Source organism: Ketobacter sp. MCCC 1A13808, from assembly GCF_009746715.1.
Lineage (GTDB): Bacteria > Pseudomonadota > Gammaproteobacteria > Pseudomonadales > Ketobacteraceae > Ketobacter.
The window spans coordinates 1-57671 of record NZ_VRKW01000020.1; the positions used below are offsets into that span (position 1 = coordinate 1).

General features: G+C 50.6%; 54 protein-coding genes and 1 tRNA gene (1 of these 55 running past the window's edge). 14 read left to right on the forward strand and 41 right to left on the reverse strand.

Annotation, left to right across the window (positions count from 1 at the left end; genetic code table 11):
• Positions 1-262: 262 nt before the first annotated feature.
• The 7 genes from FT643_RS21205 to FT643_RS21235 form a co-directional block, all read right to left on the reverse strand.
• Positions 263-1363 carry a type I restriction endonuclease gene (locus FT643_RS21205; protein WP_156873428.1) on the reverse strand — a complete coding sequence of 367 codons (1101 nt, stop codon included), beginning with the start codon at positions 1361-1363 and terminating at the stop codon, positions 263-265.
• A gap of 587 nt (positions 1364-1950) precedes the next feature.
• Positions 1951-2035, reverse strand: a tRNA-Leu gene (locus FT643_RS21210).
• Between the two features lie 54 nt (positions 2036-2089).
• Complete coding sequence (locus FT643_RS21215; RefSeq protein WP_156873429.1) at positions 2090-3217, reverse strand: GGDEF domain-containing response regulator; 1128 nt, start codon at positions 3215-3217, stop codon at positions 2090-2092.
• A 124-nt stretch (positions 3218-3341) separates the two neighbouring features.
• Positions 3342-4142: a hypothetical protein gene (locus FT643_RS21220; RefSeq protein WP_156873430.1), complete on the reverse strand. Its 801-nt coding sequence runs from the start codon at positions 4140-4142 to the stop codon at positions 3342-3344.
• 69 nt (positions 4143-4211) lie between these two features.
• Complete coding sequence (locus FT643_RS21225; protein WP_156873431.1) at positions 4212-5222, reverse strand: NAD-dependent epimerase/dehydratase family protein; 1011 nt, start codon at positions 5220-5222, stop codon at positions 4212-4214.
• Complete coding sequence (locus FT643_RS21230; protein WP_156873432.1) at positions 5219-6106, reverse strand: alpha/beta hydrolase; 888 nt, start codon at positions 6104-6106, stop codon at positions 5219-5221. Before FT643_RS21230 ends, FT643_RS21225 begins: the two co-directional genes overlap by 4 nt.
• Positions 6107-6145: 39 nt before the next feature.
• Positions 6146-6712 carry a hypothetical protein gene (locus tag FT643_RS21235; RefSeq protein ID WP_156873433.1) on the reverse strand — a complete coding sequence of 189 codons (567 nt, stop codon included), beginning with the start codon at positions 6710-6712 and terminating at the stop codon, positions 6146-6148.
• Between the two features lie 107 nt (positions 6713-6819).
• Here FT643_RS21235 and FT643_RS21240 point away from each other — a divergent pair, with 107 nt between their 5' ends.
• The 7 genes from FT643_RS21240 to FT643_RS21270 all read left to right on the forward strand — a co-directional run bounded on the left by FT643_RS21240 (position 6820) and on the right by FT643_RS21270 (position 16956).
• Complete coding sequence (locus tag FT643_RS21240; protein WP_156873434.1) at positions 6820-8913, forward strand: putative bifunctional diguanylate cyclase/phosphodiesterase; 2094 nt, start codon at positions 6820-6822, stop codon at positions 8911-8913.
• A 108-nt stretch (positions 8914-9021) separates the two neighbouring features.
• A complete protein-coding gene (locus FT643_RS21245) occupies positions 9022-10203 on the forward strand; it encodes an acetyl-CoA C-acyltransferase (protein ID WP_156873435.1) in 1182 nt (393 codons plus the stop codon).
• A gap of 292 nt (positions 10204-10495) precedes the next feature.
• Positions 10496-12334 (forward strand): beta-ketoacyl synthase, encoded by a 1839-nt coding sequence (locus FT643_RS21250; protein WP_156873436.1) that lies wholly within the window; start codon positions 10496-10498, stop codon positions 12332-12334.
• 287 nt (positions 12335-12621) lie between these two features.
• Positions 12622-13707 (forward strand): Leu/Phe/Val dehydrogenase, encoded by a 1086-nt coding sequence (locus FT643_RS21255; RefSeq protein WP_156873437.1) that lies wholly within the window; start codon positions 12622-12624, stop codon positions 13705-13707.
• Positions 13708-13710: 3 nt separating this feature from the next.
• The gene (pdhA, locus tag FT643_RS21260; RefSeq protein WP_156873438.1) at positions 13711-14796 is read left to right on the forward strand and encodes a pyruvate dehydrogenase (acetyl-transferring) E1 component subunit alpha; all 1086 of its coding nucleotides are present in this window, start codon (positions 13711-13713) and stop codon (positions 14794-14796) included.
• A gap of 79 nt (positions 14797-14875) precedes the next feature.
• Positions 14876-15853: an alpha-ketoacid dehydrogenase subunit beta gene (locus FT643_RS21265; protein WP_156873482.1), complete on the forward strand. Its 978-nt coding sequence runs from the start codon at positions 14876-14878 to the stop codon at positions 15851-15853.
• Positions 15850-16956: a dihydrolipoamide acetyltransferase family protein gene (locus tag FT643_RS21270; RefSeq protein ID WP_156873439.1), complete on the forward strand. Its 1107-nt coding sequence runs from the start codon at positions 15850-15852 to the stop codon at positions 16954-16956. Before FT643_RS21265 ends, FT643_RS21270 begins: the two co-directional genes overlap by 4 nt.
• 4 nt (positions 16957-16960) lie before the next feature.
• Here FT643_RS21270 and FT643_RS21275 read toward each other — a convergent pair whose 3' ends face one another.
• The 3 genes from FT643_RS21275 to FT643_RS21285 form a co-directional block, all read right to left on the reverse strand.
• Complete coding sequence (locus tag FT643_RS21275) at positions 16961-19912, reverse strand: EAL domain-containing protein (RefSeq protein WP_156873440.1); 2952 nt, start codon at positions 19910-19912, stop codon at positions 16961-16963.
• 134 nt (positions 19913-20046) lie between these two features.
• Positions 20047-20781, reverse strand: coding sequence for a DUF1499 domain-containing protein (locus tag FT643_RS21280; protein ID WP_156873441.1), 735 nt, complete (start codon positions 20779-20781; stop codon positions 20047-20049).
• A 13-nt stretch (positions 20782-20794) separates the two neighbouring features.
• Positions 20795-21577: a methyltransferase domain-containing protein gene (locus FT643_RS21285; protein ID WP_156873442.1), complete on the reverse strand. Its 783-nt coding sequence runs from the start codon at positions 21575-21577 to the stop codon at positions 20795-20797.
• A gap of 381 nt (positions 21578-21958) precedes the next feature.
• Between FT643_RS21285 and FT643_RS21290 the strand changes: the two genes are divergently transcribed.
• On the forward strand, positions 21959-22150 hold the full coding sequence (locus tag FT643_RS21290) for a hypothetical protein (RefSeq protein WP_156873443.1): 192 nt from the start codon (positions 21959-21961) through the stop codon (positions 22148-22150).
• A 37-nt stretch (positions 22151-22187) separates the two neighbouring features.
• On the opposite strand, the gene FT643_RS21295 is transcribed toward FT643_RS21290, so the two are convergent.
• From FT643_RS21295 to FT643_RS21305, 3 genes are all read right to left on the reverse strand, one after another.
• Positions 22188-23372, reverse strand: a complete 1185-nt coding sequence (locus tag FT643_RS21295) for an iron-containing alcohol dehydrogenase (protein ID WP_156873444.1) — start codon at positions 23370-23372, stop codon at positions 22188-22190.
• Positions 23365-23937: a hypothetical protein gene (locus FT643_RS21300; RefSeq protein ID WP_156873445.1), complete on the reverse strand. Its 573-nt coding sequence runs from the start codon at positions 23935-23937 to the stop codon at positions 23365-23367. The genes FT643_RS21295 and FT643_RS21300 overlap by 8 nt, the downstream gene beginning before the upstream one ends.
• A gap of 183 nt (positions 23938-24120) precedes the next feature.
• Positions 24121-24354 carry a DUF2789 family protein gene (locus FT643_RS21305; protein ID WP_156873446.1) on the reverse strand — a complete coding sequence of 78 codons (234 nt, stop codon included), beginning with the start codon at positions 24352-24354 and terminating at the stop codon, positions 24121-24123.
• 228 nt (positions 24355-24582) lie between these two features.
• On the opposite strand from FT643_RS21305, the gene FT643_RS21310 reads away from it, so the two are divergent.
• On the forward strand, positions 24583-24843 hold the full coding sequence (locus tag FT643_RS21310; RefSeq protein WP_156873447.1) for an acyl-CoA-binding protein: 261 nt from the start codon (positions 24583-24585) through the stop codon (positions 24841-24843).
• A gap of 29 nt (positions 24844-24872) precedes the next feature.
• On the opposite strand, the gene FT643_RS21315 is transcribed toward FT643_RS21310, so the two are convergent.
• The 8 genes from FT643_RS21315 to cysM form a co-directional block, all read right to left on the reverse strand.
• On the reverse strand, positions 24873-26078 hold the full coding sequence (locus FT643_RS21315; protein WP_156873483.1) for a molybdopterin molybdotransferase MoeA: 1206 nt from the start codon (positions 26076-26078) through the stop codon (positions 24873-24875).
• Between the two features lie 59 nt (positions 26079-26137).
• Positions 26138-26665 carry a molybdenum cofactor biosynthesis protein B gene (gene moaB / locus FT643_RS21320; RefSeq protein WP_156873484.1) on the reverse strand — a complete coding sequence of 176 codons (528 nt, stop codon included), beginning with the start codon at positions 26663-26665 and terminating at the stop codon, positions 26138-26140.
• 79 nt (positions 26666-26744) lie between these two features.
• Positions 26745-27737, reverse strand: a complete 993-nt coding sequence (gene moaA / locus FT643_RS21325) for a GTP 3',8-cyclase MoaA (protein WP_156873448.1) — start codon at positions 27735-27737, stop codon at positions 26745-26747.
• Positions 27730-28575, reverse strand: a complete 846-nt coding sequence (mazG, locus tag FT643_RS21330; protein WP_156873449.1) for a nucleoside triphosphate pyrophosphohydrolase — start codon at positions 28573-28575, stop codon at positions 27730-27732. Before mazG ends, moaA begins: the two co-directional genes overlap by 8 nt.
• Complete coding sequence (gene relA / locus FT643_RS21335) at positions 28556-30823, reverse strand: GTP diphosphokinase (protein ID WP_156873450.1); 2268 nt, start codon at positions 30821-30823, stop codon at positions 28556-28558. The genes mazG and relA overlap by 20 nt, the downstream gene beginning before the upstream one ends.
• A gap of 12 nt (positions 30824-30835) precedes the next feature.
• Positions 30836-32170, reverse strand: coding sequence for a 23S rRNA (uracil(1939)-C(5))-methyltransferase RlmD (gene rlmD, locus FT643_RS21340; protein WP_156873451.1), 1335 nt, complete (start codon positions 32168-32170; stop codon positions 30836-30838).
• Positions 32171-32211: 41 nt separating this feature from the next.
• On the reverse strand, positions 32212-32991 hold the full coding sequence (locus FT643_RS21345; RefSeq protein ID WP_156873452.1) for a 3'-5' exonuclease: 780 nt from the start codon (positions 32989-32991) through the stop codon (positions 32212-32214).
• Positions 32988-33878 (reverse strand): cysteine synthase CysM, encoded by an 891-nt coding sequence (cysM, locus tag FT643_RS21350; RefSeq protein WP_156873453.1) that lies wholly within the window; start codon positions 33876-33878, stop codon positions 32988-32990. Before cysM ends, FT643_RS21345 begins: the two co-directional genes overlap by 4 nt.
• Before the next feature lie 264 nt (positions 33879-34142).
• Between cysM and FT643_RS21355 the strand changes: the two genes are divergently transcribed.
• Positions 34143-36935, forward strand: a complete 2793-nt coding sequence (locus FT643_RS21355) for a response regulator (protein WP_156873454.1) — start codon at positions 34143-34145, stop codon at positions 36933-36935.
• On the opposite strand, the gene FT643_RS21360 is transcribed toward FT643_RS21355, so the two are convergent.
• From FT643_RS21360 to rpoE, 12 genes are read right to left on the reverse strand one after another with little or no spacing between them, the layout of a single operon-like run.
• The gene (locus FT643_RS21360; protein ID WP_156873455.1) at positions 36932-37309 is read right to left on the reverse strand and encodes a holo-ACP synthase; all 378 of its coding nucleotides are present in this window, start codon (positions 37307-37309) and stop codon (positions 36932-36934) included. The genes FT643_RS21355 and FT643_RS21360 overlap by 4 nt on opposite strands.
• Positions 37306-38043 carry a pyridoxine 5'-phosphate synthase gene (gene pdxJ / locus FT643_RS21365; RefSeq protein ID WP_317622095.1) on the reverse strand — a complete coding sequence of 246 codons (738 nt, stop codon included), beginning with the start codon at positions 38041-38043 and terminating at the stop codon, positions 37306-37308. The genes FT643_RS21360 and pdxJ overlap by 4 nt, the downstream gene beginning before the upstream one ends.
• The gene (recO, locus tag FT643_RS21370; protein WP_156873456.1) at positions 38040-38765 is read right to left on the reverse strand and encodes a DNA repair protein RecO; all 726 of its coding nucleotides are present in this window, start codon (positions 38763-38765) and stop codon (positions 38040-38042) included. Before recO ends, pdxJ begins: the two co-directional genes overlap by 4 nt.
• Complete coding sequence (gene era / locus FT643_RS21375; RefSeq protein ID WP_156873457.1) at positions 38752-39666, reverse strand: GTPase Era; 915 nt, start codon at positions 39664-39666, stop codon at positions 38752-38754. The genes recO and era overlap by 14 nt, the downstream gene beginning before the upstream one ends.
• Positions 39667-40398, reverse strand: a complete 732-nt coding sequence (rnc, locus tag FT643_RS21380) for a ribonuclease III (protein WP_156873458.1) — start codon at positions 40396-40398, stop codon at positions 39667-39669.
• An 8-nt stretch (positions 40399-40406) separates the two neighbouring features.
• Complete coding sequence (locus FT643_RS21385; protein ID WP_156873459.1) at positions 40407-40784, reverse strand: DUF4845 domain-containing protein; 378 nt, start codon at positions 40782-40784, stop codon at positions 40407-40409.
• Between the two features lie 30 nt (positions 40785-40814).
• Entirely contained in the window at positions 40815-41564 is a 750-nt protein-coding gene (lepB, locus tag FT643_RS21390) for a signal peptidase I (protein ID WP_156873460.1), read from the reverse strand.
• A gap of 3 nt (positions 41565-41567) precedes the next feature.
• Positions 41568-43367, reverse strand: a complete 1800-nt coding sequence (lepA, locus tag FT643_RS21395) for a translation elongation factor 4 (protein ID WP_317622096.1) — start codon at positions 43365-43367, stop codon at positions 41568-41570.
• Positions 43368-43417: 50 nt separating this feature from the next.
• Positions 43418-43876 (reverse strand): SoxR reducing system RseC family protein, encoded by a 459-nt coding sequence (locus tag FT643_RS21400; RefSeq protein ID WP_156873461.1) that lies wholly within the window; start codon positions 43874-43876, stop codon positions 43418-43420.
• A gap of 37 nt (positions 43877-43913) precedes the next feature.
• Positions 43914-44933 (reverse strand): MucB/RseB C-terminal domain-containing protein, encoded by a 1020-nt coding sequence (locus FT643_RS21405; RefSeq protein ID WP_156873462.1) that lies wholly within the window; start codon positions 44931-44933, stop codon positions 43914-43916.
• Positions 44934-44936: 3 nt separating this feature from the next.
• Positions 44937-45665, reverse strand: a complete 729-nt coding sequence (locus FT643_RS21410; RefSeq protein WP_156873463.1) for a sigma-E factor negative regulatory protein — start codon at positions 45663-45665, stop codon at positions 44937-44939.
• 34 nt (positions 45666-45699) lie between these two features.
• On the reverse strand, positions 45700-46290 hold the full coding sequence (gene rpoE, locus FT643_RS21415) for an RNA polymerase sigma factor RpoE (RefSeq protein ID WP_156873464.1): 591 nt from the start codon (positions 46288-46290) through the stop codon (positions 45700-45702).
• A gap of 218 nt (positions 46291-46508) precedes the next feature.
• On the opposite strand from rpoE, the gene nadB reads away from it, so the two are divergent.
• Positions 46509-48167 carry an L-aspartate oxidase gene (gene nadB / locus FT643_RS21420; RefSeq protein WP_156873465.1) on the forward strand — a complete coding sequence of 553 codons (1659 nt, stop codon included), beginning with the start codon at positions 46509-46511 and terminating at the stop codon, positions 48165-48167.
• Here nadB and FT643_RS21425 read toward each other — a convergent pair.
• On the reverse strand, positions 48082-48600 hold the full coding sequence (locus FT643_RS21425) for a protein YgfX (protein ID WP_156873466.1): 519 nt from the start codon (positions 48598-48600) through the stop codon (positions 48082-48084). The two genes, nadB and FT643_RS21425, sit on opposite strands and share 86 nt — an antisense overlap.
• A complete protein-coding gene (locus FT643_RS21430) occupies positions 48587-48859 on the reverse strand; it encodes an FAD assembly factor SdhE (RefSeq protein WP_156873467.1) in 273 nt (90 codons plus the stop codon). Before FT643_RS21430 ends, FT643_RS21425 begins: the two co-directional genes overlap by 14 nt.
• A gap of 153 nt (positions 48860-49012) precedes the next feature.
• Between FT643_RS21430 and ygfZ the strand changes: the two genes are divergently transcribed.
• Both ygfZ and FT643_RS21440 read left to right on the forward strand, forming a co-directional pair.
• Positions 49013-50014 carry a CAF17-like 4Fe-4S cluster assembly/insertion protein YgfZ gene (gene ygfZ, locus FT643_RS21435; RefSeq protein ID WP_198043773.1) on the forward strand — a complete coding sequence of 334 codons (1002 nt, stop codon included), beginning with the start codon at positions 49013-49015 and terminating at the stop codon, positions 50012-50014.
• 32 nt (positions 50015-50046) lie between these two features.
• Complete coding sequence (locus FT643_RS21440; RefSeq protein ID WP_156873469.1) at positions 50047-50895, forward strand: HDOD domain-containing protein; 849 nt, start codon at positions 50047-50049, stop codon at positions 50893-50895.
• A 34-nt stretch (positions 50896-50929) separates the two neighbouring features.
• Here FT643_RS21440 and mmsB read toward each other — a convergent pair whose 3' ends face one another.
• Genes mmsB through FT643_RS21460 form a run of 4 tightly spaced genes read right to left on the reverse strand, consistent with a single transcriptional unit; the run spans position 50930 to position 55717 of the window.
• A complete protein-coding gene (mmsB, locus tag FT643_RS21445) occupies positions 50930-51844 on the reverse strand; it encodes a 3-hydroxyisobutyrate dehydrogenase (RefSeq protein WP_156873470.1) in 915 nt (304 codons plus the stop codon).
• A 21-nt stretch (positions 51845-51865) separates the two neighbouring features.
• Positions 51866-52984, reverse strand: a complete 1119-nt coding sequence (locus tag FT643_RS21450; protein WP_156873471.1) for an enoyl-CoA hydratase/isomerase family protein — start codon at positions 52982-52984, stop codon at positions 51866-51868.
• Positions 52981-54147 carry an acyl-CoA dehydrogenase family protein gene (locus FT643_RS21455; RefSeq protein ID WP_317622097.1) on the reverse strand — a complete coding sequence of 389 codons (1167 nt, stop codon included), beginning with the start codon at positions 54145-54147 and terminating at the stop codon, positions 52981-52983. The genes FT643_RS21450 and FT643_RS21455 overlap by 4 nt, the downstream gene beginning before the upstream one ends.
• Before the next feature lie 49 nt (positions 54148-54196).
• The gene (locus FT643_RS21460; protein WP_156873473.1) at positions 54197-55717 is read right to left on the reverse strand and encodes a CoA-acylating methylmalonate-semialdehyde dehydrogenase; all 1521 of its coding nucleotides are present in this window, start codon (positions 55715-55717) and stop codon (positions 54197-54199) included.
• Positions 55718-55850: 133 nt separating this feature from the next.
• Here FT643_RS21460 and FT643_RS21465 point away from each other — a divergent pair, with 133 nt between their 5' ends.
• The gene (locus FT643_RS21465; protein WP_156873474.1) at positions 55851-56732 is read left to right on the forward strand and encodes an AraC family transcriptional regulator; all 882 of its coding nucleotides are present in this window, start codon (positions 55851-55853) and stop codon (positions 56730-56732) included.
• A 4-nt stretch (positions 56733-56736) separates the two neighbouring features.
• Here FT643_RS21465 and ung read toward each other — a convergent pair whose 3' ends face one another.
• Entirely contained in the window at positions 56737-57429 is a 693-nt protein-coding gene (ung, locus tag FT643_RS21470) for a uracil-DNA glycosylase (RefSeq protein ID WP_156873475.1), read from the reverse strand.
• A gap of 34 nt (positions 57430-57463) precedes the next feature.
• Positions 57464-57671: the end of a TetR/AcrR family transcriptional regulator gene (locus FT643_RS21475; protein ID WP_156873476.1), read on the reverse strand. Its footprint extends 461 nt past the window's final position; only the last 208 of its 669 coding nucleotides appear in the window; the start codon falls outside the window, past its right edge; the stop codon is at positions 57464-57466.

Consider the following 57671-nt stretch of genomic DNA (forward strand, 5'->3'; position numbering starts at 1 on the left):
GTCTTGATGCCTTTGGCGGCTTCCTTGGCTATGGCTTCCAGTTGTTTCTTGTCCATGGGCTGCTTATCCTTTACCTTAGTTGGCTAATGATAAGCAGTTACACGGTTATTTTTACAGTCTCGCCACTTCAGCTGATAACACTCACAGATTTAATTCAATTTTGAATGATTCTAGAACACTACAAACCACTCCTCTTTTAAGGCAGTGGGTTAGTAGCGAGCTCAGCCACTATTAATTTGGCATTTAGTCGAATCTGGTGAAGTCAGGCAACTTCATCCCCTGAGCCACCAATCGTATCATAATAGGAAACGGTATTTATAAGTACCTCGGCATGCTCATAAATATCATCGACTGACTCGATAGGTATTCTGGTTTCCTTTTTATTCTCGTCAAAAACGCCCAGATATTTTTGTTTACCATTGAAATGTAACCGACACAGCGGTTTTCTGTTGTTGTCATCCAAAAGCACACCAAAATAGCTTTGAGTATCCCGATCCACAATCCTCTTCACATTGACGCTTTTGCGCAATATCGCCTTGACTACATTGAAACCTTCAATCTCTTCCTCAGTGGTGACTACCTTAGTCTCGGTATTTTGATCCGGATCACTTTTATTGTTAATAACCTCCAAAGCTGGGCTTGCAACATCGGACCCCATGGCAGACTTCAAACGGTCATTAATGCTATCCGTCAAAAACTGCTTCAATGCTTTAGTGGTAATTTCCAGAAACTGAGCTTTTACTTTGGGCGTGAGCACCCCACAGTAAACGCGGGATGCAAAAAACTTGACGAAATCCTCTTCCGGTTCCTTGAACTGCTGACCAATAAGCTTCTTGATCTGGCTTAGGTACTTGAGTTCTCCAGCGGCATCCACTATCGATTCAACATCAAAAGACGTTTTCGTCAACTTTTTGATTTCTGGTACGGCATGATCATCGAGGTCTTCCAGGTCAAAAACCAAGAAGGGTTTCTCATCCATCTTATTGGGTGCATCCAGGTCGGTATAGAATTGATAGACCGAGCCATTGGTCAAAATGGCAATGCGTGCATTGGTGACCGAAAAATAACGGAAAAGCTGACCCGCGTGCTTCAACGATAGAGTTTCCCCATATTTCTTGCACTCGATAAGAATCTGAACCTCGTTGTCCTTCAGCAACGCGTAATCTACCTTCTCGCCCTTTTTAGTCGCGGTATCGGCGGTAAATTCCGGGATAACTTCGGTTGGGTTGAAAACGTCATAACCAAGTACGGAATGCAAGAAAGGCATAACCAGCGCATTTTTGGTTGCCTCTTCTGTAGCCAAGCTTTCTTTTATTTGTGGTATTTTTTTGGATAAGCTCTGTAAGCGCTCGATGAAGTCCATTACCTTTCCTTAACTAATTAAAACTACCCCAACACTCTGATTGAAAAATTGTAGGCAGCAGTGTCCGGGAGAATGATGAAATTAACTGGCAATAATCTTAACAAGAATAGTCGTATTTTTATTCTAATGCATAAAATTGGGAATATGCACAAAGATGAGGCAAGAATACTTGTAAATTCAGGCTATATTACAAATCGCAACAAGCTGAATTCATTTTACAGACTCCATTATAGTCTGTCCCATTAACCGTATTCTGGCCTGAGCGACATCAAGTCAGCGCGCCCAATTCCAAAGCCCACGGCAGAGGCCTGCAGCATCATGAACGATTGCCCCCATATAGCGTGCAAATCCATCGATAGCTAGATTAAACCAACTGGATCGTATCGTCGAAGCAAAATCCGCGATAGCAGAGCAGAGCCTTGAAGATTGGGTGTTCAAACTGGAAGATCAGAAGAGGATGTTGGATAAAAAAACTGGAGAATAATATCAGACGTCAGGTTAAGCCGTATGAGCAGCTGTATCGAACCCCTGAATTATATCGTTACCTTTCATAGCACTAGGAAATTTCTTTATGCTTGAAAAGAAGATGGTGCGCCAGGAGGGACTTGAACCCCCACACCTTACGGCACCAGAACCTAAATCTGGCGTGTCTACCAATTCCACCACTAGCGCATGATGTTAAGAAGCGCGCATTCTACCAATTCTGGATCCAATGTAAACCGATATTTACGCGCTTTGAAGCTGAGATTGCAATGCCGCACGCTGATCGGCATCCAGCGCCTGCCACAATGGCAATAATCGCTGCAACGCCAGAGGAATTTGATCGTTGATGGCTTCGGCCCCGAATTCCGCCAGCGATTCAAGCAGGTGATCAATGGAGAAGTCGGTCACGGGTACTTGCCCATCGCTGGCAGCCTGCACCAACGCCTGAACCTGGTTGCCTCCGGCCTTGATCGCCTTTTTCAGACACAGCTCGGCTTGTTCCAGGTAGCGATTCCGTTGCTCAACCTGAATATCTCCGCCCGGAACATGCAAACCCACAGAAACACTGATAGACAGCGACTCGCCGCGCAGTGTCGCTTTGAACCCGGCTACTGCCTTGCAAATCCGTTGCGCCAGGTGGCGGGCGCCCTCTTCTCCGGCGGTGGGTAGCGATACAGCAAAGCGCGCCAAACCTAACCGACCCAAACCGTCTTCTTTGCGAACGCTTTTGGTTAGAACCTTGGCAACCTGCTGTAACAGACTGTCCGCACCTTTACGTCCTATTTTCAGAAATAGTTCATTAAAATCATCTACTTCCAGCATCAGGATGGAGATATTGTTGTGATGTCGGGCGACAAAGGATAGGTCTTTGTCCAACTGTTCCAGAAAGCTACGTTCATTGCCCAGCCCGGTCAGCGAATCAACAGCGGCGCTTTGCTGCAAGGTCTGGGTGTTGCGTTGGTAATTGGCATGGGCGTGGGCCCGGGCTTTCAGATCGGTGGAATTGAAGGGCTTGGTGATAAAATCCGTGGCGCCTTTATTAAGGGCCTGCTCTTTCGCTTCATCGTCGTTTTCTGCGCCGGTAACAACGATGACCGGTAAATTTCTAATCCCTTCATCCTGCGAGGTACGAACCGCTTCCAGCACTTGATAGCCGTTGATCTTGGGCATGTTCAGATCGGTGAACACCACCAATATAGAGGCATCCGCTTTGATCATAGCCAAACCCTGCTCACCGTCTTCGGCCACCACCACATCAAAGTCCGCGCCCAGCATTTTGAGAGCTGATTTGCGCATGACTTTTGAATCATCGATCAGCAAAACCCGCGTGAGACTTTCGTCGCTCACTTGTTCTGATATGGCTTCGGACATCAAAGATAAGCTCCCGGCTTATAGGATTGGTATCTATTTACTATAGACAGTAAACCGGGAGCGGGAGTGGCTAAGTTGTTTTGGTATCGAAACAGTAATGCGACAGGCGTCGCAGTTCATCTCATCATCCGCCGATGGCGTTTTGCTGCAAAGCGCCGATTTCACGATCGATGCGTTCCAGCTTACCGTTAACTTGGCTGCGGTGGGCATCGATAGCCCGGATGGCAATCTCAAGGCTGGTGATACGATCTTCAAAATCACCGGAACTTCCCACTTGAGACCGTAATGACGCCAGTTCTTTCTGCAGGGATGTCAGCTCTTTTTTCTGCGTATCCACGACATTACCGAAAGTGCTGTTATTTTCTTTCAGCTCATCAAGTGACTTGCGGGTAGCCGCGATCTGATCAGCGGTGCTGGACGATTGGGTTTTTACACTGTTCAGTTGGTTGCTGGTGGATTTCAGATCCGCTTCCAGCTTTTGCAGCATTTTTTCCTGTTTCGCAATATCCACCTTGTTGCGCTTGTTGGACAGATCCCACAGTTTGCGAACTTCGCCGTTCAGCATTTTGATGTCGTCCAGCATCTGGTCGCCGGACTTGCTCAGCGTGTTGTCGCGGTTATCCAGACTGCTTTGTAACGTGGATAATGCTTGTTCCGAGTTAGTGAGTGCCTGAGTGGACTGCTGCAAACTCGCACGCATGCTCTCAATCTGCGTCCACAGATACCAGCCCCCCCCTGCAGATGCCCCGATCACCAGCACCAATACAAACCACAACCCACCTTGCGAAGACGAGCCCTTGGAAGACGAAGAGCCGGAGCGCGGTGGCGGGTTGCTGGACGAGGGTTTACCACGACTACCCTGACGTTGTGCCAGTTCATCGCGGGTTGGCTTCATACTCAGATCGCCAAGAGAGTCATTAGACATGCTGTTTTCCAAATGGTGAATGTTTAATCAGAATGAAGGCGCCATTATACCTAAATTTTTCGCCGCCCATTAGCGCTTGTCAGGATGGGGGGAGTTTTTGTACCAACGGACAAAATCTTCAATTGTCTGGGTCATATTATCAAGCGGCTGATAGCCCAGTTGACGCTGTGCTTTTTCCACATTCAGGGTAAAAGAATGCGCCAGCACCGCGGTTTTTATTCTCATCAGGGTTGGCTCATCCCGACTCCGAATCAGCCGGTGCCAGGCTTCTAAACACGCGGAAACCGCGTACGCCGCCGGATAAGGCACTTTACGTTTAATAGCAGGCAGAGACATGACCTGCATTAACTGGTTGATGGTCTGCCAAAAATTTACCGGCTCAGGATCGGCAATATTGTAAACATCCCCGGTCACGTCATCGGAACCGAACACGGCACAGTCCAACGCCTGCATCAAATTGGGTAAGCAGGTCATACTGACAATGTTGCGTCCTTCACCCAATTGCTTTAGCTGTCCATTGCGATGCAGGCGGATCAACCGGGGAAAAAGAGAGACATCACCGGGGCCGATCACAAAACGCGGACGCAGGGACAGCGTTTTTAGCTGCTCTGAGTGCGCCCTTAACACGCGGGTTTCTGCCTGATACTTGGTGCGAACGTAATTGTCCGCAAAGCGGGGTGGTAAAAAATCCTCGGTGACGTTGAGGTGGTCATTCAAATCAAAGTAAATCCCCGGCGTGCCAATATTCACAAAGCGACGCACCCCGGTAGCCGTGGCGGCAGACAATAGCTTTTCTACGGTCAAGACATTCGCTCGATAATACCGCTCGTAGTCCCCCCAGACACCGGTTAGCCCTGCGCAATGCACCACCGCATCAATTTGCTTGCAAACCCCGCTGGCATAAGTTCCATCGGTCAAGTCGCCGCGATAAAAATGCGCGCCGGTGGCAACCGCCAACTGATTGCCCCGCTCTGCATCCCGACCGCCAAAAAACACCTGTACTTCAGGGTGCGCGGCGCATAGATGCTTTACGTATTCGCCCCCGATAAACCCGGTTGCGCCAGTCACCAGTACCTTCATTGGAACTGCTCTTTATTGAGTGAAGTGTTGAATGAATCGACCTGACCAACAGATCGAGACGATACAAAGCTTAAAATTACAGCCATCATTTTCTGATGATTCGGCATAAAAGGTAAAAAATCAAAAATAGGTCGGGCGTGACCGTAGCCCGGTTGCGAATGCAAAACCGCCGGCTGTCCCGCCTTCCGCGCGGCTTCTAACATTTGTTGGGCATTGCGGATGCCGATCACCTCATCTGCATCGCCGTGTAACATCAACAAAGGCACCTTATCTTTGCCGACATAATTAATCGGCTTCACGGTTTCCAGATCAGCCTGGGCTGCGGCAAAGATATCCATATACACCGCTGATGTCTCTGGTTTGAACCGATACACCCCCGACAAACCGATCACGCCGGCCACACTGCCCTCTTCAAGCCCTGCGATGTCACGATAACGATCGTCCATCGCCATTAAACAGGCAATGTGGGCACCGGCAGAATGCCCCATCAAATAAACCGGTGCATCCGAAAAACCGTATCGTAAACCGTCGCGCCGCAACCAGGAAATGGCATGGGCCACGTCCTCAACAAACTGCGGGTAACGCACCTGCGGAAACAAACGATAGCCCACTACTGCACAACTGATTCCGAAGGCGGCTAACGCCGCACCTAGATAGGCATACTCATCTTTGTGGCCTGATTGCCAGGAGCCACCGTGCAAAAACACCATCTGGATGCCGCGAAAATCGTCGCCGGGCAAATAGATATCCAGAGACTGACCCGGCTCCGGCCCATAGTGTAGATTGCGTATGGCTTTACCGGGCCTATGGCCGACTATCCGCATGCCGGCGAAAACGCCTTTGCGGATAGCCGCCTGAACTTTTTCAACACTGACTCTCATCATCTAGGTCGTTCGCTTTCAGTACTGCGCTTGCGCTGACGGCTAAAACACCACGTTCTTACCCTTGTTATACTGAGGCGTCATCAGCCTCAGTTTTTTGTCGCTGGTAATGCTGTAAGGGACGAACACCGATAGTGCATCGGGGTGAAGGTGATCCAACTCTACCCGAATCCCCGCCTGGGAAAAACCGGTATCACGCCGTGAAGCGACATAGTCCATAAAGAAAGCCACCGCACGAATGCGTTTTTCGATGGCCAGCTGCTGCGATTTTTTCACCAGTGCCGCCACCATCACCTGTGGCTGGTTAGTGCGTTCTCCCGCCTCGGTTCCAACCACTCGAATATTGCCATCATGCCCCAGCATTACCGCAAAGGGGTAAAACGTGCCGGAATTGACCAGCTCGGGTACCAACAATTGGACGCCGTGATCCATTAAATTTTGCATTTCCTGCCGTGCCACTTCACCGGAAGCAGGCAGTTGATTGGCAACGACCGGGCTTTCCTTGATCGGATCAGGGGTTGCACCTGCACCGATAACGGCTTGCGGCAACCATGCCAAAACCAGTATTAATGCAAAAGTTTCCGGATTTTTCACTGCCTTTATCAACATGATCCCCAAAATCGATGTGTTTAATCTTTGACATTCTGGATGGTTGTATCGATACTCTTCCTAATTAGAATAGAACAACAAACAACCATCTCTTCTGGACAATTTCCATGCAGGGCAAACTGAATAGCCGCCTATCCAACAAGCTCTTCTTCGCCGTAATGGGTATAGCCCTCTTAATGGGTCTTCTTCTTAGTATCGTACAAATCATGCTGGATGCACGTCAGGCGCGTAGCGAATTGGAAAATGAAGCCCGGGAAATCATCGCCATGATGAAAGAGCCTGCCACCCAGGCAGCTATTCGCGGTGACCGGATTCTGGCGCAACACGTGGTTGAGGGTTTGTTCCGCAACGATGCGGTTTTCTACGCGGCTATCACCGTCTCTAACTCATCCATACTCGCCACGGCTTCGCGGGATAAACATAAGATCCCCTATCGCTTTCTGATCGCCCCCATTTTCGGACAGGAGTTAAGCTATACATTGGATCTGCAAAACAACGACAAAGCAGCCGGTCCGGTAAAACCAACGGTTTATGGCAATTTGGAGGTGAGCGTCGATCCCTCTGGTGCGGCTGGCGTTTTCGTTGAACGCAGCAAGACCAATATCATCAGCGGACTCACTCAAGCTGTGCTATTTGGCGGAGTACTCTATCTTATCTTTCAGGGTTTGATTGCCCGCCCGATGACGTCACTACTGAGTTCATTAGAAGAAATTGATCCGATGCGTCCGTCGCAAAACAAACTGGATGCGCCCAGTGGCCACGAAGATGATGAACTGGGTGCCTGGGTACAGAAAATAAATGATTTATTCAAAGCCATCGAAAAATACAACAGCAAGCGAAGAGTAGCCGAGGCCCATGTCGAACGGTTGAGTAACTATGACATGCTCACGGAACTGCCAAACCGGAATATGTTGCTGCGAAGGATTGAGCAATCCATTCAGAATGCCAACAGCCAGAACGAAATTTTTGCGGTGCTCTATTGCGCGCTGGATGATTTCAAATCCGTGAACCTGCTGCATTCCTATCACGCCGGCGACAAAATATTGCTGACACTTTCGGATCGATTCCGCGCAGAATTGGAACCCAGCCATACCATCGCACGGGTTGGCGGTGATGTTTTTGGCATGGTGCTGCCGGGCATCAGCAACCTTTACCAGGCTGCCGATATTGCACAGACGGTTCTGGACAGCGTGCGCCGCCCTTTCAGTCTGGACAATCACAATATCGCGCTGTCCGCCACCATCGGCATTACGATTTACCCCAACGATGCCCAAAACGCGGACCAATTGTTGAAAAACGCAGAGAACGTTATGCAGTTGGCGAAGTCCCAGGGCGGCAACAACTACCAATTTTATGTGGCTAACGTCGATCAACGCATTCGCGAAAGCAAAGTGCTGGAACGCCAATTGGCAACCGCCGTTGAACAAAATCAAATGGAATTGGTGTTTCAGCCCCAGGTGAATCTGGTTAGCGGTGAAGTGCGCGGTGCTGAAGCGCTGGTACGCTGGCGTCATCCCGACAGAGGCCTTATTTCTCCGGCGGAATTCATTCCACTGGCAGAACGAACCGGCGCCATTGTCGGCATCGGTGAATGGGTGTTAAAGGCGTGTTGTTATGCCCTGAAACGCTGGCACGAAGCCGGCTTCCAACATCTGACGATCTCCGTCAACGTCTCGCCGATCCAGTTGCATCAGTCAGACATGGTCGCCACGGTCAAACGCTGGGTGGAAGAAACCGGTATCCCGGCTCAACACCTGGTGCTGGAAATCACCGAAACCGCAGTAATGGATAACGTTGACCTGGCCATCAAATTGCTGAAAAACATGAAAGAGATCGGAGTTCAATTAGCCATAGACGATTTCGGAACCGGTTATTCGTCGCTGAGCTACTTGAAAAAAATGCCTATGGACGAAATCAAAATTGACCGTAGCTTTGTGCTGGATATGCTGGAAGATCCGGATAACGGCACCATCGTCGATGCCATTATTCAACTGGGGCACAGCTTGGGATTATCGGTAATTGCAGAAGGCACAGAAACGCCGGAGCAAATTAAATACCTTCAGGAATGTGAATGTGATGTTGCCCAGGGCTTTATTTATTGCAAGCCGGTAAACGAGGAATCCCTGCTCCGATTCCTCAGTCAACAAAGTGAAAAAGTGAAGAGTACCACCCACCATTCGGGCTTGCCGCACAAGCTCTAAGCTCCCGCTACCTAACTGCCTTCGCCCCAAAAGTTAGCTAAAACGGCCAAATACCGCTAAAATCCGGCGCTTCACGACTCAACCAACACTAATCTTTAGGATCAAGCTATGAATGAAGATGCCGTAGTCATCGTTAATGGTGCCCGCACGCCGATGGGTGGTTTCCAGGGCGCATTCGCTTCCGTGACCGCCATAGAGCTGGGGGCTGTTGTCATCCGCGAAGCCGTCGCCCGCGCCGGTATAGCGCCACAGGATGTAGAGGAAGTGATAATGGGCTGCGTTCTGCCGGCCGGTTTGAAACAAGGACCGGCGCGTCAAGCAGCTCTTGAAGCCGGCTTACCGGAAGCCAGTGGCTGCACGACCATCAACAAACTGTGCGGTTCCGGCATGAAAGCCACCATGATGGCCCACGACCTGATCAAAGCAGGTAGCAACGATATTATGGTTAGCGGTGGTATGGAAAGCATGTCCAACGCGCCCTATATCCTGGAAAAAGCGCGAGCCGGATATCGCATGGGGCACGACGAAATCAAAGATCATATGTTTCTGGATGGGCTTGAGGACGCTAAAACCGGTCGCTTGATGGGAGCATTCGCGCAGGATGTCGCGAACAAAGAACAACTGAGTCGGGAAGCAATGGATGAATTTGCCATCACCTCATTGCAACGCGCTCAAAGCGCAATCGAAAACGGGTATTTCAAAGCGGAGATCGTTCCGGTCACCGTCACTACCCGCAAGGGTGAATCTGTCGTCTCGGACGATGAACAACCCGGCAATGCCAACCTGGAAAAAATTCCCGGCCTACGTCCCGCCTTTGCCAAAGACGGTACCATCACTGCCGCTAACGCCAGCTCCATTTCCGACGGCGCCTCAGCATTAGTGTTAATGCGCGAATCCGTTGCTAAAGAAAAAGGCTTGCAGCCACTGGCCCGCATCGTGGCGCACAGCACACAATCACAACTCCCGTCCGAGTTCACCCTGGCACCGGTGGGTTCTCTGCAAAAACTATTTGCTAAAACCGGCTGGAGCGTGGACGACGTTGATTTGTTCGAAATCAATGAAGCCTTTGCCATGGTGACCATGCTGGCGATGCAAAAACACGGCATTGCACATGAGAAAGTGAATATCCACGGCGGTGCCTGCGCGTTGGGTCACCCTGTCGGTTCTACCGGTTCGCGAATCATTTTAAGTTTAATTCACGCACTTAAACGTGTGGGTGGTAAACGCGGTGTTGCGTCACTTTGTATTGGCGGCGGCGAAGCCACCTCCATGGCCATCGAACTGATTTAGCATTCACTGACTGCATTTCAAAACCAATGCCTACAATGCCCTTTATTCCGGTTGCCTTTTGCGAATCCAGCATCAGTTAATGAAATAAAGGGCCATTTCAAAACCGTTTTTAGCCCGTGCAACAACCATTTAAATGCCAATCCGGTTAAAACAACCGTTTACATTTTACAAATGGTTTCACTTTACTGTAACGTTTATGACCATCTAGTCTAGCCAACCATTTCTTTCGCCCTACAATGGTTTCCCTAGCCTCTTATTGCAGGCATTACCCTCAGGCGGCGGAGCAAGGATTTTGAAAGCGTTACCAGTAATTATCGGTTTTGGCGGCATCAATGCGGCAGGACGATCTTCCTACCATCAGGGCTTTGAGCGGATGGTCTTTGATGCGCTAACTCAGGCACAACAAAAAGAATGTGAACAAGGCTTGTCAGTGCTCATGCGCAACAGTACTGATCGCACACTGACAAGGGATGAGGTTTTAGCGGGAACCCTCGTACGCAGGATCGAGCCTGTTCATTTTGATGTGGATCGCGCCGTTTCCCACAAAAAAATGACATTGAACAAGAAAGGGGAAGCGTTTCAATTTACCCTTTCGAAAAAAGATCTTCCCGCCACTGTTCCCGAGCACTGGGCTCTAACATCCAATTCAGATGGCAGCGTCACCGTTACCACACACCAGCCCGGCGAGTTTTTGATTCAGGACCAACAATCTTATCCGGTGAAAGCGGCCGGGCAAGTACCTGCCGGATTTAACCCCGGCGACACCTATAATTCCCGCAATCATCCGCGCGGATTGCAATTAGCCGTGTACGCTGCCAGTGACGCACTGCGCTCCTCCGGCCTGGACTGGAATACGGTCCTGGACACTGTCGCACCTGAAAAAATCTGTGTTTACGCCAGCAGCGCGATGGGACAATTGGATGAAATGGGCAGCGGTGGAATGCTGCGCAGCAATTTGCAAGGCAAACGTGTCAGCTCCAAACAATGCCCGATGGGCTTCCCCGATATGACCGCTAATTTTATTAACGCATACATGCTGGGCAATATCGGCAGCACCGGGGCCATGGTCGGGGCCTGCGCGACTTTTTTATATAATCTGCAAAAAGCGGTCGAAGATATTCAAAGCGGGCAAGCACAAATTGTATTTGTCGGTGCCAGTGAAGCACCCATTCTTCAGGAAGTGATGGAAGGTTATCGCGCAATGAGCGCACTGGCTGAAGACGAGGGCCTGAGTAAACTGGATGGAAATAACGGTCCGGTGGATCACCGGCGCGCTTGCCGCCCGTTTGCCAATAACTGCGGCTTCACTATCGCAGAGTCTTCACAGTTTTTCATGGTGTGCAGCGATGAACTCGCCATGGAATTAGGAGCAACCGTTTACGGCGCTGTGCCCTCTGTCTATGTCCATGCGGACGGTATCAAGCGGTCTATATCCGCACCGGGTGTCGGCAACTACTTAACTGTTGGCCAGGCCTTGAATGATTTACAACAAGCGCTGGGTTCGGTTGGTGGTCTCAAGCGCAGTTTTGTTATGGCTCACGGAACCGGTACCCCGCAAAACCGGGTCACGGAATCACACATCCTCAACGAACTGGCTCTGGCTTTCGGAATTGAACACTGGCCGGTGGCCGCAGTGAAATGTTTTCTGGGGCACTCCATTGGCGTTGCCGGTGGCGATCAGTTATCAGCAGCACTGGGCGCATTACATCATCAGATTATTCCGGGCATTACGACATCCACCTCTTTTGCAGATGACGTTCATCGCTCCAATTTGTTGCTGAGCAATCAGCACCAACAATTTGAGAAAAATCATTACCAGGGTGCGCTTATCAACGCCAAGGGGTTTGGTGGTAACAACGCCAGTGCGGTTCTGTTGTCTCAGCATTGGTGCCACGACTTTCTACAGAACCGATACAGCTCCGCACAATGGACGGCATACCAACAGAAACAAGATGCGATTATTGAACGACAAATTGAATATAAAGACCGGGTATTAACCGAAATACCACCGTCTATTTATCGCTTCGGAGAGCCCGAGATTGAGGGAGAACAATTACAGATTTCGCGGGAACAAATCAGTGTGCCCGGTTATTCAATCCCGGTCAGCTTTAATAACCCCTTCCCTTACTGATTCGTGTTTTTATACTCAAACGGTTATAACCGTTTGAGTTCTCCCTTGTGCAGCGGGCTTCCAGTTACAAAACAACAACCGACTGATTGTCCTTTACCATCAATGGGTTGAACGCTTTTATCAAAACCCGCTCGCTGATTTTCTAAAACTCATTCGGCATTCCTGAATATATCCATTATATTTTAATAACAAGTCTGATTTTCGTGCAGTTTGTTGCGATCCAACAGTCTGCGCCTAACCGGAAAAACACCGGGTGTTACCCCACCCAAGTTTGGAAGGAGTTTGTTATGCCTGATGTTATAACTGATTCAGTCTCTGAAGCGGTTCCTCAAACACTATTCGATAAAATTCAGCAGTCTCATATTGGTGAGCTGCATTTCAAGTCCGACACTGACTCACAATTAAAAGCCATTATCGCCATCCACAACACCAAACTCGGTCCCGCACTCGGAGGATGCCGCTGCATCGCATACCCCTCCGATAACGCGGCTATAGATGATGCCATTCGCCTTGCAAAGGGGATGAGTTATAAAGCAGCGCTGGCGAAAGTCCCCCAAGGGGGCGGTAAGGCCGTTATCATTAAACCCGCACACCCCTTCGATCGTATAGCCCTTTACCGCGCATTCGGTAAATTCGTCAATGAATTGGGTGGACGCTACATCACAGCCGTTGATAGCGGAACCAGCCTTGAAGATATGGACGAAGTAGGACAGGTCACCCCGCATTTATCCGGCAGTAATAATGATGGCTTCGACCCCTCCCCCAATACAGCACTGGGGGTTCTGGCAGGGATGAAAGCGGCGGCACTACAGCGATACGGAAACTCTGATCTGCACGGGCTAACCGTCGCCATTCAGGGCATCGGCAATGTCGGATTCAGTCTCGCGTCCTTATTGCATAAAGAAGGCGTCCGTTTACTGGTATCGGATATTGATTCTGAAAAATTGCATCAAGCACGCATAGCGTTTCAGGCCGAACCGCTAGCTCCGGAGCAATTCCATGCCGCCCACTGCCATATTTTGTCACCCTGTGGTTTAGGCGGTGTCATTAACAGCCTGACGCTGCCTGAATTGCATTGCGACATTATCGCCGGTTCCGCAAACAATCAATTAAGTGCAGTAGAACACGGTCAACAATTGCATGAGAAAGGCATTCTTTACGCGCCGGATTATGTCATTAATGCCGGCGGATTAATTCAGGTGTCCCTTGGCCTTAAGCGGGCATCTCACAGCGATATCGTGCAAAAAACCTGGGGCATCAGCGAAACTCTACAAGAAATATTTAAGCGGGCAAAAGACCAAAACGCGCCCCCGTCAACCATCGCAGATCAATTAGCCGAAGAAATTCTTTACGGCACAGCGTTGCAGGAGTAAGTCATGCAATACACCACTGAACCTTACCATCCACACCAATTCATTGATGCTGAAGGCGCTCTTACAATGAGTCTGCCGCAAGCCCTGCAGGAACCGGAGCTACTGCAATCGTTATACCGGCATATGGTATTGACCCGCACCTTCGATCAACGGGTGGTTGCGCTGCAGCGAACCGGGCAAATGGGCACTTACGCGTCTTGCCTGGGCCAGGAAGCGATTGGCACCGGCATTGGGTATGCGTTGGCCGATACCGATGTTTTTGTCCCCTATTATCGCGATCAAGCCACGCAACTGGCGCGCGGTGTTTCGTTGCAACAACAGATGCAGTATTGGGGTGGAGACGAATGGGGAAATTATTTTGAAGGCATTGCTCATGAAGACTTTCCTAACTGCGTTCCCATCGCTACCCAGGTAACCCATGCCGCCGGCATCGCCAGCGCCATTAAAATCCGCAACCAAAAACGCTGTGCCCTGGTCACCTGTGGCGAAGGCGCAACCTCACGCGGGGATTTTTACGAATCCATTAACCTGGCCGGTGTCTGGCAATTACCCCTGGTGGTGGTGGTCAACAATAACCAGTGGGCAATATCCGTTTCCCGTCAGATTCAAACCGGTGCTAAAACCATCGCACAAAAAGCCGTGGCCGCCGGTATCGAGGGTTTTCAGGTAGACGGCAATGATGTCTGTGCGGTGTTTGATGCGGTGCAATATGCAACTAAAAAAGCCCACCAGGGTAAGGGGGCCACGCTGATTGAAGCGGTCTCCTATCGCTTGGGTGACCATACCACCGCCGACGACGCCACCCGCTACCGAAGCCACGAAGAGGTTAATGAAGCCTGGAAAAAAGAGCCGGTTAAACGGCTGCAATCCTACCTTCATCAGATAGACGCCTGGGATGAAAGCCGCGAACAGGCATTGATTAGCGAAAGCAAAAAGTCGGTGGAGGAAGCCGTACAGGCTTACCTGAAATTGCCCAAACAGCCGGTCACGGATCTGTTTGATTATCTGTACGAAGAGCTTCCGCCTGCGCTGTTGACCCAAAAGAACAAAGCACTTGCCAAGCAAACAACTGCACAGCGAGGTGAATAAAATGGGTATGCATGAATCCCCGGATAACCTGAAACTGTCTAACGACGCACCCGACAACGTAACGGCTCATATCGTGACCATGATTGAAGCGATTAACCTGGCGTTACACCGCGCCATGATTGCGGATGAAAATGTGGTGGTGCTGGGAGAAGATGTTGCAAATAACGGCGGCGTTTTTCGCGCCACTATCGGTCTTAAAGACCGTTTCGGTTGCAAGCGGGTAATGGACACGCCGTTGGCGGAAACGCTGATCGCTGGAATCAGCGTCGGCATGGCCGCACAAAATCTGCGACCGGTGGCCGAGATACAGTTTATGGGCTTTATCTACGCCACCCTGGAGCACATGGTGTCTCACGCGGCACGACTGCGTAACCGAACCCGGGGTCGCCTGCATTGCCCCATGGTACTACGCGCACCCTACGGTGGAGGTATTCACGCGCCTGAGCATCACTCCGAAAGCACCGAGGCGCTGTTCGCACACATCCCGGGTCTGCGGGTGGTCATCCCCTCCTCGCCGACCCGTGCGTACGGTTTGCTGTTAAGTGCGATCGAAGATCCCGACCCGGTGGTGTTTCTGGAGCCAAAGCGTATCTATCGTATGGTCAAGCAGGAAATTTATGATGATGGGGTCGGCTTACCCCTGGACACCTGCTACACCCTGAGGCAAGGCAATGATATTACCCTCATTAGCTGGGGAGCATTGATACACGAAACACTGCAAGCGGCGGCAACACTGGAACAACAAGGTATTTCTGCGGAAGTGATAGACGTCGCCACTATTAGCCCCCTGGATACAGACACGCTGGTGTCTTCAGTCGAAAAAACCGGGCATTGCGTTGTTATACAGGAAGCGGCCAGGCACTGCGGAGTAGCGGCAGAAATCATTGCATCATTGAATGAGCTGGCCTTCAACGCATTAAAAGCGCCGCCTGCCAGAGTCGCCGGGTACGATATACCAATGCCCTATTTCCGGCGCGAAGACGATTACCTACCCAATGTTGGCGATATCGTAAATGCGGCCAAAGCGACCCTCATGACATCCGGGGAGCGTTCATGAAATATTTTAAATTGCCCGACCTGGGAGAAGGATTACAGGAAGCTGAAATTGTTGAATGGCACATCAAGCCCGGCGATCCGGTAGAAACCGGTCAAACCCTGGTCTCGGTCGAAACAGCAAAAGCCATTGTTGATATTCCCGCGCCGCAGGACGGAATAATTGCAGCCTGTTTTGGAAAGGAAGGCGACCTTATTCACACCGGCGAACCCCTTCTGGAATTCCAGGGTGAAGAACAGGAAGACAGTGGAACCGTAGTGGGCAAAATGGAAACCAGTCAGGCGGGGTCGGAAAGAGAGCAATTTATTATCGGCAGCGCCTATAAAGCAGCACCTGCGGTGCCCTTGGCCACGCCGGCAATTCGTGCCTTGGCGAAACGCTTGAAAGTGGATATCAACCATATTACCGGCACCGGTAATCATCACATGATCACCAGTGACGATGTGGAACGGGCAGCACGTTTAACAGAAGACCTAGGTGAAGCAACCCCGCTTAGGGGCGTCCGCCGCAGCATGGCACGCAACATGGCCAAAGCTCACGCAGAAGTCGTCAAAGTGACCATACAGGACGACGTGGATGTGGAGCACTGGCAACAGGGCGAAGACATTACCATGCGGCTTGTGCGGGCCATGGGGCGGGCCTGCACTCAGGAACCCACCCTCAATGCCTGGTATGACAACGAAAATGACAGTCTTCGGTTGATTGAAAAAGTGGATCTGGGCATTGCGGTGGACACCCCGGACGGTTTGTTTGTCCCCGTATTGCGTAACATCACCACTCGCACTCAGGATGACTTACGAGATGGTTTGACACGCATACGTGCCGACGTGAAAAAACGGACAATTCCACCACGGGAAATGAGTGGTGCCACGATCACCCTATCCAACTACGGCACCATTGCCGGGCGTTACGGTAATCCTGTGGTTATGCCGCCAATGGTGGCGATATTAGGAGCCGGTAAAATATACCCTTGCGTCATTAGCCACGCAGACGGTTTCGCCAGCCACCGCTTTATGCCACTCAGTCTGAGCTTCGATCACCGGGTGGTGACCGGCGGCGAGGCGGCGCGATTTTTACGGGCAGTGATGGACGATCTAGCGGAATAAATACTTAGCCTGCATAACGTTGAGCGCTGATCTGATCGATGGGAAAGGGTTTGGATATGCCATAGCCTTGCGCGTAATCCACGCCCAATTCCCGTAACAACGCCAGAATTCGGTCATTCTCCACAAACTCGGCAATCGTCTTTTTACCCATCACATGACCGATTCGGTTGATGGATTCAACCATGGCGCGATCAATTTCGTTGTGCTCAAGGTCCCGCACAAAGGTGCCGTCGATTTTCAGATAATCCACCGGCAGGTTTTTTAAATAACCATAAGAAGAAAAACCGCTACCAAAATCATCCAACGAGAAACTACAGCCAATACCTCGGAACTTATCAATAAATTGAATGGTGGTGGAAAGGTTGGTCACTGCGATGGTTTCGGTAATTTCAAAACAGATTTTTTCCGGGGCAATTCTGAATTCGTTAAACTGGTGATGTAAAAAATCCGCGAAGCCCTCATCCCCCAGAGTCAAGCCGGAAAGATTAATCGCAACATCCGCCAGCGTCGCGGCTTTTTCCGGATTCTTATGCAGCCAGGAAAAGACGTTGCGTACCACCCAGCGATCGACCTTCGGCATTAGATTATAGCGTTCCGCTGCCGGCAAAAAACTGCCGGGAAAGACCAACTCATTGCGGTAGCGCAGACGCAATAACACTTCAAAGCTGCTTTTATGAATCAATTCACTGCGAGTTGGTATGATTGGCTGAACATGCAATTCAAACAAATCATGTTCCAGGGCTTCCGTTATGCGAGCGGCCCATTGCATCTGGGTTTGTTGACTAGCCAGCACCGTATCCGCGGGATCGAATACATGCACCCGGTTACGACCGGATTCCTTGGCCGAATGACAGGCAGCATCGGCCTTGTTAATCAGCTCCTTCACTGAACCAATTTCGTCGTTCAAGCTCACCAAGCCGACGCTACCGGCCAGATCAAACGCTCTGTTATCCCACGCAAATCGCATGTCCTGTATTTTGATCCGCACCTTATCCGCCACGGCCCTGGCATTCTCAATCCCGCAGTTCGACAACAAAATAGCAAACTCATCCCCGCCCAGGCGGGCCAAAACATCCCCTCCCCGGGTCAAGGCGCGCAACTGCGAAGTAACCTGTCTCAGAAGTTCGTCTCCAGCGACATGCCCACAGGAATCGTTGATCAACCTGAACTGATCCAAATCCAGCAAAAGGAAAGTATGGACCTCGTGCTTTTTCCTGACGTCATCCAACGCCTGCTCCAAGCGTCCTTCAAATTCTCTACGGTTAACCAATCCGGTCAGGGGGTCATGACGCGACAAAAACAGCAATTGCTCCTCACTGCGCTTGCGCTGAGTAATGTCGAACACAAAGCCGTTGATGACGCGCTCATCCCCGGCTTCCAGCCCCGTTTCCACCTGGGCAGACACCGACAACCAGCACACCTGGCCATCGCTGCGGAAACCTTTCATTTCATAATTCTGCACCCGGCCATTATGCGCCAGCGCCTGATTAAATTCGTTAAAGTGCATGGCATCAAAAAAAGAATCCAGGCCCTTAATGTTAAACACCTGAATTAATTCCTCCGCATCGGAATACCCCAGCATGGTGGACATTGCCGGATTTGCACCTTTCAATTTACCATCCACCGAACATTGAAAAACCCCTTCAATGGCGTTGTCATAAAGACTTTTGTAACGCTCCAGATTTGAAATAGATTGGTTCTGGGCTGCAACTTTCTGGCGTCGTTCCTGATTAATCCTGTCTGCCAGCGCCAACGAAAACAGAATTATTTCGGCAACCACACCGAAATACAGTAAGTTTTCGGTTAGGTCATTTATCGCTATTAGGCCAATATTCGAAAAAATAGCAGCCAACGCCCCAAGGTAATACATCAACCAGCCAATCACAAAGTAACGAGCCGAAGAGAATCCCTTGAAATACAAAACGATTCCGATCACCAGACAGGATAACGTGGACGGGATTACCAATACCGTCACCAATCGCACCGTCAGATTATAAGGCAGCCAGACAGACAGAATCAGCAGTAGCAAACTGCTGCTCACCAATGCCATTAAAAAGTTATATCCGGGCTGCCAACGCTGTTTAAGCTCCAGAAAGCCCATGGTAAAGACACAGCGAAACATGGTCGAAAACAGCAGGAACATCATGGCACTGACTTCCTGCCACCCAGGGTAATCCGGCCATAGGTATTGGTAGCCAAAACCCTCCATGCTGAAACCGTATAAGCCAATAAACAGCACATAGACGACATAGAAAAGATAGCTGCGCAAACGCACTACAAAAAACAGAACGAAATTATAAAGAGCCATAATCAGTAACAGCCCGAAATAACCTCCTTTCACCATCATGGTGACCTGTTCTTTTTTCCAGAATGCATTTTGTTCCCAGAACGTCACCGGCACCTTAAGTATCCCTTGCGTCTGGACACGAAAATAAACCTCCAATGTACCGTCAAAATCACCGTTCAGCGCTGTCAGCTTTTCCGCACTTGGAATCAACACCAGAAAGCTGCGGTACACACGCAGACGGTCGTAAAACGGCAACGTGTCGCCCATATGGTGTTGTTCAATTAGCTGATTGTTAACAACGAAATAGATATCCAGGTAATCCAGATGGGGGTAGGCAACTTCCAGATACCAGGGTATCTCCGTATCGAAAACACGCACCGGAATGCGCAGCCAGTGAGGGGTGTCGCTAAAGCCAAAGCCGGGCACATCGTCCTGCAGCGCCTGCCACGGCAAAGCACCGCCCTGATGCAACAGGTCCGTAACACCGAGACGGTTGCGGGCGTCTTCAAGGTAATCAATGTGTTGTGCGGGGGAAACACGACCCAACCCAGGCGTAAGCTCAAGCCCCGCGGCTTTCGCGGTGCACGTCAAACATAAAAGACAGAGCACAAAAAAAAGCCATACGGCCTGTTTCAGGGTCAGTGCAACCGGTTTACCTGATATCTGCATATTAATTAATTACTTATGCCCTGTCAGAGTCTGCCCGTCCTGATCGGGATAGAACAGGCGTTCGATATGGACAACAGGACGCCCATGCTTAAATCATAGACAAGGCAGCGGGTTACGCCACTGCTGCACAGAAATTAATCAATCAGACTGAGAAAATGGTTTATTCGCTCCGCATTTTTGCCGATATCCCCTTTACCAACTCGGCTTACTGAGCGCACATCCACGATGGAATGGGCAGAATCGACAGCTTTAACACGCACCACGACGTCATCCTTAAAGCCAAACCAGAAGGTTTTATCCACCGCCTGCAAACGCCCCTGAGACGGATCACTTAAAAACAGCTTCCAATCCATTTCGTCAGCCGCTTTTTGTACCTTTTCAAAAACCGCCAATGGATCACCCGCCACCGTTTTACTGACAATATCCGGATAAAATTCAGACTGTAAGGCGCTCACCTCAGCCGCCGTTTGCAGTGGGTTCGCATCCTTTGGCCGCTGCCCCTCAAGATCGAGAAAATCCGGCGGGTTCTCCCAATCCGTAGAAATATCGTAGATCACGGGTGCCTGGGAGGCTTTGATTCCGAAATTAAACAAAATACCGACCGGGATACTCAGTACCAGAATAAGCAGTATCGCCCGATGTTTCGCTCTGTCGTTTTTACGACGTATCGCCATCAATAGCGCAGTGCCGCTGACCGCCAATAGCACGGCTGCAGTCACCGCAGATCCGGCCAATAAAAAGAACGCTGTCTGAAAGCTCCACAGCTCTTTACGGGCACCGAACGCTAACAACGGAAATGACCATGCCACCGCAAGGGCGACAATCAGCAGCACCGGCAATAGGCGAAAAAGTTTAACCACAATACTCATTCAGATTCCTTATTCAGGTCTCAACGCTTTTCCCTGCAACTATATGATAGTACCGGCCCATTGAACGATAGGGTTCAAGTCGGGAATAGCGCATTTCCAGTTCCATGATATCGCTTTCATTTCTGCGATCACGAACATCCTTATGCATGTAATCGTGAAATACTCTTATACCACTTTTAATGAATACTGAAACGTCCCTACGCTGCAGAAGCTCCAGAACCCACTGCGGCTCCAGCGGATTGACCGGGGTCAAACCCTGGCCGGACCCCTTGAAATCTCCCTGCAAAGCTTTATCAAGATAACCCCTAATCAGACTGCGAAAAACCGTCGAATGAAGATTAAAGAACATCAACGACAAGACGCCGCCCGGTCTTAGCAGCCGCAGTAGTTGCTCTATCACCACTTGGGGTTCCTGCGTCCACTCCAACACAGCATGGCACAACACCAGATCGTAGGACATTGATGAGGTGTCCAGATCTTGAATTGCTGCGTGAACAAAGCGCATATTCGTACTTGTACCGGCCTTAGCGCTGGCTTGCTTCGCCGCCGCCAGCATACGCTCTGAATGATCGCAGAGACACACCTGATGCCCTGCCAAAGCCAGCCGCTGACTGAACTGCCCAACCCCTCCGCCTGCATCCAGAACCTGCAACCCGCGAGCCGGCTGCAACAGGTCCGGCATCACCTCCAGCAGGTCTCTTTCCAATAGCGCTAAACGGATGCGACCTTTGCTTCCACTGTAGATACGCCCGGCGAACAACTCCGCCAGATCATCAAAATTGCGGTCACGACTCATAATCACACACTTCCACCGCCCGTCTTCTTCTATTTAAGTAACACGATTAACGCATCAACCAAATCAATTTAGCCGGTAAGCGTCCTTTCCCTACTCAAGATAGGTGACAAAACAGGTCACTTTTTGACCATAATGATAACTGCATCACAAATCTAAGCACTCCGAGTGCCGTATTTTGACACCATTAACACTTTAAGGCTTTAGGCATAACAAAACCTTGCCGATAAGGATTAAACTGGGTTCATCAGAGCAAATATTAACCAAGCACCATTTGTGTAACCTATCGAAAGGACGCGGCTATTGCGGGTGGCCAAACTCGAAGCAAAACCTAGAGATGGCAAAGGATATGTAAAACACCCCACTTAAAGTTGAGGTTCCGGCATGATCAAGTTCATAGAAACACACCTGAAGAAGAAAAAAATACTAGCCCGGGCAGCATTACCCAAAAGCGTCGTTTACGTCAGCCGGGAAGAGATACAGAAAAAGTTATCCGCTTATTCTCCTGCTGGCGGCAAGCGTGCCAATTTCACCGGCCCCGCTCTGGATAAGAAAGAATTCGAAGGTGCTGTATAGCACCTTCACTTTTGCATGCTCTGATCACTTGAATGGGTTACCAAGCCTTTTCCAATACGGCCATGGCGTCGCTCAGATCGACCTCCATCGGATTCATGATTATCGAACCATCGTCCAGGGCCATCTCCGCAATCCGTGCCAACTGGTCGCGAGACACCTTACCGGTTTCTGATAACCTACGTGGTAACTTGCAACGTAAATAAAGTTCATCGCGAATATCACATAACGTCTCGATGGTTTTTGCAGGCCGTTTGGCAGCCGGTGTCGCCGCATAAACATCCGCTCCGGCTAACGGCAGCAGCAACTCACCAATCACGTCTCCGCGTGATTCCAGATTGTATTCCAGAACATAAGGCAGAAATAAATTCATGCAAAGACCGTGGGGTAAATGACACAATGCCCCCAGAGAGTGCCCCAGTGAATGAACCAGCCCCACCATTGAATTGGAAAACGCGATTCCCGCCATGGTTGAAGCCTGCGCCAATTCAAGGCGAGCATCCGCGTTGTCCGGTTTATCCAGAACCGCAATCAGATTTTCACTCACCTTTTTTATCGCCGACATGGCATAGGCATCACTGATCGGATTGCTGGCCAGTCCGGTAATGGATTCGATTGCATGAGTCATTGCATCCATTGCCGTCATTGCCGTGATATGCGGTGGCAATGTTAACGTCATGCGTGGATCCAGAATGGCGGCATTAGGCAGTAAAAAATACGACGTGAACGGTAACTTTACGCCCTGCTCCAAATCCGAAATAACCGCGACCAGTGTCACTTCAGAGCCGGTACCGGCGGTGGTAGGCACGACAAAAAACGGTTTTAGCGGTTTAGTCAAAACACCCACGCCTGAAAATTCACTCAAGTCTGTACTATTCTCAGAGACCAGAATATTAACCCCTTTACTGGTGTCAATAACGGATCCACCCCCCACCGCGATAATCGAATCGCAATGCTGATCACGGTAAATCTTTGCAATGTCTTTCACCACCTGGGTGGAAGAATCTGGAGGTACGTCATCGTAAATCTCGATAATATCCATGCCGCTTTCAGCAAAGGCATTAAGCACGTGATCGATTAAACCCGCCCCGCGTACGCCTTTATCTGTGATAATCATGGGCCGGGTCGCGGCCAGGGTACGAAGCTCGTGAGGAATATGTTCCAGCGCGGCATTACCCGCAACTATTTTTACCGGACAGAAAAATTCGTAATACGCCTTAGACATTGTTTTTACCCTTTACCAGGTTTTTAACCAATTGCTTATAGATTCGACCGCCTGCAGACAGTTTCTGCCCCAACGTTATATCGGGATAACGTTTTAGTGCGCGCTGCGCGATTAACTTCGGCAGTATTAAACTTTCCATGCGGTTTAAACAGCGGACCAATTTCATTGCATGTGCTATTTCCCCGTCGACTAGCAAACGGTCATTTGCAAATGCCTGCGCGGTGCCTTCTTGAAAAGACAGCACTAAAAACGCATGGGTGAGGTGTTTGAATTTTAACGACGTGTCGGAAGGAAGTTCAGATTCACTGCCCAGATATTTTAGATTGCTTTCCCCCACTTTTTGCATAACAAAACACGGCCCGGAAGGCAGCGCACGCATGTCAAATACAAAGCCTGCGGGCAGACGTGCTACTTCTTTCTGTATACGCTCATCAACTTGGCTGGACGCTTCCAGAGCGCGACCGATCACCTCCATCATTAATGCAACATAGGGTTTTTTCAAAGAACCGAGATTCAGTGAGGCAAGCGGCGTCACGCCCTCATTTATCAAACGATGTTGATTCATCAATATTTACTTCTTTATTAGTTTTATAGCGTCGTCTATGCGACGGTGTAGTCGAATCTTTATCCTAATTGTCTAATTCTGGGCCGTCCACACGGGACCACGACAAAATGGCCATGACTGACAAGTCAGTCACAAAATTTAACTCAACTGCTTCAAATCGGCCTGAGTAAGTCAAAAACGGGGTTAATATCGGAGTCGGGCATCTAATTGATCGACCGCTTCACTCCACACCGAATCGTCTTCAATTGCGCTTTTCAAAAACTGCGACTGAGAGTCGTTCCAGAACGGCGCCTGATCTATCGACACACCATCCGAGACGGCTTTGTGATGAGCGATGAACTCGTCAACCTGTTCCGGCTCGTGCGGTAAACCCAACTGTTTGAAAAGGCTGCACATCGAGTAATAAACTGAGTCCATAATCTGTCTCCCTAATTGTTAAAGGCCTTTCCATCGTGCTCTTTTTCAAGCACCTTGACCAGTTTAAGGTTAGATCGATTCGACATATCAGGTTGATAAAACAGCGGCCGACAGAACTTAACGCACGGGCTGGCGCTGGTGCTAATGTCAGCGCTCTGGTGATGAGGCATAATGCCTGGATCGCAGACAATAACTAACCGAACCCTAGATCTAAACAGGTGTAAAAAGATGTCAGAACTAAAACAACAATTCGAAGATGCCGTTAAATTCGTGCAATCCGGTGACGGGGATTTCAAGCCCGAAAATGATCTGAAACTGCAGTTTTATGCATTATATAAACAAGCGACCGAAGGGGATGTAAAAGGTAAAAAGCCCGGACTCACCAACTTCGTCGGCAGGGCAAAATATTCAGCCTGGGAAGCTGTAAAAGGACTGTCTGCCGATCAGGCTATGCAGTCCTATATCGACAAGTTGGCGAAATATAGATAGAACCCCGGTGCGGGTTCCAGTACGCCGGCTTAACTAAAGCTTTCATAGGGGATAAACCTCACCATATCCCCTTTTCCAACCGTGGTGTTAATAGCAATTTCGACCAGACCATTACCCCAACTTGCGGAGGACAACACGCCGGAGCTTTGATTGGGATAAATTTCTGCGTGCACACCGTTATCACCCGGTACTAATCGCGCGCGCAAGTACTCTTGCCTGCGCCCCGGTTTATTAATACTGAATGCAGCCGGAACCGACATGGAAAGAGGGGCATAATTATCTGCCCCCTGAGCTTTTAGCAGCCAGGGTCGACACAGAAGACAGAATGTGACGAATACCGCTGCCGGATTGCCAGGCAAACCCAAAAAGGGCGTTCCTGCCACACGTCCATAGGTGAATGGCTTTCCGGGCTTGATCGCCAGATGCCAAAAGGCCAGATCACCCGATTGCTGAAGTGCACTTTTGACATGATCTGCATCCCCTACCGATACACCGCCACTACTAATAATAACATCCGCCTCCGTGGCACGCTTCAACGCTCGCAGAGTATCTTGTAAATCATCTGCGACAATGCCCAGGTCCAAAATTTCCAGACCCAGATTTTCCAGTAATCCAATCAGGGTAAAGCGATTAGAATTGTAAATCTGTCCGGCTTGCAGTGGCTGTCCGGGCTCAATTAATTCGTCGCCCGTCGACATTATTGCCACCCGTAATTTTTTATACACTTTGACCGAGTCGACGCCAATTGAAGCCAACAGCCCCAGCTCCTGTGGCCGTAAACGCTTACCTTGCTTTAATACCCTTTGATCGAGCGCAATATCCTGCCCCTGAGGTCTCACATTTTGGGCTTTCTGTGGTGGCTCCAGTATCTGCAGCAGCGGCCCTTCATCCCCGTTTTCCGTCACCACCGTTTCTTCCTGCATCACCACCGTATCCGCATAAATAGGCAACTCTGCACCGGTAAATATGCGGGCCGCCGTACCGGCTTGCAGCGGTGCACTGACCGCGCCTGCAGTAATACGTTGTATAACGGGAAGGGGTTTGTCTGCTGCGTAATCCTGGAACCGGAAGCAATAACCGTCCATCGCACTATTGGGTGCAGGAGGTACGTCTACAGTGGAGTGAACATCCTGTGCCAACACGCGCCCCAGAGCCTGGGTCAGCGCTATGGTTTCTATGGCCCGATCCACCTGGGCATCCGCCAACAGCTTTTCTAAGGCTAGATCAACCGGCATTAAACCGGGGCGACTTTGAGTTTGATTCACTTTATTTGAACCTGCTCGTTCTGTCTCTCTCAACCACGCGTCTCGCAATCCGCAGCCACCAGATCACGATGCACCGTAATCAGTTTGACAAAATTACAGGGCTTATGGCGCGCATCCAACTGCTGTTTAATAATGCCATCCCAAGCGGTACGACAGGCGTTAGTGGAACCGGGGATACAAAACACGGCAGTGTGGTTGGCTAATCCGCCAACCGCCCGCGACTGGATTGTAGAGGTGCCAATATCGTTATAGGAAATCTGACGGAATAGTTCACCGAAACCTTCAATTTGCTTATCAAACAAAGGCAACATCGCCTCTGGCGTAGAATCCCGGCCCGAGAACCCGGTCCCCCCTGTAATTAAAATGACTTCCACTTCGGTTGAGGCAATCCATTGTGACGCAATGGCGCGCACTTTATAAATATCATCGGTGGTGATTTTCTTTTCGACCAGCTCATGACCGGCGGCAATCAAGCTTTCTACCAGAAGATTGCCGGAGGTATCGGTGTCTTCATCGCGGGTATCCGATACAGTTAAAACGGCTATTTTCAATGACATAAATTCTTCAGATGCACTCACGTTATTCCACCTTAGTAATTCGATTGCTTAACCCGGTACGACTTGCCCTGCAACAGGATCAGCCGCCGGTCATATTCATAAAGCGTACGATCTGGGGTTCGTCTTCCAAATCAAAATAATGACGCTCAGGCTTCAGATCCATAGCCTTAATAATGGCTTGTTTTAATATCTCGTCATCGTCCGTGCTGCGCACAACCGATCGCAAATCCACAGAGTGTTCATTACCGAGGCACAATAATAAGCGCCCTTCCGCGGTCACGCGAACCCGATTGCAATCACCACAAAAGTTATGACTGTGGGGAGAAATAAAACCCACTTTCGAGCGGCTGTCAGCAAAGCCATAGTAGCGCGCTGGACCACCACTGTTTTCGATGCGGGTTTGCAATGGATAGCGTTGCTCGATGATTTTTCGCACCTCTGCGGAGGGCATAAAACATTCTTTGCGACCGTGTTCGGATATCGCCCCCAAAGGCATCTCCTCAATAAAGGTGATGTCCAGATGACGTTCACGGGCGTATTCCACAAGGGGCAGTATTTCATCGTCATTCCTGCCCTTCAAAATCACGGTATTAATTTTAATGGAGTCGAACCCCTGCTCCGAGGCCGCATCGATCCCGGCCAACACGCGCTTCAGGTCCCCGGTGCGGGTAAGCTGCCGAAATTTTTCCGGGTCCAGGCTATCCAGGCTGACATTGATCCGGCGTACGCCGTACTCGTGCAGGGGTTTGGCCATCACGGGCAATTGTGATCCATTGGTTGTCAGCACCAGGTGTTGCAAATCGTTCAGTGAACCCAGATGCTTCACCAGGGTTAAAACATCACGCCGAATTAAAGGCTCTCCACCGGTCAGGCGGATTTTCCTGACGCCCAAATCAACGAAGGCTTTTCCGATGCGATAAAGTTCTTCCAATGTCAGGATTTGTTGGCGGGGCAGGAAGGTCATCTCTTCAGCCATGCAATAGACACAGCGAAAATCACATCGGTCGGTGACCGATATGCGAACATAGTCCACTTTACGTCCGAATTTATCGACTAATACACGGCTATTCATCGTATTGCTTGGCCTTTTGCCATTCCTGTTCCATTTGACCCAATGAGGCATCATCCAGGCTAATGCTCTGATCTTTCAATGATTTCTCCAGTAAACGAAATCGCTTTTCGAACTTGTGATTGGCTTGAATCATGACCATATCCGGATCCAGCTTATAATGCCGGGCCAGATTGACGCAACAAAACATCAGATCACCCAACTCATCCGCAATCTTCGCCACCGGAGCGCAGGCTCTTACTTCGACCGCCAATTCCCGGATTTCTTCCTCTAGCTTATCCATTACCAATTGTGGATCTTGCCAATCAAACCCTTTCTTGGCGACCACTGACTGAATTTTGTGGGCACGTTTCACGGGTGCCATACCGCCCGGTACGGTATCCAGCAACGATTCCCCCAGTTGTTTCTTCTCCGCTTTTTCCTGATGTTTAATCGCTTCCCAGCTGGCTTTTATGGTGTGCTCTTCGATCTGTTGACCGGAATGGATTTTGCTCTCCAACGTGCCGGCAGGGAATACATGGGGATGACGCCGCACCAGCTTGTTTTCCAGTTCCTGCATCACTTCATCGAAATTAAAGTAGCCCTGCTCTTCCGCCATCTGGCCATAAAACACCACCTGAAAAAACAGATCACCCAATTCTTCTTTCAGATGCGCAAAATCATCGCGGGCAATGGTGTCCGCCACTTCGTAGGCTTCTTCGATGGTGAAGGGAGCGATGCTTTTAAAATCCTGCTTTTGATCCCATGGACAACCGATCTCAGGTTGGCGCAAACGCGCCATTAAATAGCGAATGCGCTCAACCGGGCTGGCTTGCGTCAAATCAATGTCGAGGATGGTCATCACCGGGCCCCTGATGTGAGCGCCGAACTTCGATCACATTGGAAAGTTGATTAATGCGCGCCAGGACATCGCCCAACGAGACAAGGCTGTTAATCTCCATGGTCAGCGACATCGTCGCCATATGATCAGATGGATTCGACAAGGTACTGATCGCGGTCACATTCACCCGTTCGCCCGCCAGAACATGCGTGATATCCCGCAGCAAACCCTGCCGGTCATAGGCTTTAATAAAGACTTCAACGGGGTAGGTCCGGCCAGCATCGGCCGACCAGGATACATCCACCACGCGGTCACCATGCACCTCCAGCAGGCGTTGCAGCTCTTTGCAATGCCTGCGGTGAACGGTCACTCCCCGACCCACAGAAATGTAACCTACCACCTCATCCCCCGGCACCGGTTTGCAACAGCCGGCAATGGTGGTCATCAGATTATCCACGCCGTTAATGCTGAATTCGGAATTGATCGGGTTAACCCGGGGTTTTCGCAGATCCAGAGGAATGAGCTCTTGCTGACGCTCACCGCCTTCTAATTCCTGAATACCGTTGAGTACCTGGCTTATACGTAAATCACCAGCGCCCACCGCAGCGTAAATATCTTCGGCGGTGCGCAGGTTTAAACCTTCTGCAACCTGGCCCAGATTCACCTTGTTCACATCCAGACGCTTGAATTCCTTTTCCAGAATCTCACGGCCATCTTCAATATTCCGATCGCGATCCTGTAACTTAAACCAATGCACAACCTTCGCTCGTGCCCGGCTGGTGCCAATAAAACCTAAAGACGATTGCAACCAATCCCGGCTGGGGCGAGATTCGTTGCCTTTCAAAATCTCGACCTGTTCACCGGTTTGAAGTTGATAGTTAAGCGGAACTATACGGCCGTTAACCTTTGCACCCCGACAGCGGTGCCCTACTTCCGTATGTATGTGATAGGCAAAATCCAGAGGCGTAGCGCCTTGAGCCAAATCGACTACGTGGCCTTCCGGAGTAAAAATATAGACCCGCTCGTCGACAATATCCTCGCTGAACTCCGAAAACACACTGCTGACCGCGCTGTCACCCAGCTCTTCCTGCCACTCCAGAACCTGGCGTAACCAGGCAATTTTATCGTCGTAGCTACCGGATTTGCCGGTGCTACCTTCTTTGTAACGCCAATGAGCGCAAACACCCAGCTCTGCTTCATCATGCATATCGTGAGTACGAATCTGAACTTCCAGAACTTTCCCATCCGGCCCCAGCACCGCCGTGTGCAGCGAGCGGTAACCGTTCTCTTTGGGCGTAGCAATGTAGTCATCGAATTCCCGGGGAATGTGCTGCCAAATATTATGCACTACCCCTAATGCAGCGTAACAATCGCGTATATCCGGCACCAACACCCGCACGGCACGAATGTCATAGACCTGATAGAAATCAATATTTTTACGCTTCATTTTGCGCCAAATACTATAGATGTGCTTGGCACGCCCGCTAATGTCGGAATCCACACCCACCCGAGCTAACGCGGTATGTAATTGACCAACCACAGTATTGATGTAATGGTCGCGGTCCAGTCGCCGCTCGTCCAATAGTTTGGCGATACGCATATAGGGATCAGGTTGCAGGTATCGGAAGGAAAGATCTTCCAGCTCCCATTTTAAATGACCAATGCCCAGACGGTGTGCCAGTGGCGCGTAGATATCAAAAACTTCTTGTGCCACCTTCTGCTTTTTCTCTTCCGGTGCATTTTTCACAGCCCTGATCGCACAAGTCCGCTCGGCCAGCTTGATCAAAGCAACCCGAACATCATCAACCATGGCTACCAGCATTTTACGCAGGTTATCGAGCTGGTCCGTAGCCTGCCCCAGCACCACTTTCTTTTCCGGATTCATCACGGCGCTAATCGCCGCCATTCTCAACACGCCCTCTACCAACTTGGCAATATTACCGCCGGCTTTTTTGCTGACCTCACCCAGAGTGGCCTGGCCTTCCCTGACCGCACGATAAATTAGCGCGGCCTTAAGCGCATCGGTATCCAGGTGCAGTTCCGCCAGGATTTCAGCCATTTCCAGCCCCGAGCGGAAGCTGCTTGCGCTATCTGCCCAGATAGTTTCTCGGCGCTGAACCTTGTGCTCCAGCTCCTGTGCATAGGCCGCAATACTTCTTAGACCTTCAGCATCCGTAATTTCGACTTTATCGTGAAGGCGTTCAATCCAGGCATCCAGATCGACACTCCCGTCTTCACGAATTACTTGTTGGTTACGTACCGTGACCATATTGTCGGCCTGTTATTCCGGTTCAAAAACTGCAATGGATTCAACGTGCGTGGTATGGGGAAACATATCCATCACGCCGGCCTGGATCAGGCTATACCCCTGCTTCTTCAATTCCCCTGCATCCCTCGCCAAGGTAGCCGGATTGCAGGAGACATAAACAATACGTTTGGGCCTGAACACCGTCATTTTAGCGACAATTTCCAACGCGCCTGAACGGGGCGGGTCAATCAAAATCTTATCAAAACCGGCCTGCCCCCAAGGCTGACCATCAAACGGTTTAGTCAGGTCCGCAGCATAAAATTCAACGTTGTCGATGTTATTAGACTGCGCATTTTCGCGGCCACGCTGCACCATGGCTTCGTCGCCTTCAACACCGACTACAGTCGCTGCCTTAGTCGCCAACGGCAGCGTAAAATTCCCCAAACCACAAAATAAATCCAGGATACGTTCACCGGGCTGGACATCCATTAATTGCAAAGCATCACGGATCATCTGCTGATTGATTTCCTGATTCACCTGAGTGAAATCGGACGGATGAAACCGCATCGTCAAATTAAAATCCGGCAATTGGTAACTCAACCGTACATTGCCATCATCGGGCCACACTTTGTGGATACTGTCCTGTCCGGCGGGCTGTAGATACAGATGCAATTGATGATCCTGACAGAACTTCACCCACTCTGCCTGGTCCTCTTCGCACAAGGGCTCCAGATGACGAACAACAATGGCCGTAGCATCATCGCCCTTCGCAACCTCGATTTGCGGAATGGCCATTCGCGCCTGCAATCTCATTACAAGGGCTTTTATCTCCGGAAAAATCAACCCGATTTCCGGAGCGAGCACGTGGCACTTCTCGATTTCAGCCAGAAAACTATTGCGTTTCTCGCGAAACCCGACCAATACCGACTCTTTTTTCAGAACGTACTTTACGCCCAGCCGCGCTTTTCGCCGATAGCCATAGTGAGGGCCGGTCATTGGCGCCAACAATGCCTGCGGCTGCAAAGCACCGAAATGTTCCAGTTGTTCCAGCAGCACAGATTGCTTGGATTCGATCTGCGCCTGCGGATCAAGGTGTTGCAAACTGCAGCCGCCGCATATGGTCGCCTGCGCACAGCGGGGTTGCACCCGGTTCGCAGCAGCGGTCAACAATTCAACCACCCGCCCTTCATCAAAACTACTGCGCTTTTGCGTATACTCGAACATCACCTGCTCACCAGGTAACGCGCCGTCCACAAAGGTTGCCTTGCCGTCAATACGGCCGATCCCCCGCCCATCATGACTCAATGCGGTGATGTCAATCAGCACCGGCTCCGTCGGCAGTTTTTGTTTACGTCTTCGTCGTGCCATATGTGTGTTGCCTACTGTCTTTTCTTGAGTAAAATCCCAAGTTATTCTGCGGATTGCCATTGCTTCAGGAATTCTAAAAAATGCGGATGCGCTTCTCGTTGCAGATAGTCTTTCACTATTTGCAATTCATTCAAGAACTCTGCTTCCTGCAGATCACCCCGAATCAATTGAAAGCGCAGGTAGACTAACCAGGTGTTCAAGACATCGGTTTCACAATAATCCCGAATGCCTTTGATATCGCCTGCTTGAAACGCGCTCCACACTTTTGACCCGTCCATACCCATTTTTCCGGGAAAACCCAACAGCGATGCCATCTGATCCAGCGGCACGAAGGCGCGATTGTTATAGAGTGCAAGCAGATCCATCAAATCCGTGTGTCGTTCGTGATAGCGGCTTAAATAATTATTCCATTTGGCGTTGCGGTCTTCCCGTCCCTGGTCCCAATAAGTTGGGCTGGCTACCCCGTGCAGCATAGCCCGGTAATGCAATACCGGAAGATCAAAACCGGAGCCATTCCAACTCACCAGAGTCGGGCTATAGCGTTCTATTAAATGGAAGAATTTTTCCAGTATGGTTTTTTCGTCGGCGTTTTCATCACCCAGAGTCCACACTGCAATTTGTTCGCCTTTTGACCGAAACACAGCAGAGATCGCAACCACACGATGCAGATGGTGACGCAAAAAATCGGTACCGGCTTCCTGACGTCGCAAATGAAACATTGCCTTGGCAGTATCATCGTCACTTAACCCCTGCAAATCCAAAAGACGACGACCACCCACTACATCCGGTACTGTCTCAATATCAAATACCACGATATTCATTGGTCGAACACACCGGTTGAGAGATAGCGATCACCACGATCACAAACAATAGCGACTATGACTGCATTTTCAACTTCTCTTGATAGCATCAGCGCACCCGCCACCGCCCCACCGGACGAAACTCCGCAGAAAATACCCTCGCGGGAGGCCAATTCCCGCATGGTCACTTCCGCATCCTGCTGGGGAATATCGATTACACGATCCACTTTTGAGGCATCGTAAATTTTCGGCAGGTATTCTTGTGGCCAGCGTCTAATCCCGGGAATGGAAGCGCCTTCGATCGGTTGTAAGCCGACGATTTGAATAGCAGGATTTTGTTCTTTCAGATACCGGGAGGTACCCATAATGGTTCCAGTGGTGCCCATGGAACTAACAAAATGGGTGACCGAGCCTTGAGTATCACGCCATATTTCAGGGCCGGTGCCCTGGTAATGCGCTAAGGGGTTATCCTGATTGGAAAACTGATCCAATACCACGCCTTTGCCTTCGCGCTGCATCTGATCGGCAAGATCCCGCGCCCCTTCCATGCTTTGCTCTTTGGTGACCAACACCAGCTCGGCGCCGAACGCGGCCATGGAAGCACGCCGTTCCGCGCTCATGTTATCCGGCATGATCAGCACCATTTTATAGCCCTTGATTGCCGCCGCCATCGCCAGGGCGATCCCGGTATTACCGCTGGTGGCCTCAATCAGGGTATCGCCAGGCTTGATCAGGCCTTTACTTTCTGCCTGCTGAATCATGCTGAGTGCCGGTCTGTCCTTCACCGAACCCGCCGGGTTATTACCTTCCAGCTTCACCAGAATCGTATTGGTGGTATCGCCGGGTAAGCGCTGCAAGCGCACCAACGGGGTGTTTCCTACAAAGTCTTCGATCGTGGGATAATGCATTGATTTCCAATTCGGGTTAACAAAACGAAAAATGATGTTTGCTCAAATGGGGGCATATTGTACCCTGCACTGAAGCCTGAGCCTATCTTTGGGCCCGAATTTAATCTGTCAGTACAGTGGAAACAGGTACTTCTTGACCTGCAAACTCAGCCAATGCGGGGTTAATCCCCGGCGCAATCATGGCTTATACTGAACACCGACCCAAGTCATTGCCGCCAGCGAGAATAAGTGAAATTAGCAAACCGTCTTAGTCTTGGAAAACAAATGGGCCTACGTACCAGAGCCCTTCTGATCAGCACCATTCCCGTGCTTGTTATCGGCGTCTTTCTGGCGCTATTGCTGCTCAGTCAGCGCTTCCACGAACTGGATCAATCCCTTGAAAAACAAGGGGAAATGATCGCAGCCTCGTTCTCTCACGGTATTTTCGAAAGCATGACCCAACGCCAGGGCCACACGATCCCGTTTTACGCCCAGCGTATTCTGGAAGAAGACAATGTACGTTCGGTCTCAATTTATGACCATGACGGTGAACTGCAAACCCGTGCAGGCCCCGAAATGCAACCGCTGGCAACGGGCGTACCACTGCTACCGCCGGCTCATACCACCGAATCCGTTAGTCGTAGGACAGACAGCACCCTGCGTGTCATACATCCCATATATCCGGCCTCATCCTATCACCCCTTGGCGGGTGACCAGGCGGATTCCGGTTGGCTGGAAGTGGAAATTGACCGTTCAAACCTGATCATAGAAAAATACCGCAGCACCCTGTATATGCTGTTACTGCTGATTGTCGCGCTGGTAATCAACGGTATGATTGCCACGCGTTTTTCCACCCGCATAGGCGACGTGGTTGAACGCATTAAATCGGCCCTAAATGAGATGGGTGAAGGCAATCTGGAAGTCCGCTTACCGGAAGATGCGTACGGCGAATTACGGCAACTACAATCCGCCCTGAACAATCTGGGCAATTCGATTATGGAAGGCCAGCAGGAATTACAACAAAACGTGGACCAAGCCACTGAAGACCTGCGAGAAACCCTTGAAACCATCGAAATTCAGAATATCGAGCTGGATCTGGCACGCAAGGAAGCGCTGGAGGCGAGCCGCATAAAATCGGAATTTCTGGCCAACATGTCCCATGAAATCCGTACCCCGCTCAACGGTATAATCGGCTTCACCAACTTGCTTTTGAAAAGCCATGTCAGCCTGACCCAGCGGGATTATCTGGACACGATTCAAAAGTCGTCTGAAAGTCTGCTTTCCATTATCAATGACATACTCGATTTTTCTAAAATTGAAGCAGGTAAGCTGATTTTAGATCACGTACCGCTGAATTTTCAGGAAGTGGTTGAAGATGTACTCACCATGTTGGCCCCGCTTGCTCACGAAAAATCCCTGGAACAAGTCAGCCTGTTCTATTCAGATGTCCCCATCGGCATCATTGGTGATCCGCTTCGACTGAAACAAATACTCACCAACCTGGTCAACAATGCAATAAAATTCACCGAACACGGTGACGTCGTTATTCGCGTGATGCTGGACGACAAAAAAGACGACGTTGCCACCATCAAAGTCACCGTCACGGACACCGGTATAGGCTTGACCAAAGAACAGCAACGCGCCTTGTTCAGTGCTTTTCGCCAGGCCGATACAACCACCGCGCGGCGCTTTGGCGGGACCGGTCTGGGATTAGTCATTTCCAAACACCTGGTGGAACAAATGCGCGGCGAAATCGGACTGGAGAGCGAGTCCGGAAAGGGATCCACTTTCTGGTTTACCTTCCGCGCCAGGGTAAATAATAAGGAATCGCATTTTGTACCTTTATTAATCAACGAAACGTGCAAGATAGCGATTTACGACAGCAACACCACCGTACGCGGAACCCTGCGAAATACGCTGCAAAAACGCAAAGTAGAAGTCATCGAATACTCCGATTTAAGCGAAGTCAGGGCATTATTGAAAGCAGATACCGTAAGTTTGCCCAACGCGTTTATAATCGGAATTAACGCACAGACTCCAATGTACGAAGATATTGCCAACTTGTACCGTATCAATCACGAACAAGTGCCACTGATTTTGCACGCCAACCCGGCCGATCAAACCGCCTTGTCAGATATTCTTGGCGAACGGCCACTCCCATTGATTACCAAACCCTTATGTCAGCAACGCGCCTATGAGGTATTGGGACGGATTTTGCAATCCGATGCCTTTGTTACTCCCCATGCGGGACGGGAAGAACCCAGCTACCCGCAATCCGGAACCACTGCAGAGTCAATACAAGTCATTGCCGTTGACGACAATCCTGCCAACCTGAAATTACTGTGTGCATTGCTGGAAGACCTGAACGTTTCGGTCACCGCCTGTGAGAGCGGCATGAAAGCCCTATCACACATTGAGCAAACCCACTTCGATATGATCCTGATGGATATTCAGATGCCGGTGATGGACGGAGTGGAAACCGCTCGCCGGATACGATCGATGGAAGCCGCCGACAAGCATACTCCGATCATTGCCGTGACCGCACATGCCCTGGCGAGCGAAAAACACAACCTGCTCAATTCCGGTATGGATGATTATGTCACCAAGCCGATCAATGAATCCCAGTTAATTCACATCGTTCAGAAATGGACCGGGGTTAATCTGCACAACGCCACCATGGAAGGAAACCCGCATAGTATAAGCGCGGGCTCAGCGGACGCAGTGGATATGATGCTCGGGCTAAAACTCGCCAACAACAAAGCGCAATTAGCTGAAGAAATGCTGGAGATGCTGTTTGCGTCCTTGCACAACGACCGCAAGGTGATTGCCGATTGCGCCGCCAAACAGGATTACGTCAATCTTCAGGAAGTGGTGCACAAACTGCACGGGGCGACCCGCTACACTGGAGTCCCATTCCTGCAGGATGCCTCACACACCCTGGAAGAAGCATTGAAGCTGGGCACCTTCGAATTAGTCGACAACTTGACTGAAACGTTGTTGAAAGAACTGGATCGGGTAGTGACGTGGTGCAAAGAGCACCGGGATATGGAAGCAGACCTGCCTGCCAGCGAGGTTTAACCTTCCAGAATCACAAACGCAACGGCCTGCGCCTGCTCATCCGACAACGACAAATGGATTTGAGTGACGCCCAAAGCATTGGCCTTTTCCTGGGTGGCTCCACTTAACTCAAGAAACGGAGCACCCAAGCCATCATTGCGAACCGTTATTTGTTTCCAGGTAATGCCTTTGGCAAAGCCGGTACCCAATGCTTTAACCAAGGCTTCTTTGGCGGCAAAGCGTTTAGCCAGAAAGGCCGGGCCGTTCTTTTTAGCCACAAATTCGTCGTATTCAGGCTCTGTCAAAAGGCGTTTGGGAAACTTCGCCCCCATTTTCTCCATTGAATCACGCATACGCTGCACTGAAACAATGTCGGTGCCAATACCGATAATCATTGGCGGGCTTGCAGCATCAATTGCTTCATATCCTGTACCGCCGCCTTCAGCCCGGTGAACATCGACCGGGAAATAATGCCATGGCCGATATTCAATTCATTTATCCCGGGTATCGCGGCAACCGGAATGACATTATGGTAATACAACCCATGCCCGGCATTCACGGTCAAGCCCAGCTCTTGCGCCAGCTTTGTACCTTCAACAATACGATTTAGTTCATCCAGCTGCTGCTGGCCACTGCATTCGGCATACCGACCGGTATGCAACTCGATAACAGGGGCCGCGACCTGTGTTGCCGCCTCAATTTGTTTCGGATCCGCATCAATAAACAGAGAGACCTCACATCCCGCAGCGCTGAGTCGTGAAACCGCTTCACGGACCCGTGATAATTGACCCGCTACGTCCAGCCCACCTTCAGTGGTAAGCTCTTCCCTTTTTTCAGGCACCAGACAACACAACGGCGGACGCACTGACTCGGCAAAACCAATCATCTCGTCGGTAACCGCCAACTCCAGGTTCATCCGGGTATTTAACGTCTCCATCATCAAGTGAACATCCCGCTCCTGAATATGGCGGCGGTCTTCGCGCAAATGTATCGTAATACCATCAGCGCCGGCTTCTTCCGCCAGCAACGCCGCTTGCACAGGGTCCGGATAACGGGTACCGCGCGCCTGCCTTAGCGTCGCCACATGGTCCACATTCACACCCAATAAAATTAATTTGGAATTGGTCACGATTGCCTCAATTGAGTAAACAATTCTCTGCTCCGCAGAGGTTTATCCCCCAGGTGGGGTTGCAACGCCAAGCGACTGAGCCGTTTGGCGGCTTTCAGAACGTCGTTATCTTCATACTCGTTACGCTGAATTGCAAGTAGCTCGGCCCCGCTAAAACAACGTACACTGAAATCACCGTGACGGGGTCGCACTGCAATCGCGCCAAAACCCTGATCCGGCTGGTATAAGTACAGCCGTTGCGAATGAATTGGCTCACCGCTGCTATCCAGGTGCAAATCCAGCTCATAACCCAGCTCGGCTAACAACTGATGCTCAAAAATACGTAACGTAGGTTCCAGCGCACCGCACTGCAAATTCACCAAGGCTTGCCAGTAATAGTCGTAAAGGGCGATTGAAGGCTCTTCTTTATAAAGTAAGCGCACCAATAGCTCATTAAGATACAGTCCGCTATAGAGTTGAGATCCGGTCAGACCAAAACCGTTCTGCGCAGGCTCTACCTGCAGCCCGGTTCGCAATTCGTTGCGGCCCTGAAAGCGGACCAATAAGGGGGAGAATGGCTGCAACATGCGCGCTTTCGCACCCTGCTTGCCCGACGCTCTTACACCTTTAAACAATACGGAGACACGACCGTGATCCCGTAAAAAGAAATCAGCGATCAGGCTGGTATCCCGGAATGGCCGGCTATGCAGCAAAAATCCAGTATCGCTGCTAGTATTGGCCATCGTCGTAGCCCAGGCTACGCAGCGCCCGCTCATCATCAGACCAGCCGCTTTTTACCTTGACCCAAAGCTTGAGCATGACCTTGGATTCTATAAGCGTTTCGATATCGGTACGGGCATCAGAACCTACCTTTCGCAGCCGATCCCCCTTGTCACCGATTACAATACGTTTCTGACTGGATCTTTCAACCAGTATCAGGGCACTGATATGGCAAATCTGCTTTTTGTCGTATTCGAATTCCTCGATTTCCACGGAGCAGGAATAAGGCAACTCCTTACCCAGCTGCCGCATCAATTTTTCACGTACGATTTCTGCCACCAGAAAGCGGGTAGATCGGTCGGTTACCTGATCTTCGCTATAGAAATGCTCACCTGCCGGTAGACGTTTGAATATTTCAGTTTCGAGAGCATCCAATTGCTGATTGCGCAACGCAGATATGGGCACGATAGCCGCGAAGTCTCTTTTCTCTGACAAGACCTCTATATGCGGCAGCAACTTTTGTTTTTCTTCCAGTGTATCAACTTTGTTAATGGCCAGAATCACCGGGGTAGGATTGGACATCAGTTTACGCAACACGTAATCATCACCGTCATTCCACTTCAAGCCATCCACGACCATCACAATCACGTCGACGTCTTTTACCGAGCCGGTGGCAGCCCGGTTCATCATCCGATTAATCGCCTTGGGTTCGCTTTCATGAATACCCGGCGTATCCACATAAATAGCCTGTACAGAGGTTTCGGTACGAATGCCGATAACACGATGGCGGGTAGTTTGAGGCTTGCGCGATGTAATACTGATTTTCTGACCCAACAGATGGTTCATTAATGTGGACTTTCCCACATTGGGCCGACCTACAATTGCGACATAACCACACTGGTTGCTGACATCAGAATCCGTCATTTAATTATCCGTTCCAGGGTCAGTTTCAATAGAAAGCGTTGCATCTTGGTTCCCGGCATTTTCCAATTCAGCCAGCATTTTTCCGGCGGCAATCTGTTCTGCCTGTCGCCGGCTTTGGCCTTTGCCACGAAACACTAAGCCGCGCTCAGAAACCGTGCACTCGACTTCGAAATGTTGCGAGTGCGATTGCCCGCCGATATCCACAATCTCGTAGCCGGGCAAAGCAAGTTTACGGGACTGCAACCATTCCTGCAGCCGGGTTTTATTGTCTTTGGTCGTATCCTCCAGCGACAAGGTTTTGAGCCGGTCGGCATACCACTCCAACACTTGGCGCTTGCAGGAAGGCATCCCCGCATCCAGATACATGGCACCAATAATCGCTTCCACCGCATCGGCCAGAATCGAATCCCGACGACTGCCGCCGGATTTCAATTCACCGGGTCCGAGTAAGATATAAGGCCCTAACCCAAGCTGTTTGGCAACACGGGTCAAATAAACCCCCTTAACCAAACTCGCCCTGAGGCGACTTAATTGTCCCTCCCGCGCATCCGGAAACTGTTCAAACAAAGCCTCCCCGATAATAAAATTCAAAATGGAGTCACCCAAAAACTCCATTCTTTCACTATTATGCGTACCATTGTGGCTACGGTGGGTTAGGGCGAGCTGTAATAGATCGGGCTGCTGAAATTGATAGCCAAGGGCAGGCTGCAAGTCTAAATAACTATTATGCATATTAACGGTCAGCGTTTTGCTGAAAAACTCGCTTCGTGATGGAACTTGACCATAGCGTCAATGTTGCCGTACATCGGAATTCTACGCTCATACACCACGTCGATTTTTACCATGCCGTCTTCTTTGGAAATCACCACCTCTTCTGCATCCAGCTGCACATTGTTTACCTGCAAACGCTTGTTGATCGTTTTACGGATTTCTTTAGGGGCCATGGAGCGCGTGGCGTCTTCTTCTGCAATATTCTTGATCGCTGTTTTTACTGCCAGGTCATCGTAATAGGGAGACCAAAGCTTCATGATTGTCACCGCAGCGAAAATCAACGCCAGTATCAGGAACAGTGTGGCGTAAGTGGAAGAACCCATCTGTTGTTTTCTATTCACACGCATAGTCTTCGCCTCTTACTCTTAATTCATTTGTTATTCGACAAATTTGTTTCGCTCAAAGCTTGGCACCCAACCCGGCATGTGCATCCAAATCGCGAACGCCCTGCCCACCACAAGCTGGTCCGGGACAAACCCCCAGAACCGGCTATCACGGCTGTTATCCCGGTTATCACCGAATACAAAATAGTGATCTTCCGGCACTATCCAGGTTCGTGGAGCCTCAGTAGGACGATCCAGAGTGACCATTATGTCGTGTTCCACACCGCCTAATGTTTCATTATAGATTTTAATTTGCGGTTGGCTTGGCGGTAGCTGAGCTTCTAATATCTGGGAAGCTGCGACCCCGTTCACATAAATAGTCTTATTTTCGTAGCGAATTTCGTCCCCCGGAACCCCCACCACACGTTTTATGTAGTTGATACTGGGGTTCTCAGGATACTTGAAAACCATAATATCGCCGGTTTTCGGCTTACCGATTGGGATGATTTCCGTACCCAGGATAGGCACACGCAGGCCGTACGCGTATTTATTTACCAGAATATAATCGCCCACCAGCAACGTGGGAATCATAGAACCGGTGGGAATCTTGAACGGCTCGATAAGAAAAGAGCGCAATACCAGGACAATCACCAGCACAGGAAAGAACGATTTTGGGAACTCCAGCCATTGCGGTGGCGGTTCTCCTTCGGAACGATGTCGACTGAAGTAGAAGAGATCGAGAAAATAAAAGAGACCGGTAAACGCCACCAAAGACACTAAAACAATAGCAAAATCAAAATCCATTACTTATTTATCCACTTTCAGTACAGCAAGGAACGCATCCTGGGGAATTTCTACCCGTCCCACTTGTTTCATACGCTTTTTGCCTTCTTTTTGTTTTTCCAGCAATTTGCGTTTCCGGCTCACGTCGCCGCCATAGCATTTTGCCAACACATTTTTCCGTAGAGCCTTTACTGTCTGCCGGGCTATAATTTTGCTGCCGATGGAGGCCTGGATTGCCACATCGAACATTTGCCTTGGAATCAGTTCTTTCATCTTCTCAGTCAGGGCCCGACCGCGGTATTCAGCCTGATCACGATGACAAATTACGGCAAGAGCATCCACCCTCTCGCCATTGATCATCACATCGACCCTCACCAGATGGCTTGCTGCGAACTGTTTAAATGAATAGTCCAGCGAAGCGTAACCACGGCTCGTGGATTTAAGACGGTCAAATAAGTCCAGCACCACTTCCCCCAGGGGGATTTCGTATTGCACCGAAACCTGGTTACTCATGAACTGCAGGTTTTTCTGTACTCCGCGTTTTTCGACACAAAGTGTAATGACGTTGCCCAGATATTCCTGCGGTACCAGAATGGTCACATCGGCAACCGGTTCACGAAACTCTTCCACCTTCGACGGATCCGGTAAATCTGACGGGTTATCAACCTGTATTACTTCGCCACTTTTTAGCAAGAGTTCATAGATTACCGTCGGTGCGGTGGTGATTAGATCGATATCGTATTCCCGCTCAAGCCGCTCCTGAATGATCTCCATGTGTAACATTCCCAGGAAGCCGCAGCGAAAACCGAAGCCCAGTGCATCGGACGTTTCCGGCTCAAAATGCAACGACGCATCATTCAGGCTGAGTTTGTCCAGGGCATCCCGAAACCGCTCGTAGTCATCCGAGGTTACCGGGAATAACCCGGCATAGACCTGGGGTTTAACACGCTTGAAACCCGCCAAGCTGGGTACATCCGGGGTTTTCGAACTGGTTAACGTGTCACCTACAGGCGCACCGTGAATGTCCTTGATACCCGCCACCAGAAAGCCTACTTCACCGGCTTCCAGCACGTCAGTTTCAAGGCGTTTCGGTGTAAATACGCCAACTGCATCGACCATATGCACGCGACCGGTGGACTTCACCAGAATCTTTTCGCCTTTTCTTATGCGGCCTTCTTTAACCCGGATCAGCGACACGACGCCCAGATAGTTGTCGAACCAGGAATCGATAATCAGACATTGCAGATCCGCCTCCCGATCACCCACGGGCGCCGGAATAACATTTACCAGACGCTCAAGCAAATCTTCCACTCCAAGCCCGGTTTTGGCGCTCACCTGAGCCGCATCGGTGGCTTCTATTCCGATGATGTCCTCTATTTCCTGCGCTACCCGGTCCGGTTCAGCCTGCGGCAAATCGATTTTATTGAGCACTGGCATCACTTCCAGCCCTTGCTCAATTGCGGTGTAACAGTTCGCCACTGATTGCGCTTCCACGCCCTGCCCGGCATCCACCACCAGCAAAGCACCTTCACAAGCGGACAAAGAACGCGACACCTCGTATGAAAAATCCACATGACCGGGAGTATCAATGAAGTTCAGTTGATAAATTTCACCCGCCAGTGATTTGTAATAAAGCGTCACGCTCTGGGCTTTGATCGTTATGCCCCGCTCTCGCTCAATATCCATGGAATCCAGCACCTGCGCTGCCATTTCACGCTGGGTGAGGCCACCACAAAGCTGGATTAATCGGTCGGCCAAGGTAGATTTACCGTGGTCAATGTGGGCAATAATGGAAAAATTACGAATATGGCTTATATCGGTCACAGGTGCGCTTTACTTCAGATGTAGGAGTGGCTGGGAAAACAGCGGCAATTCTACCGATTTTCACAGGGGGATGCATTAGATGAATATATTCGCCTCAAAACCACCGGCCGATAACGCTCATCATGTTGATTTTTATGAAAATGCCAGCGGAGTAACAGAAACCCGAGCGCCAACCCAGACACCCCGGCCAAAGCCGTGGGCAAATCGCCCGCGCCAAGTTGTTCCGCAACTAGGGCGCTGAACATCATACCCAACAATGGCATCAGATACGCGAGCACAGAACTTTTCATCATTACGTCTTCGGGCACACCCACCACCACCTGATCACCCACATTCAGGATCAAGTTACTGAGAGCCTGCATGTGCACATGGTTCTGGCCTAATTTTGCAAGGGCGCTATGACCACAACCGGACTTGGCTGAACAGCTGTCACACGCCGACGTGCGCACAGTTTCAACCCACGCAACATTACGGTCCAAAGCCACTACTTTGCCAATTTCTTCAATCATCGAAACGGGGGAGCCTAATACATATAAGGAATACACTTTAACGCGTTCGTTCGTTGACCGCCAAGATTTTTACATTTTCCGCGATTTTCTCAGCCGTTACCGCGGGTATCTCTCCCACGACGGTCACCAGTGTTTTGTCCCGATTACGGTTAACTGCCACCGTCGCGCCTCTGGAACTGGTGCTTTCTGTCACCGGTGCATCCAGCGCTTCGCAGAACACGGTGAACGCTGCCAAACCATCGCTATAAGTCCTCACACTGACCGTGGGGTACTGCCGGCTCAATGCAGCGCGACCCGCCGCAACAAAACCATCCGGCACCCAGCCCGCCTGCCAACGAATATCACTGATCGGCAGGGGTTGCTCCGCTTCACTCCGACTCAAAGGCTTAGGCATTTTCAAGTTTTCACCTGCCTGGAAATCACCCACCGACAACTCATCAACCAGCGAAAGCTGCACGAACTCGAAGATTTCGAGCGGGTCGCCCTTTAATGGATTGGTTTGGGAACGCAGCAACACACCGGATTCCTCGTCCAGCCACAATGTGTAGCCATAGCGATGTAAATCCAGCGGTTCAACCTCAATCAGAATAGCTGGGCGACCGGCAACACGATCTTCTCCGACCAGTTCAAATCGATAATACCTGGAGGCAGCCTGGATTCCCTGCTGAATCGACTCCCATTTCTGGACCGGGCTGCCAGCCGTAGATAATCCGGAGGGTGGTTTAAGGGCAGGCGCTGCGTCACTGACATGGGATGACAACTGTGAGGAGTTCATCCGGTGGACACTGAAAGTGCGATCCCCTTGACGAATAATTTCGGCAGGTTCTCCGCTCAGATGAACAACTCTCTCCCATACCTGGCCTTGAATTGGGGCATGAAAGACAGCCAAAGAAATTAAACGACCACCACTCAGTAGTACTAAACGGCCCTTAAAACTGGCCTCATGTGAGGCCGTAACCATTTTTTGTAACCATTGTTCAGCGGAATCCTGCGCGACAACGGGCCATGAATGAATTGTTATCACCAGCCCCAGCAGGAGTTGCGGCCAACACTTCATGAACTACTGCTCCAGATTAACCCGGACCGCTTTTTCCTCTGCTGTTGGATTAATGGTAATCACTCGTCCGTATGGACTCACGCTGCTGGCCGTATTGGCTGCGGCATTACCTGAATGGGACAGAAAATAATAGTTCAGCCGATCATCTACATCCGGGTTGTAGCGTATCATTTCCGGTTGCGGCCCCTGATTCAAAACGCTGTAACCGAAATTATTCTGGGACACCGGCATCGCTCGCGGAGAGGTCGGCTGTTGCCCTGAATAAAGGGGAACAGTTGATACCGGTGTTGCCACGCTGGGACCGGGGGAAGCCGAAGCCGCCGCCAACGCCGGTGCCGGACCATTTGCTGTGTTTATCGGTTGCTGTCCCACTGACTGCCAACCCACAATCACGGCTGCCGATACCGACGCCGCCACTGCCACGTTGGCAAATGGCTTAATCAGTCCCGACCGGATCCGGCTTTTTGGCTTTGCTGACACCTCAAGTGCCGGCTCATCCGCCACCGCTTGCTGAACCCGTGCCGAAATATCGACATTTTGCCATTCAAGCGCTTTACCGCGGGTCTGTCCTTTTAATATCGCGCTGGACAGTTGATAGCGTGACCATTTCTGGCACAACTCCTGATCCGATTCGATATTCTTAAGTAGTCGTCGCAATTCCAGTTCGCTGATCTCGCCATCCAGTAACGCTGACAACTCTTCAGAGCTTCTGTCCAAACCTTTCTCGCTCATAGTCACACCTATTTCAAACCCACTCTACATTCATTTACATGCCCGAGGCCCCGGATTGCAGAGCCTGGATACGCTTATCTATTGCTTCCCGTCCCCGAAATATTCTCGAGCGGACAGTCCCGACGGGACAATCCATGACTGCAGCAATTTCTTCATAACTCAGACCATCAAATTCACGTAATGTCACCGCAGTTCGCAAATCATCTGGTAATTCTTTTAACGCATCGTAAACCACTTTTTCCAGCTCATCTCTCATGAGCTCTTTTTCAGGATCAGCAGATTCGTGCAGCACATCACCGCCGCTGTAGTATTCAGCCTCGCCTACTTCAACGTCGGTATCCGGCGGCCTGCGGCCTTTGGACACCAGGTGGTTCTTTGCGGTATTAACAGCAATGCGATAAATCCAGGTGTAAAATGCACTATCTCCCCGAAACCGATCCAGTGCTCGATACGCTTTAACAAACGCATCTTGCGCCACATCCATGGCTTCATCCTGGTCTCGCACAAAGCGGCCGATTACGGCCAATACCTTGTGTTGATACTTCTTCACCAAAAGATCAAATGCGCGTTTGTCACCATTCTGCACGCGCTCTACTAATAGCTGATCGGAATGACGCTCAGCCATTGCTTAAAACTCCCCATACTCGGCCCCGATCACTTCTTTTGGGGGCGCGTAGGTGTAAAGACCTGAGTTCAAGATTAAAGTTCCCGTATAGCATGTATTTTAACTGCCCATTATCATTGCGAGCCAAGTCAGATAAGTAATTGTATACTAGCCGTTTTACGGGCCGAATCTGGCAGCCATAATAACCGGTTTTTGATCTAGTTTGCGGAAAATTGTCTATGACGCGATTCAAACATGACATTCTTGTGATAGGGAGCGGCGCGGCGGGATTGACTGCGGCCCTGCATCTGGCGCCATTTGCCAAGGTCGGCGTGCTCAGCAAGGGGCCCCTGACTGCTGCGAATACCTACTATGCCCAGGGCGGCGTGGCTGCGGTACTGGATGAGGGTGACTCTCTGGAGGCGCACATCAACGACACCCTTGAGGCAGGAGACGGCCTGTGTCGCGAAGATGCCGTGCGCTTCACCGTGGAAAATGGCCCTGACGCTATCCGTTGGCTGATCAAGCAAGGCGTCGGCTTCACCCGTGAAGTCCATGATGACGGGCGCCGAGAATACCACCTGACCCGGGAAGGAGGCCATAGTCATCGCCGCGTTATCCACGCCGCCGATGCGACCGGTCTTGCCATCTCAAGCACCCTGATCGACAAAGTACGCCAGCAGAGCAATGTCTCTCTGTTCGAATCGAGAGTCGCTATTGACCTGATCACCAGCCAGAAACTGGGCCAGCGCGGCAAACAGGTCTTCGGCGCCTATGTGCTCAACAACGAAACCGGGGAAGTTGAGGTGCACGAAGCCCGATTTGTATTCCTCGGTACCGGTGGTTCCAGCAAAACTTATCTTTATACCTCCAACCCGGATGTCGCCACCGGCGACGGCATTGCCATGGCCTGGCGAGCTGGCTGTCGGGTAGGCAATATGGAGTTCAACCAATTCCACCCCACTTGCCTATATCACCCGGAGGCCCGTTCCTTCCTCATTACAGAAGCCATTCGTGGTGAAGGTGGGTTGTTGCGTCTGCCCTCCGGGGAACGGTTTATGGATCGCTTCCATAAAATGGGAGAATTAGCTCCACGGGATATCGTAGCTCGAGCGATTGACCATGAAATGAAGCGACTGGGCGTAGACTGTCTATATCTGGATATTACACACAAGCCAGAAGCGTTTATCCGCAGCCACTTTCCCACCGTGTTTGACCGCTGCAAAAGTCTGGGCATCAATATCGCCCAGGAGCCTATTCCGATCGTACCGGCAGCCCATTATACCTGTGGTGGCGTATTAACAGACTTGAATGGCCGCACGGATCTGGGCGGCCTGTATGCGGTGGGCGAAACTGCCTTCACCGGACTGCATGGCGCTAATCGTATGGCCAGTAATTCATTGCTGGAATGCATGGTCTTCGCCATTGCGGCCAGCAAAGATATTCACCAACAGTTCGATCAGGGTTTTACGGCTCCAACTGTGCCGGACTGGGATGAAAGCCAGGTAACCCACTCCGATGAAGCCGTTGTCATTTCTCATAACTGGGATGAGTTAAGGCGCTTTATGTGGGATTACGTCGGCATTGTGCGAACCGATAAACGCCTGCAGCGGGCCACTCACCGCATTAATATGCTGAAACAGGAAATTCTGGAGTATTACAATAACTTCAAAGTCAGCAACGATCTGATTGAACTGCGCAATTTGGTGCAGGTAGCAGAGCTAATCGTCCGTTGTGCTTTATCCCGCCAGGAAAGCCGGGGGCTGCATTACACTCTGGATTACCCCGACATGCTACCCGAAGCAAAAGACACTATTTTGGTGCCCGGGAACTACTCTTCCGAAGCCTGGGCCCGGCAGGCAGGCGTTGCGCCAGAAACGTCTTCAAGCGAATCCTGAGGTTCGCCGCCTCAGGTTGCTGGCCTTTTTCGCTGGCCCAACGCAAGAATACGGACAGGCGACGAAATTGATCAGCTCCGATCATTTCCCGATTGATAATCAGATGACGTCGCTCCAGCGCAGAGCGACGCAGACTCAATCGCAAATAGCCGCTATCAAGACGGGTCGCATCGTCCAGCTCGAAGGGCCCCAGTTGTACTTGGTTATTCAATCCCAAATACCAGCCATCATGGGCAAGCCGTATCTTCCGCACCGAGCGGGACAATAACAGCAAGCCGTACTTTGCCACCGTGAGCAACAACGACAACACCGCCACTGGAAGCAACCACAGAAATGCGGCAGGCAACTGCAGCAGGGCCACAACGACCAAGCCATGCAACACGGCTATCAGCAGGCTGAAACTGACTGAACCTCGGAGTTCAAGTTCCGGCATCCACACGCTTCAGCACCATCGTCACCATTCGATTCAGCTCCGCATCCTGGGGTTTTGAGCGGTAGGTAAACCATTCAAACAAATCCACATCATGCTGTTCCAGCAAACGTTCAAATAGCGCCTGATCTAACGCCTCCAGGCCATCGAATCGCTGCTCAAAGAAGGGAATCAACAACACCTCCACCTCTTTTATGCCCCGGCGGCATTGCCATTGCAAACGGCGTCTGCTTTCAGGTTGGTTATGATTAGTCTCGGTCATCCATTGCTGCTCCATTAAAGTCCGCGCATTATATAAAAAACTGCGTCACCCTGCCCTGTAAAAAGACAGGCACTGACATTTTGCCTGTCAAGCCGTATGATGGATCGCCCTTCAACACACGACAACAGCCCCCAAACCACAGCAGGAGGTTATATGTGGTCCGACCGTCTTACTAATGCTCAAATCTCCGCTTCGGGCCTTCTCTTTCAATCAATGGAAGAGGAAGCTTCTGCGGTACTTTCCGGCCAGCCGTTTGCCGCAGCGCTAACCCGCTTCGGATTGATCAAGGTTGAGGGAGAGGACGCTGAAGCCTTTCTACAAGGTCAGGTCACTTGTGATATGGCGCAAGTAACCGAAAGCCACCCCAAAGCAGGCGCTCATTGCAATATCAAAGGCCGCACCCAGACCACCTTTATCGCTGCATTCCTGAACAATAATTACTACCTGATTCTGCCCGCAGATCAGGTGGAGCCCACTTTGAACGCGCTGCGCAAATTTGCCATGTTTTCTAAAGCGAGCCTCTCAGCGTCGGACGACTACCTGCTCGTGGGGCTCGGTGGAAACAATCCGGAAGGCGCAATCGACCCTGTGTGGGGGCCAATGCCGCCACCCGATCATGCCACGCTTAACGATACCGGCGCATTGCTGCATCTGTCCTGCGGGCACCTAATCGGGTTAATTTCACCAGACAAGGCGCAACAGTTTGCGGCTTCCTGCGTGCATGCCAACATTCAGCTCTGTGGGGACAATGCCTGGCAGCTCTATAGCATTAACTCAGGCGTAGTGCAGATCGTTAATGCACAATCAGAACAGTGGATTCCGCAGGAAATCAACTACGACCTAATAAATGGGGTCAGTTTTAAAAAGGGGTGCTATAAAGGCCAGGAGATCATTGCCCGCATACATTACCGAGGCCAGACCAAAGTCCGCACAGCCGCATTGGAGATCTCCGACTGTATCGCCATCAATGTGGGAGACAAAATTCTTTCCGCCGCCGGTGCAGGTACCGTGTTAGCGACTGCTCAGGTGAACAGCCACACGGCAAGGGTGCTGTGCACCCTGAAAACGGAGCAATCTGAATCACAAAATCTCAAGTTGGAGCGCAATCCCGACTGTCAAATCCGGCCACTTCCGCTTCCCTATGCTATAACTTAATTAAGTAGACCTGCATAGGAAGCGAATCACTGATGACGAATGTCGCAGATGTCACCTTACACGAAATAAATGAATTAATTGACAACGACCGACTGGTGTTGCCGACGCTGCCTGAAGTGGCATTGCGAGCCAGGGAAACCGCCGAAGATCCCAACGCATCGGCCAGTGATTTGGCGAAGGTTATAAATAATGACGCGGCTATGACGGCCCGAATTATCAAGGTTGCCAATAGCCCCATCATGCGAGGCGCTCGCGAAATTGAAGATGTACAGATGGCAATTGCCCGACTGGGAATCACCTGTATTTCAAACCTGGTTACCGGGTTGGCCATGGAGCAAATGTTTCAGGCGACTTCGGAGTTTATCGATAAAACCATGCGCAAGTCCTGGCATCACAGCACCGAGGTGGCAGGTATTGCCAATGTACTCTGCAAACATTACACAAAACTCAAACCCGACCAGGCCACCCTGGCAGGACTCATCCACGAAATCGGTATTCTACCGATACTGACCTACGCAGAAGAGTCCAACAAATTAACCGATCCGATGACGCTGCAAAAAGTCATCTCGGCCATTCACCCCCAAGTCGGGGTAAAAATCCTTAAATCCTGGGATTTTCCGAAAGAATTGGTGGAAGTGCCTCAGAATTACGCCCAGTTCGATAGAGACACCGGTAGTGAGAAAGCAGATTATGTGGATATCGTCATGGTGGCCAATCTACAAACCTATCTGAACAAACCAGAGCATCCCTATATGCAGAAGGATTGGGCAACCATTTCTGCCTTCACCCGAATGGGGTTAACCCCCAACATGTCGGACTCCGTAGACGAAGACTTGTCTGCAGAAATGGATGCCGCGATGGCAATGCTTCAGAACAGCTAAAAAGGTCAACCAATTAACCAGCGCGCTGCCCGGGTCATGAATCTTCATCCCGGGCAAACATTTCCTGAATGCTGGAAAAATCTTTTTTCCCCCACCCTTTTCGGCCGTGTAATGCGTATAAGCTTTTGGCTAACTGGCCCATGGGTAATGTCGAACGGCTTTGCAACCCCGCCTCCAACGCCAAGCCCAGATCCTTGTTCATTAAATCCGTTTGAAAGCCACCTTTGTAATCGTTTGCGGATGGCACATTTTCCATCGTTCCGGGAAACGGATTATATAATTCCAGCGACCAATTCCTGCCTGAACTTTGCAACATAATATCGGACAAGACTTTAGCATCCAAGCCGTTATCCACACCCAACTGCAATGCTTCAGCGGTTCCTATCATGTGCACAGCCAAAAGCATATTATTGCATATTTTGGCCGTTTGGCCGGCACCGCTGGCACCGGCGTGAAAGACATTTTTACCCATGTTTTGCAGAATCGGATTGGCTTTTTCGAATGCGGCCTGGTCACCACCCACAATGAAGGTGAGCGTACCAGCTACTGCGCCTCCCACACCACCGGATACCGGCGCGTCCAGCATATGAATCCCCAACGCCTGAGCGGCATTGGATACATTAATGGCATTTTCTGCTGCGATAGTGGAACAATCAATTACCAGGGTCTGAGCAGACATGGATTTGAGGATTGCCTGCTGGTGGATATAAAGATCTTCTACGATCTTGCCGGATGGCAACATCGAAATCACAAACTCCACATCCTGCACCGCTTCCTGAGGCGACGCCACAATGTGGGCACTACCGGTGCCGGCCTGACTCTGGGCAACTACGTTTTCTGCGAACTGAACGGACAGGTCATAAACCTTTACCTGGTGCCCGGCCTTAATCAGGTTTACGGCCATCGGCCCACCCATATTACCGACCCCGATAAAACCAATCTTTGCCATGTTGTAACTCCTGAATTTGCGTTATGAGCCCAGATTTAACAGCGGATTAGGTGCGTCCCATGGTGGTTGAAAATGCTGCTCCACCCACTTTGCCGGCACATCGGCGATGGCATCAAACTGCCACTTTGGGTTGCCATCTTTATCCACCAGCAAAGCGCGCACACCCTCAACAAAGTCCGCATGCAATGCGCACTGCAATGACATCACTAACTCCATCTGGAACACTTGCGGCAGCGATAGCTTCTTACCGCGTAGCAATTGCTGATAAACCAGATGAGCGGTGGTCGGACTACCTGATCTGAACGTCGCGGCGGCCTTGTTAAGCCACTTGTTTTCAGTATCCAGCGCATTGAATTGATCGGCTATTTCAACCAGGTCGGCTCCGTCGGTCACCGCTTGAATCAGATCGTAGTGTTCGCGTACATTCGATACAGGCAGTGTCTCCAGGTTTTCATAGGATTTTAGCACCCGGCTAACCAGCACCTGGTTGTCTGCCTCGGATTCGCTCCAGCTCTGCTCCTGCAATGATTGCATCAACGCTTCTTTCGAATCGCTTGCGATATAGCGATCCGCCATACCAACAAAGAGCGCGTCCGCGGCATTTATATTGGCGCCGGTCAGCCCCAAAAAAAGACCGGTTCGACCCGGGGCGTGATTCAGAAACCAGGTGCCACCCACATCAGGATATAAACCAATGGAAATTTCCGGCATCGCCATACGAGACGCTTCCGTCACCACCCGGTGTGACGCCCCCGACATCAAACCAATACCACCACCCATAATTATGCCGTGGCCCCACACGATAATGGGTTTGGCGTAAACATGGATCAAGTAATCCAGCCGATATTCATTCTCAAAAAATGCCTGAACGTCGGGCAACGCCTTTTTTGCACCGACGTCAGTAATCGTTTCGCACAAGGTGCGCACATCGCCACCGGCACAAAACGCTTTTTCACCTGCGCCCTGCAACCAGACTGCAGCAACGTTGTTGTCTTTTTCCCATAATTTAAGCTGGTCAGTGAGCGCTGACACCATCTCGCTGTTGAGCGAATTCAGCTTGCGTTCCATATTGAGCGTGGCAACACCCACCTTTTTGCCATTGGTCGCGCTCAGTTCGCTGAATAAAACCGACTCTGTCATTGAATAATCTCCGTAGCACCTTCCAGCAATGCGCGCCGGGCGATAATGAGGCGCATAATTTCATTGGTACCTTCTAAAATTTGATGAACCCGTGAATCCCGCACATAGCGCTCCAGAGGATATTCACGAATATAGCCGTATCCACCATGAATCTGTAACGCATCGTTGCACACATTAAAGCCGACGTCGGTCGCAAAGCGTTTCGCCATGGCCGAGTAAACGGACGCTTCCGGATCTTTCTGATCCAGTTTAACAGCAGCCATCCGCACCATTTGCCGAGCGGCAACCAAATTCGTCAGCATGTCAGCCAATTTGAATTGCAAGCCCTGAAAATCTCCGATCGCCTTGCCAAACTGCTTACGCTCCAACATGTATCGCTGTGCGGTATCCAGTGCCGCCTGAGCAGCTCCGAGTGAACAGGTGGCGATATTAATTCGCCCGCCATCCAGGCCCTTCATCGCCAACTTAAACCCGTCACCTTCATTGCCGATCAGATTGCCTGCATCGACTTTTACGTTTTCAAACGTAATGGTGCGGGTGGGTTGGCAGTTCCAGCCCATCTTGTCTTCTTTGCGTCCGTAGCTGATGCCTTCACTGTTAGCCGGAACCACGAAGCAGGATATACCGCGAGCACCCGAGCCGGCATCTCCGGTTCTCGCCATCAGTATCAGCACGTCGGTAGAACCGGCCCCGGAAATAAAACACTTACTGCCATTCACCACATAATAATCACCCTGACGCTTGGCACTGGTCTTGAGTGCGGCCGCATCCGAGCCGGCGTTGGGTTCGGTTAAACAGTAAGATGCCAACAGTTCCCCGCTGGTAAGCCCTGGCCCCCACTTTTGCACCAGGGTCTCACCTGCAAATCCGGTGAGCATCCAGGTGCACATATTATGGATGGTGATATAGGCTGCCGTGGCGGTGCAGCCATAAGCCAATTGTTCAAACACCAGGTGAGAGTCCAGCCGGGAAAAGCCCATGCCACCGGCGTTCTCGTCACAATACAGCCCGCAAAAACCCAACTCCCCTGCTTTGCGTATCACATCCACCGGAAATAATGCCTCTGCGTCCCAGCGAGCTGCGTGAGGCGCAAGCTCGCTGGTGGCAAAACTGCGGGCGGCTTCCTGAAAAGCCCGCTGATCGTCATTTAGATTAAAATCCACTTTACCTGCCTCACCTTCCGACTGCATAACAATGGCTGATTTTCGATTTTTATTTCAAATTAATCGTCATGTTAATACCGGTATCGGCAATATCACTTTCAAACCAACGGGCTGTAATGGTTTTGGTTTCTGTATAGAAGCGCACGGCTTGCTTACCGTAAGCGTGTTGATCACCATAGAACGAGGCTTTCCAACCGGTGAAGGAAAAGAACGGTAGGGGCACTGGAATCGGAATATTAATACCCACCTGACCTACTTCTATTTCATGTTGATACTTGCGCGCAGCGGCTCCGCTCGCTGTGAATAATGATGTACCGTTACCGCAAGGATGATTGTTTATGAGTTCGATCGCATCTTCCAGGGTGTCCACGTTGATGACGCTCAACACAGGACCGAATACTTCTTCGTTATAAATGCTCATTTCAGGGGTGACATTGGTGAACAAGGTCGGGCCCACCCAGTTTCCGTCCGGGAAGCCATCCACTTCGCATTGGCTACCGTCAAGCAAACAGGTCGCACCTTCTTCTTTGCCCTGCGCGATCAGCTTCACCACACGCTGCTTTGCCTGGGGGCTTATGAGTGGTCCGTAGGCCGCTTCCGGATCATTCCAGGCGCCGGGATGTACCTGACCCAACGCTTCGGTTATATCATCAATCCATTCGCTGGACTGCCCGACCAAAACCAACACACTGATCGCCATGCAGCGTTGCCCTGCTGCACCCACAGACGCGCCCACAATGTTGTTAATCACTTGCTGGCGATTGGCATCGGGCATAACCACCATATGGTTTTTGGCACCAGCAAACGCCTGCACGCGTTTCATATTGGCGGTACCGGTGCTATAGATATATTGTCCGACCGGCACAGAACCAACGAACGAAATGGCTTTCACATCAGGCTCGGTCAATAACGTGTCCACTTGTTCTTTGCGGCCATGCACAACCTGAAGCACATCGGGCGGCGCTCCTGCTTCAAGAAACAATTCCGCAAGCCGCATTGGCGTCATCGGATCTTGCTCTGAAGGTTTCAGAATAAAGGTATTACCGCAGGCAATAGCGAGAGGGAACATCCACAAGGGAATCATGGCCGGAAAGTTAAAAGGGGTAATACCGACACACACACCAAGAGGCTGCATGTAGGAATAAGTGTCGATCGAGGTGGCAACATTCTCAACGGTTTCGCCCATCATCAGGCTGGGCACATTCGCAGCGTGCTCAACTACTTCAATGCCACGCCACACATCGCCTTTTGCGTCTTCAAAGGTCTTGCCGGTTTCTTTGGCCAGAATCTCTGCCAGTTCGTCATGGTGCTTTTTCAACAACCCCTGATACGCCAGCATAATCCGGGCACGGGCAGGCACCGGAATATTGCGCCAGGTTTTGAATGCGTTTTTAGCGCTGTCGATGGCCTGGCGCATTTCCTCTGCGGTGGTACAGGGCACCTTCGCGATCACTTTTTGCGTCGCAGGATCGTTTACTTCAATCCATTCATCGCTGGAACTGTATTGAAATTCACCACCGATAAGCTGCTTTACTTTCGTTATGCTGTTGTCTTGGTTGCTCTGTGTCATGATCGATTCCTGGGTTGCACGGGGATACTTGTGTCCTGCCTATCTTTGTAGCATAACCGACAGCGAAGTGACATTGACGATATTGCGGATAAAGTGGACTATATTGTGATTATGGTAATTGGCAGGAGCCCTTATGCCCGTTTCTTCCGGCTGGCCGCTTAAACCCGGTGCTATCCGATTTTTTGTTCCTCTGTTTGCAAGCCGGCAACTGCGGCAACACCCGTTGACTGAATCGTTATATATCAACGGCATGGGGTTGTATCCCTGTGCCGAGGGGCATCTGATGGAGCGCTCTGACCATGAAGACCATTTATTAATGTATTGCTCAGCGGGAAAAGGATATGTCTCGGCCGGAGGCAAACGCACGCCGGTCTCCGCGGGTCAACTCATCTTGATTCCCAAAGGAACAGCCCATGAATACGGCGCCGATTCCCACACCCCATGGACACTCTATTGGGTTCACTTTTCGGGCACCCGCGCAAGTCACTATATCGAACACATCGGGCTGTCCGAAGGGAATTGTGTAGCGACCATCGGCTTGCACCCGAAAATAGTGGCGGATTTTGAGTCCATCTTCGATGCGAGGGAAACCGGATACAACATGAAGGCACTGATTCATGCATCCCAGTGCTTAAAGCAATTTATAAGTTACCTGGCCATGCTCACCAGCCGACAACTGCAACCTTCACGTAGCCAGATTGATCTGGCGGCAATTCAAACACTGATGAAGTCCAATCTGCATGGGGATCTTGAGCTGGAAACGCTGGCCGAGTTGGCGCACCTCTCCAAATACCACTTCAGCAAGCGATATAAAGAAATTACCGGGTATGCCCCCATTCAGCATTTTATTCACCTGAAAATGGAGCGGGCCTGTTATCTGCTGGATGTGTCATCGCGCTCTGTTGCAGAAGTTGCGGAAACCCTCGGATACGATGACGCCCACTATTTTTCCAGGTTATTTAAAAAGGTGACCGGCTTATCCCCAAGGGAATACCGCAAACTGGAAAATGTGTAGCGACTCAATCGGGGACGGACCAGTCCACCGGCGCCAGCTTTCTCGATTTCAGATAGGCGTTGGCCTGCGAAAAGTGTTTGCAACCAAAAAAGCCCCGGTGCGATGACAGTGGTGAGGGGTGCGGGGATTTAAGAACACAATGTTTTTTTACATTAATGAACTGACCTTTTTTTTGGGCATAGCTACCCCAGAGCATAAACACAATACCCTCACGCTTTTCATTCAACTCACGGATCACCGCATCCGTAAATTGCTCCCAGCCTTGCCCCTGATGAGCTGCCGCTTTGGACTGTTCAACTGTCAGCACGCTGTTCAAAAGTAGCACCCCCTGCTCCGCCCAATGGTTTAAACAGCCATGGGACGGAATAGGCAAGCCCAAATCGTCCTGTATTTCTTTGAATATATTGCGTAGAGAGGGAGGAAACGGCACCCCTTTGCGAACAGAAAAGCACAACCCGTGCGCCTGATTCGGCCCGTGATAGGGATCCTGCCCCAGAATAACCACTTTGACCTGCTCGAACGGAGTCAGGTTAAACGCATTAAAATACTCGCTTCCCGGCGGGTATATGATTTTTCCGGCTTGCTTTTGTTGCTGCAAAAAAACTTTCAACGCCTTCATATAAGGCTGCTCAAATTCCGGCAGAAGATGGGCTCTCCAGCTCGGCTCAAGTTTTATCGTATCTGAAGACTTGGACATTTTTGCGTTCACTAAGAATTATTGAAAATTACGCCTATAAAAAGGCACGTAGTTGACGCTGCATTATTTTATTGGCGCGTTGTTCATCAAATTCCTCCACCGGAACCATCAGTGCTTCATGTTCGAGCCGGTCTAAAGTACCTATTAATAACTCTCCGGCAATGTCGGGATCCGCGACGCCGATGACTCGGCACAGCTCCGTCATTTCGCTCATCAGATATTCAAAATACGCTTTTGCCACT

Excerpts from the sequence above, each read along its gene's own strand:
- FT643_RS21360 (WP_156873455.1), bottom strand. The coding sequence starts at position 37,309 with ATGATTATCGGTATTGGCACCGACATTGTTTCAGTGCAGCGTATGCGT.
- FT643_RS21465 (WP_156873474.1), top strand. The coding sequence starts at position 55,851 with ATGCCCGTTTCTTCCGGCTGGCCGCTTAAACCCGGTGCTATCCGATTT.
- FT643_RS21265 (WP_156873482.1), top strand. The coding sequence starts at position 14,876 with ATGATTGAAGCGATTAACCTGGCGTTACACCGCGCCATGATTGCGGAT.
- FT643_RS21460 (WP_156873473.1), bottom strand. The coding sequence starts at position 55,717 with ATGACACAGAGCAACCAAGACAACAGCATAACGAAAGTAAAGCAGCTT.
- FT643_RS21345 (WP_156873452.1), bottom strand. The coding sequence starts at position 32,991 with ATGAATATCGTGGTATTTGATATTGAGACAGTACCGGATGTAGTGGGT.
- FT643_RS21245 (WP_156873435.1), top strand. The coding sequence starts at position 9,022 with ATGAATGAAGATGCCGTAGTCATCGTTAATGGTGCCCGCACGCCGATG.
- FT643_RS21315 (WP_156873483.1), bottom strand. The coding sequence starts at position 26,078 with ATGCCGGTTGATCTAGCCTTAGAAAAGCTGTTGGCGGATGCCCAGGTG.
- rpoE (WP_156873464.1), bottom strand. The coding sequence starts at position 46,290 with ATGGCTGAGCGTCATTCCGATCAGCTATTAGTAGAGCGCGTGCAGAAT.
- rnc (WP_156873458.1), bottom strand. The coding sequence starts at position 40,398 with ATGCATAATAGTTATTTAGACTTGCAGCCTGCCCTTGGCTATCAATTT.
- FT643_RS21300 (WP_156873445.1), bottom strand. The coding sequence starts at position 23,937 with ATGAATCAACATCGTTTGATAAATGAGGGCGTGACGCCGCTTGCCTCA.
- FT643_RS21270 (WP_156873439.1), top strand. The coding sequence starts at position 15,850 with ATGAAATATTTTAAATTGCCCGACCTGGGAGAAGGATTACAGGAAGCT.
- FT643_RS21285 (WP_156873442.1), bottom strand. The coding sequence starts at position 21,577 with ATGAGTCGTGACCGCAATTTTGATGATCTGGCGGAGTTGTTCGCCGGG.
- FT643_RS21280 (WP_156873441.1), bottom strand. The coding sequence starts at position 20,781 with ATGAGTATTGTGGTTAAACTTTTTCGCCTATTGCCGGTGCTGCTGATT.
- FT643_RS21235 (WP_156873433.1), bottom strand. The coding sequence starts at position 6,712 with ATGTTGATAAAGGCAGTGAAAAATCCGGAAACTTTTGCATTAATACTG.
- recO (WP_156873456.1), bottom strand. The coding sequence starts at position 38,765 with ATGGCCAATACTAGCAGCGATACTGGATTTTTGCTGCATAGCCGGCCA.
- FT643_RS21410 (WP_156873463.1), bottom strand. The coding sequence starts at position 45,665 with ATGAGCGAGAAAGGTTTGGACAGAAGCTCTGAAGAGTTGTCAGCGTTA.
- mmsB (WP_156873470.1), bottom strand. The coding sequence starts at position 51,844 with ATGGCAAAGATTGGTTTTATCGGGGTCGGTAATATGGGTGGGCCGATG.
- FT643_RS21275 (WP_156873440.1), bottom strand. The coding sequence starts at position 19,912 with ATGCAGATATCAGGTAAACCGGTTGCACTGACCCTGAAACAGGCCGTA.
- lepB (WP_156873460.1), bottom strand. The coding sequence starts at position 41,564 with ATGGATTTTGATTTTGCTATTGTTTTAGTGTCTTTGGTGGCGTTTACC.
- FT643_RS21295 (WP_156873444.1), bottom strand. The coding sequence starts at position 23,372 with ATGTCTAAGGCGTATTACGAATTTTTCTGTCCGGTAAAAATAGTTGCG.
- FT643_RS21430 (WP_156873467.1), bottom strand. The coding sequence starts at position 48,859 with ATGACCGAGACTAATCATAACCAACCTGAAAGCAGACGCCGTTTGCAA.
- moaA (WP_156873448.1), bottom strand. The coding sequence starts at position 27,737 with ATGAATAGCCGTGTATTAGTCGATAAATTCGGACGTAAAGTGGACTAT.
- rlmD (WP_156873451.1), bottom strand. The coding sequence starts at position 32,170 with ATGGCACGACGAAGACGTAAACAAAAACTGCCGACGGAGCCGGTGCTG.
- FT643_RS21310 (WP_156873447.1), top strand. The coding sequence starts at position 24,583 with ATGTCAGAACTAAAACAACAATTCGAAGATGCCGTTAAATTCGTGCAA.
- moaB (WP_156873484.1), bottom strand. The coding sequence starts at position 26,665 with ATGTCATTGAAAATAGCCGTTTTAACTGTATCGGATACCCGCGATGAA.
- nadB (WP_156873465.1), top strand. The coding sequence starts at position 46,509 with ATGACGCGATTCAAACATGACATTCTTGTGATAGGGAGCGGCGCGGCG.
- era (WP_156873457.1), bottom strand. The coding sequence starts at position 39,666 with ATGACGGATTCTGATGTCAGCAACCAGTGTGGTTATGTCGCAATTGTA.
- relA (WP_156873450.1), bottom strand. The coding sequence starts at position 30,823 with ATGGTCACGGTACGTAACCAACAAGTAATTCGTGAAGACGGGAGTGTC.
- FT643_RS21225 (WP_156873431.1), bottom strand. The coding sequence starts at position 5,222 with ATGAAGGTACTGGTGACTGGCGCAACCGGGTTTATCGGGGGCGAATAC.
- FT643_RS21230 (WP_156873432.1), bottom strand. The coding sequence starts at position 6,106 with ATGATGAGAGTCAGTGTTGAAAAAGTTCAGGCGGCTATCCGCAAAGGC.
- FT643_RS21305 (WP_156873446.1), bottom strand. The coding sequence starts at position 24,354 with ATGGACTCAGTTTATTACTCGATGTGCAGCCTTTTCAAACAGTTGGGT.
- ung (WP_156873475.1), bottom strand. The coding sequence starts at position 57,429 with ATGTCCAAGTCTTCAGATACGATAAAACTTGAGCCGAGCTGGAGAGCC.
- mazG (WP_156873449.1), bottom strand. The coding sequence starts at position 28,575 with ATGACCATCCTCGACATTGATTTGACGCAAGCCAGCCCGGTTGAGCGC.
- FT643_RS21385 (WP_156873459.1), bottom strand. The coding sequence starts at position 40,784 with ATGCGTGTGAATAGAAAACAACAGATGGGTTCTTCCACTTACGCCACA.
- pdhA (WP_156873438.1), top strand. The coding sequence starts at position 13,711 with ATGCAATACACCACTGAACCTTACCATCCACACCAATTCATTGATGCT.
- FT643_RS21255 (WP_156873437.1), top strand. The coding sequence starts at position 12,622 with ATGCCTGATGTTATAACTGATTCAGTCTCTGAAGCGGTTCCTCAAACA.
- FT643_RS21405 (WP_156873462.1), bottom strand. The coding sequence starts at position 44,933 with ATGAAGTGTTGGCCGCAACTCCTGCTGGGGCTGGTGATAACAATTCAT.
- FT643_RS21425 (WP_156873466.1), bottom strand. The coding sequence starts at position 48,600 with ATGCCGGAACTTGAACTCCGAGGTTCAGTCAGTTTCAGCCTGCTGATA.
- FT643_RS21440 (WP_156873469.1), top strand. The coding sequence starts at position 50,047 with ATGACGAATGTCGCAGATGTCACCTTACACGAAATAAATGAATTAATT.
- FT643_RS21400 (WP_156873461.1), bottom strand. The coding sequence starts at position 43,876 with ATGATTGAAGAAATTGGCAAAGTAGTGGCTTTGGACCGTAATGTTGCG.
- FT643_RS21220 (WP_156873430.1), bottom strand. The coding sequence starts at position 4,142 with ATGTCTAATGACTCTCTTGGCGATCTGAGTATGAAGCCAACCCGCGAT.
- cysM (WP_156873453.1), bottom strand. The coding sequence starts at position 33,878 with ATGCATTATCCCACGATCGAAGACTTTGTAGGAAACACCCCGTTGGTG.
- FT643_RS21355 (WP_156873454.1), top strand. The coding sequence starts at position 34,143 with ATGGGCCTACGTACCAGAGCCCTTCTGATCAGCACCATTCCCGTGCTT.
- FT643_RS21290 (WP_156873443.1), top strand. The coding sequence starts at position 21,959 with ATGATCAAGTTCATAGAAACACACCTGAAGAAGAAAAAAATACTAGCC.
- FT643_RS21215 (WP_156873429.1), bottom strand. The coding sequence starts at position 3,217 with ATGTCCGAAGCCATATCAGAACAAGTGAGCGACGAAAGTCTCACGCGG.
- ygfZ (WP_198043773.1), top strand. The coding sequence starts at position 49,013 with ATGTGGTCCGACCGTCTTACTAATGCTCAAATCTCCGCTTCGGGCCTT.
- FT643_RS21240 (WP_156873434.1), top strand. The coding sequence starts at position 6,820 with ATGCAGGGCAAACTGAATAGCCGCCTATCCAACAAGCTCTTCTTCGCC.
- FT643_RS21205 (WP_156873428.1), bottom strand. The coding sequence starts at position 1,363 with ATGGACTTCATCGAGCGCTTACAGAGCTTATCCAAAAAAATACCACAA.
- FT643_RS21450 (WP_156873471.1), bottom strand. The coding sequence starts at position 52,984 with ATGACAGAGTCGGTTTTATTCAGCGAACTGAGCGCGACCAATGGCAAA.